At 41.7% G+C, this 48683-nt stretch carries 55 protein-coding genes, 7 tRNA genes, 1 riboswitch and 1 other annotated feature (1 of these 64 only partly in view); of the genes, 41 read left to right on the top strand and 21 right to left on the bottom strand.

Features of this window, described 5'->3' with window-relative positions:
• The first annotated feature begins 21 nt into the window (after nt 1-21).
• The 7 genes from EV579_RS09935 (at nt 22) to EV579_RS09905 (ending at nt 628) form a co-directional block, all read left to right on the top strand.
• Nucleotides 22-94: transfer RNA gene (locus EV579_RS09935), tRNA-Phe, on the top strand.
• A 25-nt stretch (nt 95-119) separates the two neighbouring features.
• Nucleotides 120-195 (top strand) — tRNA-His (locus EV579_RS09930).
• An 11-nt stretch (nt 196-206) separates the two neighbouring features.
• Nucleotides 207-280, top strand: a tRNA-Gly gene (locus tag EV579_RS09925).
• A gap of 17 nt (nt 281-297) precedes the next feature.
• Nucleotides 298-374 (top strand) — tRNA-Ile (locus EV579_RS09920).
• A 6-nt stretch (nt 375-380) separates the two neighbouring features.
• A tRNA-Asn gene (locus tag EV579_RS09915) sits at nt 381-455 on the top strand.
• Between the two features lie 3 nt (nt 456-458).
• Nucleotides 459-549, top strand: a tRNA-Ser gene (locus EV579_RS09910).
• 7 nt (nt 550-556) lie between these two features.
• Nucleotides 557-628: transfer RNA gene (locus EV579_RS09905), tRNA-Glu, on the top strand.
• A 77-nt stretch (nt 629-705) separates the two neighbouring features.
• On the opposite strand, the gene EV579_RS09900 is transcribed toward EV579_RS09905, so the two are convergent.
• From EV579_RS09900 to EV579_RS09890, 3 genes are all read right to left on the bottom strand, one after another.
• Entirely contained in the window at nt 706-1188 is a 483-nt protein-coding gene (locus tag EV579_RS09900; protein ID WP_133744343.1) for a TspO/MBR family protein, read from the bottom strand.
• Between the two features lie 86 nt (nt 1189-1274).
• Nucleotides 1275-2009 (bottom strand): TraR/DksA C4-type zinc finger protein, encoded by a 735-nt coding sequence (locus tag EV579_RS09895; RefSeq protein WP_024425775.1) that lies wholly within the window; start codon nt 2007-2009, stop codon nt 1275-1277.
• A gap of 118 nt (nt 2010-2127) precedes the next feature.
• Nucleotides 2128-3066: a 1,4-dihydroxy-2-naphthoate polyprenyltransferase gene (locus tag EV579_RS09890; RefSeq protein WP_025093657.1), complete on the bottom strand. Its 939-nt coding sequence runs from the start codon at nt 3064-3066 to the stop codon at nt 2128-2130.
• Nucleotides 3067-3446: 380 nt separating this feature from the next.
• On the opposite strand from EV579_RS09890, the gene EV579_RS09885 reads away from it, so the two are divergent.
• From EV579_RS09885 to menC, 6 genes are all read left to right on the top strand, one after another.
• Nucleotides 3447-4865, top strand: a complete 1419-nt coding sequence (locus EV579_RS09885) for an isochorismate synthase (RefSeq protein ID WP_133744342.1) — start codon at nt 3447-3449, stop codon at nt 4863-4865.
• Complete coding sequence (menD, locus tag EV579_RS09880; protein WP_133744341.1) at nt 4858-6603, top strand: 2-succinyl-5-enolpyruvyl-6-hydroxy-3-cyclohexene-1-carboxylic-acid synthase; 1746 nt, start codon at nt 4858-4860, stop codon at nt 6601-6603. The genes EV579_RS09885 and menD overlap by 8 nt, the downstream gene beginning before the upstream one ends.
• On the top strand, nt 6585-7406 hold the full coding sequence (menH, locus tag EV579_RS09875) for a 2-succinyl-6-hydroxy-2,4-cyclohexadiene-1-carboxylate synthase (RefSeq protein WP_133744340.1): 822 nt from the start codon (nt 6585-6587) through the stop codon (nt 7404-7406). The genes menD and menH overlap by 19 nt, the downstream gene beginning before the upstream one ends.
• Before the next feature lie 20 nt (nt 7407-7426).
• Entirely contained in the window at nt 7427-8245 is an 819-nt protein-coding gene (gene menB, locus EV579_RS09870) for a 1,4-dihydroxy-2-naphthoyl-CoA synthase (RefSeq protein ID WP_024424937.1), read from the top strand.
• 71 nt (nt 8246-8316) lie between these two features.
• Nucleotides 8317-9777, top strand: coding sequence for an o-succinylbenzoate--CoA ligase (locus EV579_RS09865; protein ID WP_103132318.1), 1461 nt, complete (start codon nt 8317-8319; stop codon nt 9775-9777).
• A complete protein-coding gene (gene menC / locus EV579_RS09860) occupies nt 9764-10888 on the top strand; it encodes an o-succinylbenzoate synthase (protein ID WP_133744339.1) in 1125 nt (374 codons plus the stop codon). Before EV579_RS09865 ends, menC begins: the two co-directional genes overlap by 14 nt.
• 106 nt (nt 10889-10994) lie before the next feature.
• On the opposite strand, the gene EV579_RS09855 is transcribed toward menC, so the two are convergent.
• The 4 genes from EV579_RS09855 to EV579_RS09840 form a co-directional block, all read right to left on the bottom strand.
• Nucleotides 10995-11186 carry a hypothetical protein gene (locus tag EV579_RS09855; protein ID WP_024424934.1) on the bottom strand — a complete coding sequence of 64 codons (192 nt, stop codon included), beginning with the start codon at nt 11184-11186 and terminating at the stop codon, nt 10995-10997.
• Between the two features lie 25 nt (nt 11187-11211).
• Nucleotides 11212-11370: a DUF1540 domain-containing protein gene (locus EV579_RS09850; protein WP_008360682.1), complete on the bottom strand. Its 159-nt coding sequence runs from the start codon at nt 11368-11370 to the stop codon at nt 11212-11214.
• 68 nt (nt 11371-11438) lie between these two features.
• On the bottom strand, nt 11439-12485 hold the full coding sequence (locus EV579_RS09845; RefSeq protein ID WP_192929571.1) for a cytochrome d ubiquinol oxidase subunit II: 1047 nt from the start codon (nt 12483-12485) through the stop codon (nt 11439-11441).
• Between the two features lie 22 nt (nt 12486-12507).
• Nucleotides 12508-13839 (bottom strand): cytochrome ubiquinol oxidase subunit I, encoded by a 1332-nt coding sequence (locus EV579_RS09840; protein WP_133744338.1) that lies wholly within the window; start codon nt 13837-13839, stop codon nt 12508-12510.
• Nucleotides 13840-14015: 176 nt separating this feature from the next.
• Here EV579_RS09840 and EV579_RS09830 point away from each other — a divergent pair, with 176 nt between their 5' ends.
• The gene (locus tag EV579_RS09830; protein ID WP_024424931.1) at nt 14016-14258 is read left to right on the top strand and encodes a type B 50S ribosomal protein L31; all 243 of its coding nucleotides are present in this window, start codon (nt 14016-14018) and stop codon (nt 14256-14258) included.
• A 76-nt stretch (nt 14259-14334) separates the two neighbouring features.
• On the opposite strand, the gene EV579_RS09825 is transcribed toward EV579_RS09830, so the two are convergent.
• Nucleotides 14335-15318, bottom strand: coding sequence for a metal ABC transporter solute-binding protein, Zn/Mn family (locus EV579_RS09825; protein ID WP_103132322.1), 984 nt, complete (start codon nt 15316-15318; stop codon nt 14335-14337).
• 213 nt (nt 15319-15531) lie between these two features.
• Between EV579_RS09825 and EV579_RS09820 the strand changes: the two genes are divergently transcribed.
• Complete coding sequence (locus tag EV579_RS09820; protein WP_024424929.1) at nt 15532-16098, top strand: beta-class carbonic anhydrase; 567 nt, start codon at nt 15532-15534, stop codon at nt 16096-16098.
• A gap of 1 nt (nt 16099) precedes the next feature.
• Here the strand turns inward: EV579_RS09820 and yidD are convergent, their stop codons facing one another.
• Complete coding sequence (gene yidD, locus EV579_RS09815; protein ID WP_024424928.1) at nt 16100-16324, bottom strand: membrane protein insertion efficiency factor YidD; 225 nt, start codon at nt 16322-16324, stop codon at nt 16100-16102.
• Nucleotides 16325-16450: 126 nt separating this feature from the next.
• Between yidD and EV579_RS09810 the strand changes: the two genes are divergently transcribed.
• Together EV579_RS09810 and EV579_RS09805 are read left to right on the top strand one after the other, a co-directional pair.
• A complete protein-coding gene (locus tag EV579_RS09810) occupies nt 16451-16924 on the top strand; it encodes an S-ribosylhomocysteine lyase (RefSeq protein WP_003217624.1) in 474 nt (157 codons plus the stop codon).
• A gap of 118 nt (nt 16925-17042) precedes the next feature.
• Nucleotides 17043-17480 (top strand): FixH family protein, encoded by a 438-nt coding sequence (locus tag EV579_RS09805; RefSeq protein ID WP_024425786.1) that lies wholly within the window; start codon nt 17043-17045, stop codon nt 17478-17480.
• Between the two features lie 8 nt (nt 17481-17488).
• On the opposite strand, the gene ytzI is transcribed toward EV579_RS09805, so the two are convergent.
• Nucleotides 17489-17635, bottom strand: a complete 147-nt coding sequence (ytzI, locus tag EV579_RS09800; protein ID WP_003217544.1) for a YtzI protein — start codon at nt 17633-17635, stop codon at nt 17489-17491.
• A gap of 131 nt (nt 17636-17766) precedes the next feature.
• On the opposite strand from ytzI, the gene EV579_RS09795 reads away from it, so the two are divergent.
• The 4 genes from EV579_RS09795 (at nt 17767) to EV579_RS09780 (ending at nt 19434) form a co-directional block, all read left to right on the top strand.
• Nucleotides 17767-18204 carry a Dps family protein gene (locus EV579_RS09795; RefSeq protein WP_133744337.1) on the top strand — a complete coding sequence of 146 codons (438 nt, stop codon included), beginning with the start codon at nt 17767-17769 and terminating at the stop codon, nt 18202-18204.
• A 127-nt stretch (nt 18205-18331) separates the two neighbouring features.
• Nucleotides 18332-18523: a hypothetical protein gene (locus EV579_RS09790; protein ID WP_024424925.1), complete on the top strand. Its 192-nt coding sequence runs from the start codon at nt 18332-18334 to the stop codon at nt 18521-18523.
• A gap of 153 nt (nt 18524-18676) precedes the next feature.
• A complete protein-coding gene (locus EV579_RS09785; protein ID WP_024424924.1) occupies nt 18677-19081 on the top strand; it encodes a phage holin family protein in 405 nt (134 codons plus the stop codon).
• A 44-nt stretch (nt 19082-19125) separates the two neighbouring features.
• On the top strand, nt 19126-19434 hold the full coding sequence (locus tag EV579_RS09780; RefSeq protein WP_024425787.1) for a hypothetical protein: 309 nt from the start codon (nt 19126-19128) through the stop codon (nt 19432-19434).
• A 28-nt stretch (nt 19435-19462) separates the two neighbouring features.
• Here the strand turns inward: EV579_RS09780 and EV579_RS09775 are convergent, their stop codons facing one another.
• Nucleotides 19463-20248, bottom strand: coding sequence for an AIM24 family protein (locus EV579_RS09775; RefSeq protein WP_133744336.1), 786 nt, complete (start codon nt 20246-20248; stop codon nt 19463-19465).
• A 22-nt stretch (nt 20249-20270) separates the two neighbouring features.
• Nucleotides 20271-20882 carry a TerD family protein gene (locus tag EV579_RS09770; RefSeq protein WP_044332301.1) on the bottom strand — a complete coding sequence of 204 codons (612 nt, stop codon included), beginning with the start codon at nt 20880-20882 and terminating at the stop codon, nt 20271-20273.
• Nucleotides 20883-21130: 248 nt separating this feature from the next.
• Here EV579_RS09770 and ytkD point away from each other — a divergent pair, with 248 nt between their 5' ends.
• Nucleotides 21131-21607 carry an RNA deprotection pyrophosphohydrolase gene (ytkD, locus tag EV579_RS09765; RefSeq protein ID WP_133744334.1) on the top strand — a complete coding sequence of 159 codons (477 nt, stop codon included), beginning with the start codon at nt 21131-21133 and terminating at the stop codon, nt 21605-21607.
• A gap of 33 nt (nt 21608-21640) precedes the next feature.
• Here the strand turns inward: ytkD and EV579_RS09760 are convergent, their stop codons facing one another.
• The 3 genes from EV579_RS09760 to EV579_RS09750 are packed head-to-tail and all read right to left on the bottom strand — an operon-like array spanning nt 21641 to nt 24209.
• A complete protein-coding gene (locus tag EV579_RS09760) occupies nt 21641-22387 on the bottom strand; it encodes an ABC transporter permease (RefSeq protein WP_370880888.1) in 747 nt (248 codons plus the stop codon).
• A gap of 34 nt (nt 22388-22421) precedes the next feature.
• Nucleotides 22422-23192: an ABC transporter ATP-binding protein gene (locus EV579_RS09755; protein WP_024424918.1), complete on the bottom strand. Its 771-nt coding sequence runs from the start codon at nt 23190-23192 to the stop codon at nt 22422-22424.
• A gap of 15 nt (nt 23193-23207) precedes the next feature.
• Nucleotides 23208-24209, bottom strand: a complete 1002-nt coding sequence (locus EV579_RS09750; protein ID WP_044332304.1) for an ABC transporter substrate-binding protein — start codon at nt 24207-24209, stop codon at nt 23208-23210.
• 174 nt (nt 24210-24383) lie between these two features.
• Between EV579_RS09750 and EV579_RS09745 the strand changes: the two genes are divergently transcribed.
• From EV579_RS09745 to EV579_RS09720, 6 genes are read left to right on the top strand one after another with little or no spacing between them, the layout of a single operon-like run.
• Entirely contained in the window at nt 24384-25112 is a 729-nt protein-coding gene (locus EV579_RS09745) for a carotenoid biosynthesis protein (protein ID WP_024424916.1), read from the top strand.
• The gene (locus EV579_RS09740) at nt 25081-25827 is read left to right on the top strand and encodes a lysophospholipid acyltransferase family protein (protein ID WP_044332307.1); all 747 of its coding nucleotides are present in this window, start codon (nt 25081-25083) and stop codon (nt 25825-25827) included. The genes EV579_RS09745 and EV579_RS09740 overlap by 32 nt, the downstream gene beginning before the upstream one ends.
• The gene (locus tag EV579_RS09735) at nt 25812-26939 is read left to right on the top strand and encodes a glycosyltransferase family 2 protein (protein ID WP_044332309.1); all 1128 of its coding nucleotides are present in this window, start codon (nt 25812-25814) and stop codon (nt 26937-26939) included. The genes EV579_RS09740 and EV579_RS09735 overlap by 16 nt, the downstream gene beginning before the upstream one ends.
• Nucleotides 26936-28417, top strand: a complete 1482-nt coding sequence (locus EV579_RS09730; RefSeq protein ID WP_044332310.1) for a phytoene desaturase family protein — start codon at nt 26936-26938, stop codon at nt 28415-28417. The genes EV579_RS09735 and EV579_RS09730 overlap by 4 nt, the downstream gene beginning before the upstream one ends.
• Nucleotides 28418-28443: 26 nt before the next feature.
• Complete coding sequence (locus tag EV579_RS09725; protein WP_044332311.1) at nt 28444-29238, top strand: alpha/beta hydrolase family protein; 795 nt, start codon at nt 28444-28446, stop codon at nt 29236-29238.
• Nucleotides 29239-29277: 39 nt separating this feature from the next.
• Nucleotides 29278-29520 (top strand): DUF2584 domain-containing protein, encoded by a 243-nt coding sequence (locus EV579_RS09720; protein ID WP_044332312.1) that lies wholly within the window; start codon nt 29278-29280, stop codon nt 29518-29520.
• A 42-nt stretch (nt 29521-29562) separates the two neighbouring features.
• Here EV579_RS09720 and pckA read toward each other — a convergent pair whose 3' ends face one another.
• Entirely contained in the window at nt 29563-31149 is a 1587-nt protein-coding gene (gene pckA / locus EV579_RS09715) for a phosphoenolpyruvate carboxykinase (ATP) (protein WP_024424910.1), read from the bottom strand.
• Nucleotides 31150-31375: 226 nt separating this feature from the next.
• A riboswitch (SAM riboswitch) is annotated at nt 31376-31510 on the top strand.
• Nucleotides 31511-31705: 195 nt separating this feature from the next.
• On the opposite strand from pckA, the gene metK reads away from it, so the two are divergent.
• Nucleotides 31706-32908: a methionine adenosyltransferase gene (gene metK / locus EV579_RS09710; RefSeq protein WP_024424909.1), complete on the top strand. Its 1203-nt coding sequence runs from the start codon at nt 31706-31708 to the stop codon at nt 32906-32908.
• Nucleotides 32909-33056: 148 nt separating this feature from the next.
• Complete coding sequence (gene asnB / locus EV579_RS09705; protein WP_133744333.1) at nt 33057-34955, top strand: asparagine synthase (glutamine-hydrolyzing); 1899 nt, start codon at nt 33057-33059, stop codon at nt 34953-34955.
• Nucleotides 34956-35097: 142 nt separating this feature from the next.
• On the opposite strand, the gene EV579_RS09700 is transcribed toward asnB, so the two are convergent.
• Nucleotides 35098-35613: a gamma carbonic anhydrase gene (locus EV579_RS09700; protein ID WP_024426216.1), complete on the bottom strand. Its 516-nt coding sequence runs from the start codon at nt 35611-35613 to the stop codon at nt 35098-35100.
• A gap of 45 nt (nt 35614-35658) precedes the next feature.
• On the opposite strand from EV579_RS09700, the gene EV579_RS09695 reads away from it, so the two are divergent.
• Both EV579_RS09695 and EV579_RS09690 read left to right on the top strand, forming a co-directional pair.
• On the top strand, nt 35659-36438 hold the full coding sequence (locus tag EV579_RS09695; protein WP_024424906.1) for an alpha/beta hydrolase: 780 nt from the start codon (nt 35659-35661) through the stop codon (nt 36436-36438).
• Between the two features lie 30 nt (nt 36439-36468).
• Nucleotides 36469-37548 (top strand): tetraprenyl-beta-curcumene synthase family protein, encoded by a 1080-nt coding sequence (locus tag EV579_RS09690; protein WP_025092387.1) that lies wholly within the window; start codon nt 36469-36471, stop codon nt 37546-37548.
• Between the two features lie 15 nt (nt 37549-37563).
• Here EV579_RS09690 and mnmM read toward each other — a convergent pair whose 3' ends face one another.
• The gene (gene mnmM, locus EV579_RS09685; protein ID WP_133744332.1) at nt 37564-38139 is read right to left on the bottom strand and encodes a tRNA 5-(aminomethyl)-2-thiouridylate-methyltransferase MnmM; all 576 of its coding nucleotides are present in this window, start codon (nt 38137-38139) and stop codon (nt 37564-37566) included.
• On the bottom strand, nt 38136-39101 hold the full coding sequence (gene mnmL, locus EV579_RS09680) for a tRNA modification radical SAM protein MnmL/YtqA (protein ID WP_017358356.1): 966 nt from the start codon (nt 39099-39101) through the stop codon (nt 38136-38138). The genes mnmM and mnmL overlap by 4 nt, the downstream gene beginning before the upstream one ends.
• Nucleotides 39102-39253: 152 nt before the next feature.
• On the opposite strand from mnmL, the gene EV579_RS09675 reads away from it, so the two are divergent.
• From EV579_RS09675 to EV579_RS09645, 7 genes are all read left to right on the top strand, one after another.
• Complete coding sequence (locus EV579_RS09675) at nt 39254-39529, top strand: YtzC family protein (RefSeq protein ID WP_024424902.1); 276 nt, start codon at nt 39254-39256, stop codon at nt 39527-39529.
• Nucleotides 39530-39671: 142 nt separating this feature from the next.
• A complete protein-coding gene (locus tag EV579_RS09670) occupies nt 39672-39851 on the top strand; it encodes a hypothetical protein (RefSeq protein WP_024424901.1) in 180 nt (59 codons plus the stop codon).
• Between the two features lie 17 nt (nt 39852-39868).
• A complete protein-coding gene (locus EV579_RS09665; protein WP_024424900.1) occupies nt 39869-40261 on the top strand; it encodes a GntR family transcriptional regulator in 393 nt (130 codons plus the stop codon).
• On the top strand, nt 40254-41132 hold the full coding sequence (locus tag EV579_RS09660; protein WP_024424899.1) for an ATP-binding cassette domain-containing protein: 879 nt from the start codon (nt 40254-40256) through the stop codon (nt 41130-41132). Before EV579_RS09665 ends, EV579_RS09660 begins: the two co-directional genes overlap by 8 nt.
• Nucleotides 41126-42112 carry an ABC transporter permease subunit gene (locus EV579_RS09655; protein ID WP_024424898.1) on the top strand — a complete coding sequence of 329 codons (987 nt, stop codon included), beginning with the start codon at nt 41126-41128 and terminating at the stop codon, nt 42110-42112. The genes EV579_RS09660 and EV579_RS09655 overlap by 7 nt, the downstream gene beginning before the upstream one ends.
• Nucleotides 42113-42133: 21 nt before the next feature.
• Nucleotides 42134-42832 carry an ABC transporter ATP-binding protein gene (locus tag EV579_RS09650; RefSeq protein WP_024424897.1) on the top strand — a complete coding sequence of 233 codons (699 nt, stop codon included), beginning with the start codon at nt 42134-42136 and terminating at the stop codon, nt 42830-42832.
• The gene (locus EV579_RS09645) at nt 42822-44132 is read left to right on the top strand and encodes an ABC transporter permease (RefSeq protein ID WP_024424896.1); all 1311 of its coding nucleotides are present in this window, start codon (nt 42822-42824) and stop codon (nt 44130-44132) included. The genes EV579_RS09650 and EV579_RS09645 overlap by 11 nt, the downstream gene beginning before the upstream one ends.
• Nucleotides 44133-44197: 65 nt before the next feature.
• On the opposite strand, the gene EV579_RS09640 is transcribed toward EV579_RS09645, so the two are convergent.
• A complete protein-coding gene (locus tag EV579_RS09640) occupies nt 44198-44896 on the bottom strand; it encodes a sunset domain-containing protein (RefSeq protein WP_133744331.1) in 699 nt (232 codons plus the stop codon).
• A gap of 86 nt (nt 44897-44982) precedes the next feature.
• Entirely contained in the window at nt 44983-45786 is an 804-nt protein-coding gene (ytvA, locus tag EV579_RS09635) for a YtvA family blue-light photoreceptor (protein ID WP_133744330.1), read from the bottom strand.
• A 422-nt stretch (nt 45787-46208) separates the two neighbouring features.
• Between ytvA and EV579_RS09630 the strand changes: the two genes are divergently transcribed.
• Both EV579_RS09630 and leuS read left to right on the top strand, forming a co-directional pair.
• Nucleotides 46209-46538: a DUF4257 domain-containing protein gene (locus EV579_RS09630; RefSeq protein ID WP_008343006.1), complete on the top strand. Its 330-nt coding sequence runs from the start codon at nt 46209-46211 to the stop codon at nt 46536-46538.
• 103 nt (nt 46539-46641) lie between these two features.
• Nucleotides 46642-46863 (top strand) — a binding site (T-box leader).
• A 97-nt stretch (nt 46864-46960) separates the two neighbouring features.
• Nucleotides 46961-48683, top strand: partial view of a leucine--tRNA ligase gene (leuS, locus tag EV579_RS09625; RefSeq protein WP_133744329.1) — the 5' portion only. The gene runs 692 nt beyond the window's last position; the window shows 1723 of its 2415 coding nt (coding positions 1-1723); it begins with the start codon at nt 46961-46963; its stop codon lies beyond the right edge, outside the window.

Genomic DNA, 48683 nt, shown 5'->3' with positions numbered 1-48683 from the left:
CCATTTTTCAAAAGAATACTTGGCTCGGTAGCTCAGTTGGTAGAGCAACGGACTGAAAATCCGTGTGTCGGCGGTTCGATTCCGTCCCGAGCCACTTTTATAAAAATATTCATAGTATGGCGGTTGTGGCGAAGTGGTTAACGCACCAGATTGTGGCTCTGGCACTCGTGGGTTCGATTCCCATCAATCGCCCCATACATATTTTTGCGGGTGTAGTTTAGTGGTAAAACCTCAGCCTTCCAAGCTGATGTCGTGGGTTCGATTCCCATCACCCGCTCCATTTGTATATCTGTTCATGGGCCTGTAGCTCAGCTGGTTAGAGCGCACGCCTGATAAGCGTGAGGTCGGTGGTTCGAGTCCACTCAGGCCCACCATGATCTTCCGCAGTAGCTCAGTGGTAGAGCTATCGGCTGTTAACCGATCGGTCGTAGGTTCGAATCCTACCTGCGGAGCCAAATGGAGAAGTACTCAAGTGGCTGAAGAGGCGCCCCTGCTAAGGGTGTAGGTCGCGTAAGCGGCGCGAGGGTTCAAATCCCTCCTTCTCCGCCATTGATCTGGCCCGTTGGTCAAGCGGTTAAGACACCGCCCTTTCACGGCGGTAACACGGGTTCGAATCCCGTACGGGTCATTTTTAAAAGAGATCTTGTCAAAGATCTCTTTTTTATTTTCTCCAAAACGAAAGACCGCATCATGGCGGTCTTTTTTTTACATATTCATGGAATAGATCGTATAAGACAAGTATGTGGCAAAGAAGCCCCATAAGACATAAGGAATCAGTAAAATTGGAACGACTTTGCTTAGTTTACGTGAGACGATGACAAGTGCAAGTGCAAGTGCTGTCAGTGCGACGAGAAGGCAGTCGATTGTAGCTACAAACAAATCCTTTTGTGTAAATTGAAAAAAGCTAAAGGCTTGATTGAAAACATAATTTAAAAGGAAAAGAATCCAAAATGGTAAAGTGATTTTTTGGAATCCATATTTTCCATAAATGATCGCTGCGGACAATGAGATGAGTGCAAATAAGACAGCCCACACAGCACCAATCACACCGCCACCAGGCGTCCATTCTGGTTTATTCAATGCGTCATACCATTCTCTGTCGATGGGGAACAAGAATCCGGCAATAGAGAATAGTGCGTATGTAATAAAGAAGACGACAATCGCCCAAATGATACTTTTTCTAGCCATCAAGAATCTCCTCCAATTAAATTCACTCTTAAAATGATTTCCCAATAATTACATGATATAAACATAAAGCCCCCAATATGAGGGGACTAATGATTTTCTTCTGTATAAGGTTCTTCCTCGTACGGTTTCAAGTCACCAAATACCGTCATGACACCTTCTTCGTCTAGTGCTTCTTCATAGGCCTCGTGTGCTTTGGTCGGATACACCTTGCTTGCTTTTCCTTCAATATCAGCAGCTGCGAATCCTTCGTAGTCCTCCACATAATCTTCATCTTCTGATTGTGTATATACATCATCGTATGTTAGAGGAGGGAATTCCATATCAGACGGGGTCTCAGAGTTTCCGTAGCGTTCTACGTCTTGGTAGGCATCCTCTCCATCGTACGCAGCACTTTCTTCATTTTCAAATTGTCCCGCGGGGGGACTTAATAAATCCTCTTCAATCGGACGGTTTTGTGAAACGGTCTGTTCTTTTGAATGCTCTGTGCATGTGACGGCAGTAGGCAAGGCTTCTAAGCGTTCCTTTGGAATAGGGGCTTTACAGACCTTGCACAGACCATAAGAGCCGTCTGCAATGGCTTGGAGTGCTTCATTGATGTCTAACATATGTTCATGTTCCAAGCTGTTTAAAGCAATATCTTTCCCCCGCTCGAACAGCTCTGTCCCTTGATCACCCGGGTGGTTATCATAGGCAGACAATTCACCGATCGAATCGTAAGGAAAGGATACTTTCTGTTCATCGTCATGGCTTTTGGCTTCAAGTTCTTTCTTTTCATCAAGAAGGCGCTGCTTCAAATGATGTAATTCGTCTTTAGACAACAAAGCGATCATCCTTTCATATCAAACATATTGTTAGTATGAGCAATTTTGTATGTAAGACTAGTTCCAATTTGAAGCAATTCCTTATTAAAAAAACGCCTGCGGCTGCAGGCGTTCTTTGTTACGCGATATAGTATTGTATGATTAAAGCGATCGTCAGCAGAAAACCAAAAAATGTATTGGTTTGAGCTGTAGATTTCATGGCATTCATTAATTCAATCGGTTTTTCTTTTTGCTTAAACTCTTTAATGGCTGTATAGGCTTTTGGCACACTCAGTAAAACAAGAAGACTCCAAAGACCGACGATATCTGTGAAGATATAAACAAAAATGAGTACATATGATACCAAAAACATGGAAAGTAAAATGTTCACTGCAGCTTTGCGTCCAGCAAGAATGGCAAGTGTTCTTCGTCCATTTTCCTTATCCCCGTCTAAATCACGGATATTGTTCGATAGTAAGATGGCACCAACTAAAATAGAAATTGGTAGTGAGATGAGAACCGCTTTAGACGTCAGTGTGCCTGTTTGGATATAGAAACTAATCAGGATGATTCCTAATCCCATAAAAGCACCTGAAACAAGTTCTCCAAACGGTGTATATGCAATTGGTACAGGGCCGCCAGTATAGAAATAGCCTGCTGCCATACAAATAAGTCCTATTAGTGCAATCCACCAGCTAGACATCATGCAAATATATACCCCAAGTAATAAAGAAAGCGCAAATAGTGCATAAGCGAGGCTGAGGACTGTCTTTGGCTTCACACCGTTTCTTACAATGGCTCCGCCGATGCCGACAGATTTCTCGTTGTCAAGCCCGCGAACATAATCAAAGTACTCATTAAACATGTTTGTTGCGATTTGGATAAACATAGATGCAAACAGCATGGCTAAAAATAGCCCAACATGTATTTGACCACTTGGAAGTGCTAAAACAGTTCCTAAAGTAACGGGAATAAATGCCGCTGTTAGTGTATGCGGTCGTAGTAAATTCCACCAAATTCGCCAGTTTTTATCAGGCTTTATTGGTGAAAGCTGATCTGATATCGATTGATGCTGCATAAAATATACTCCTTTAAATAAAAAAATACGTACACGTCCAAATTCCAGTTTAGCAAAGTTCAAAAAGGTGTCAATATATTGATGCGATGAATCGGGAAAAAGATGTTTGCTAATCGTTGCCATATCGAAGAAAAGCTTGATTTTAGAACAGGTCCTGCCATTTTATCTTTGATGCTCTCGTTTCAATAAGCAGGAGCGAAAAAATCTTGAAAGCGTGATATAATAAGGATTCGAGGTTTTGAAAGCTGTTTTCTTTACTAAGTTCATCTGTTAAGGTTTATAATAGAAAAGCAGGTCATTCGACATATTCGAATGTTCATGTATTTTTTTGTTATGGTTTTATTTTTTATGTTATTTCACGGATTTTGGAGGAATGTATCATGGTGACAACAGTGCAAAGTACTTTCCGGCAGGAAGCGCTCGCGACATTAGAAGAAGCGAATAACGTCAACCATGCTGTTTTGATAAGCTACTCCAGAAGAGTTGACGATCTGGATCCTCTTGCCTTTTTCCAAAGCGGAGAAGCGGATTTTTTAGGCGAGCGGTTTTTTTGGTCTGATCCAGAAAGCCAAATGATATTTTCTGGACTTGGCAGAGCGGCCGTCATTAAATCATCTGAGCAAGGCAAGGAACGATTCGATATAGTCCATCAAGAATGGGAACAGCTAAAGCAGCACATGTTCCATTTTCATGATGAGAAGGAGTTAAAGCAAGCGGCTGTTGGTCCGCTTTTATTTGGAGGATTCTCGTTTGATCCGCACGAAGAGAAGGCGCGTCATTGGGAAGCATTTGGCGAGGCTCATTTTTTTGTGCCATCGATCATGCTGACTGTCTCAAAAGAAGGCAGTTTTCTTACGATCAATGAGTGGAAGCAGGTGGACGGGAATGTTCATCAGCTTATTCAAGAATTAGAACAAAAAGCCTCTCGTTTCGAGACATTGCCAGTACGGACTGGTGGACTAGCTGAACTTGTTCATATGGAAGAGCTGGATGTGAACGAATGGATGAAGGCGATCCAAGAAGCGACAGACCACATTCGTGCAAACGAATATGAAAAGGTTGTTTTAGCAAGAGAAGTCTTGCTTCACTATAAAAATCAAATTGAACTTGCTCCACTATTAGCAGAATTATTAAAGCACCAAACAACGAGTTATGTATTTGCGGTTGAACAGGGAAGACAAGCATTTGTCGGAGCCACGCCGGAACGCTTAGTGAAAAAAAGCGGCGGAGAGGTCTTTTCATCCTGTTTAGCAGGTTCCATTGTTCGCGGAAAAGATGAAGCGGAGGATTACGCATTAGGCGAGGAACTGCTGCATGATGAGAAGAATTTGATTGAACATCAAATTGTCGTCAATATGATTGAGCAAGCATTTAAAGCGAATTGCCTTCATGTGCATAAACCAAATCAACCAAGTCTTTATAAAACAAAAAACATTCAGCATTTGTTTACACCGATTGTGGGAGAAATCAAAAGCAGCTGTTCCCTCTTTTCATTAATTGAGCAGCTTCATCCGACGCCGGCATTAGGCGGATATCCTAAGGAAAAGGCGGTTGAAGTGATTCGTGAAATCGAACCGCTTAAGCGCGGCTGGTATGCAGCGCCGGTAGGCTGGATTGATTCTCAGGATAATGGAGAATTTGCTGTAGCCATTCGGTCAGGTCTTATTGAGGAAGATCGTGTTCGTTTGTTCGCCGGCTGCGGAATTGTAGAGGATTCCCTTGCAAAGCAGGAGTATGAGGAAACACAAGTGAAGTTAAGACCAATGCTGTCTGCTCTTGGAGGTCATCCTATTGAATAATCACATCATGACAACATATATAGGCAGATTGATGGATGAATTCGTTCAAGGTGGTGTGAAAGAGGCAGTTGTCTGTCCTGGTTCTCGTTCAACTCCGCTTGCGATGCTGGCCCTTGCTCATCAAGACATCCATGTCCATGTTTTAGTGGACGAACGGTCTGCTGCTTTTTATGCGCTTGGTCTTGCAAAAGCAAGTCAATCACCAGTGCTGCTTATTTGTACATCAGGTACAGCAGCTGCTAACTTTTATCCAGCCATTGTAGAGGCGCATTATTCTCGTGTACCTCTTATTGTGTTAACTGCTGATCGGCCGCACGAATTGAGGGAAGTTGGGGCACCTCAAGCGATTGATCAGCAATTCTTATTCGGTAAGTTTGTTAAATGGTTCACAGACTTAGCATTGCCAGAGGAAAGTCAAACGATGCTGCGTTATGTTCAGACAGCAGCTGCGAGAGCAAATCACATGTCGATGCAGGAGCCAAAGGGGCCTGTTCAGATCAATGTACCTCTGAGAGAACCATTGCTTCCTGATCTGTCTATTGACCCTTTCGCGCGAGAAGAATCAGACACGAAAAAGGTATTAGCATCAGGTCAGGTTTTCCCAAATGATCGAGTGATGTCTGAAATCGTAACCGTCATAAACCAATCAAAAAAGGGACTGATTGTGGCTGGTGAACTTCATACACAGGAAGAAAAAGAGGCAGTTTTACGCCTTTCGAAAGCTCTGCATTTACCTATTTTAGCTGACCCGCTTTCTCTTTTGCGCAACGGGCATGAGAATAAAGAGCTAATTATCGACGCTTATGATTCTTTATTGAAAGATGAAGCATTACAGCAGCACCTATTGCCGGATATGGTCATTCGCTTTGGACCGATGCCTGTATCTAAGCCCTTATTCAAGTGGCTGGAAAAACATGCGGAAGTGCAGCAGATTGTTGTAGATGCAGCCGGAGGTTTTCGTGATCCTGGGTTAAGTGCTTCATACGTCATTGAAAGTACTGTCTCTGCTTTTGTAGAAGCAGCATTAAATCAAGCAGTACAACGTAAAGAGACAAGTTTCTTAAACTGCTGGCAGAATGCTAATTCTTCATTCAGAACGCATGCAGCCCGCTATTCAGATGAGGATTTGTCCTTTGAAGGGAATGTGTACCGTCAGCTTCAGCACCTCTTGCCAAAGGAGAGTGTCCTTTTTATCGGAAATAGTATGCCGATTCGTGATGTAGATACATTTTTTGAAACTCAGTCCAAGCCTTTTCGAATGATGGCGAATCGCGGAGCAAATGGCATTGACGGCGTTGTGTCCACAGCACTTGGCACGTATGCAGCATTGAAGCAGCCAGTCACTTTAGTCATTGGAGATTTATCATTTTACCATGATATGAACGGTCTGCTTGCAGCTAAGCTGATGGACATTCCGCTGACAGTTGTTTTGATAAACAATGATGGGGGAGGTATCTTTTCTTTCCTTCCGCAGGCGTCTGATAAACCTTATTATGAAAAGCTCTTCGGTACGCCGACAGGACTGAATTTTGAGTATGCATCGAAGTTATATGGGGGAACCTATTCGAAACCGTCAACGAAACAAGAGTTACATGATGTGTACATGGCGCATATCGATGAACCAGGGCTTCATTTAATTGAAATTGAAACAGATCGTCATTCCCGTGTAGACAAGCATCGTCAAATGATGGATGACATATTGGAAGAAGTGAAAAAAGAATGCTTTCTCTCATCATAAGAATGCGTGATGGGGTAGCGTACGAAGTGGTGGACCAGAACCCTTCGGCAGCAAATGCCACATTATGCTTACACGGCTTCACTGGAAGTGCAGCGTCTTGGACGTTCTTGAATGCTTATTTGGAGAATACAAGACTGATTCAGATCAGCTTGCTTGGACATGGGCGTACGGACTCGCCAGAAAGTGTGAGAAGATATGCCATGTCTCAGCAGCTGGCAGATCTTGTAGAGATTTTAAACCAATTAAAGCTTCACAAAGTGAATATTCTCGGATATTCTATGGGAGGACGTATTGCTTTATCATTTGCCGCTCGTTATCCAGATCGTGTCAATAAATTGATTCTTGAGAGTACATCTCCTGGGCTTCGCACTTTTAAAGAGCGGATGTCAAGACTAAAGCATGATCATCAGCTTGCTCAAAAGATTAGACATGAAGGCTTAGTGAAGTTTGTGGATTTTTGGGAAAGCATTCCTTTGTTTGCTTCGCAGAAAACTTTATCAGCCGAAAGGCAGACTGAGCTGAGAGAGGGAAGACTGAAGGCCAATCCTCTTGGGCTGGCTCGCAGCTTAGAAGGAATTGGAACAGGTTCACAGCCATCTGTTTGGAAGGCATTAAAGCATATTCATTTGCCTGTATTGTTCATTTGCGGAACGCTTGATGAAAAGTTCTGCCATATCGGCAAACGTATGCAGCAGGAGCTGAAAGGAAGTCAATTCATTTTGGCTGAGCATGCTGGGCATACAGTTCATGTGGAACAACCACATTTTTTTGGTAAAATAGTAAGTGAGTTTATTTTAGCGTAAGATTAGAGGAGGAAATATTGATGGCTATTGAATGGCAAACTGAGCGTCAGTATGACGAAATTTTATATGAGACGTACAATGGGATCGCAAAGATTACGATTAATCGTCCGCACGTACATAACGCGTTTACCCCAAAGACTGTTAGTGAATTAATTGATGCATTTTCACGGGCTCGTGATAATTCAGAAGTTGGTGTGATCGTACTTGCAGGTGCTGGCGGAAAAGCATTCTGTTCTGGTGGAGACCAAAAAGTTCGCGGCCATGGCGGTTATGTAGGAGACGATCAAATTCCACGTCTAAATGTATTAGACTTACAGCGTTTGATTCGTGTCATACCAAAACCAGTTATCGCAATGGTGGCAGGTTATGCGATTGGCGGAGGTCACGTTCTTCACGTTGTGTGTGATCTGACGATTGCAGCAGATAATGCGATTTTTGGACAAACAGGTCCAAAAGTAGGCAGCTTTGATGCTGGTTATGGTTCAGGCTATCTTGCACGTATTGTTGGTCATAAGAAAGCAAGAGAAATCTGGTACTTATGCCGTCAATACAATGCACAAGAAGCGCTTGATATGGGACTTGTTAACACAGTTGTCCCATTAGATCAGCTTGAAGAAGAAACGGTGAAGTGGTGTGAGGAGATGCTAGAAAAGAGCCCGACTGCTTTACGATTCTTGAAGGCTGCATTTAACGCAGATACGGATGGATTAGCTGGAATTCAGCAATTTGCAGGAGATGCGACACTTCTTTATTACACAACAGATGAAGCAAAAGAAGGACGCGATTCCTTTAAGGAAAAACGCAAGCCGGACTTCGGCCAGTTCCCGCGTTTCCCTTGATTCAATGATATCAATGAACAACAGCTTAGTGCATCAGACTAAGCTGTTTTCTTTTACGAAAAGGAGGTGTCATGATGAAGCAACCTAATTGGCTGCTGCACCGTGCCTATTTAACGCCAGATCGAGTCGCACTCATTTATCAAGAGAAAGAGTGGACATTTCACGAATTAGCTCAAGAAGCGGAAGAGCTTTCAAATAGACTTGCTCAGACATCATTGAAAAAAGGGGAAACGGTTGCGCTTTTGATGAACAATCATCCTCATATGGTGATGCTTGTACATGCCTGTTTTTTATTAGGGTTAAAAATTGTGCTATTGAATAATAAGCTGACAAAAGCTGAAAGGCGCTATCAGCTAGAAGATGCAAAAGCCGCGGCGTTATTAACAGAATCTAGTTATGCAAGCGACCATGAGGGTGATTTACCCGTTTATACAATGGAAACTTTACCTAAACCAGGGCAAGGCCATGTCAACAAGATCGAGAGTGAATTTGATTTGAATGAAACAGCGACCATCATGTATACATCTGGGACAACAGGACGTCCAAAAGGGGTAGAGCAAACGTTTGGCAATCATTTTCATAGTGCTGTTTCCTCTGCACTGAATCTGGGTCTCAGAGAGGATGACCGCTGGCTCATTGCCCTGCCTCTTTTTCATATTAGCGGCTTATCTGCTTTATTTAAGTCTGTGATATATGGAATGACAGTCGTGCTTCATCAGAAGTTTGACGTCGATGAAGTAAAGCATTCTATTGAACGGCATCGTGTAACGATGATTTCTGTTGTGCAGACGATGTTATCTCGTTTGTTAAGCAGATTGGCAGAATGTCCGTCTTCTTTGCGCTGTCTTTTATTAGGCGGAGGACCTGCGCCTTATGCGATGCTTCAAGAAAGCAAAGAGAAGGGCTTTCCTGTCTTTCAATCGTACGGGATGACGGAAACCTGTTCACAAATTGTGACCCTTGCGCCCGAATTTAGTGTAGAGAAGCTTGGGTCAGCGGGAAAACCTCTTTTTGGGTGTGAGCTGAAAATTCAAGACGGTGATCGCATTTGCCGTCCTTTTGAGCATGGCGAAATTATGGTGAAAGGTGCAAATGTGATGAAAGGATACCTTTACCGTGAAGAAGCGACCGCGGCTGCCTTTGATGAGGGCTGGCTGAAAACGGGCGATATTGGCTATGTGGATGAGGAAGGGTTCTTATTTGTGCTTGACCGCCGTTCAGATTTAATTATTTCTGGCGGAGAAAATATTTATCCTGCGGAAATTGAAGCGGTTCTGCTAACACATCCGCATGTCAAGGAAGCCGGAGTAACGGGTATGTATGATGATAGATGGGGAGAGGTACCTGCTGCTTTCCTTGTAACAGATGATAAGATACCGGAGAATGAGCTCTATGCTTTATGTGGGTCGCATTTAGCCAAATATAAATGGCCCGCCGCTTTTCACTTTGTGGACGAGCTGCCAAGAAATGCGTCGAATAAATTGCAAAGGCACAGACTCAGATCAAAGGGGTTTTCAAATGATTCAAATTGAACGAGTAATTTTATATCATGTCACGATGAAGCTTAAACAGCCATTTACAACAAGTCTTGGAACCATTTCAGAGCGTGAGTTTATTATTGTTGAAGTCAAAGATCAGACAGGATTGACTGGATGGGGAGAAGTCTCTGCTTTTTCTTCTCCGTGGTATACAGAAGAAACAATTGAGACTTGCTATCATATGCTGAGAGCTTTCTTTATCCCGAACGTGCTGACGCGCACCTTTACACATCCTTCAGAAATCCCTGACAGTCTGTATCATTTTAAAGGCAATAGGATGGCGAAAGCAGGCATTGAAGCGGCTGTTTGGGATATTTATGCGAAGCGTGAGAATAAGTCTTTACGCGATGTATTAGGCGGTACAAAAGATAAAATACCATCTGGTGTTGTGGCGGGGTTAGGCCCTATTGACGATATGCTTGAGCAAATTCAGCAATTTGTTGACCAAGGATATCAGCGGGTGAAGGTGAAAATTAAACCAGGACAAGATATTGGACTTCTTCAAAAGATCAGAGAGTCTTTTCCTGATCTGCCATTAATGGCAGATGCAAACTCTGCATATGAATTAAAAGATATTAGCAAGCTTAAGCAGCTCGACGATATTCGTTTATTAATGATTGAACAGCCTTTAGCTGCAGATGATATTGTGGACCACCGCCATTTGCAAAAGCATTTAAAAACGCCGATTTGTTTAGATGAAAGTATTTGTTCTTTAGATGATGCTAGAAAAGCTGTAGAGCTTGGCAGCTGTCAAATTATTAATGTGAAGCCTTCACGAGTTGGCGGATTGACAGAGGCTCTTAAAATTCATACGTTCAGTAAGGAGCATCAAATTCCGTTATGGTGCGGAGGGATGATTGAAACAGGTATTTCCCGAGCGCAGAACGTAGCACTTGCTTCGCTTCCTCAATTCACGATTCCCGGTGATATTTCAGCTTCGTCAAAATTTTGGGAGCAGGATATCATTTTTCCTGAAATTAAGGTTGAAAATGGGTTTATTGAGGTGCCTCGCTCCCCAGGAATGGGCGTGGAAGTTGATTACCAAGCGCTCCGTTCGTTTTCAGATAAAATCGACGTGTTTACAAAACATGATTTTGTGAAATAAAAACGAAGGAATCACCTTTTGCATCCCAAATAGAATACAGGTATAGTGAGAGAAAGTTTTTCCTTCCTGTCTGAACAAAAAAGAAAGAGCGGTGATCCGCTCTTTCTTACTCTTCAACCAGCTCGCTGTCATAAGCAAGCTGTCCGATATACTGATGAATTTCACTTGGCATGTTTGATGCATGTCCATATTCATAATCCCAAAGATTTAAAAAGGAGTGAGCGGCTTGGTGGAATGCGGCTTCATCCGCGTCATGAATTTCGTCAAAAAACGTTTGAAGCAGCCGATCGTGTTTCAAATTGAAGCGCCTCCTTTAATGAGACTTAAAGGTCTTGTGGTTTAAACGTTTTACAATCCGTTTCTTCACTTTTCTCAGCCGTATTTCCTGTGTGGCTGACGACATAGATTGCATCTGCACCACAGCGGTTTCCAGCATTCCAATAGGAACAGTTATTGACTTCACAAAGGATTTTTTGACTCATACAGATGACCTCCTTTTGAGTATGTCTTTCATCTATAATGTAACCGAAATGAAGCTCGTCCATTCATGTTAATCTTCCTGACGAATATAGCGCTTATCTTTCATAAATAATTTCCAGAAGAAATAAAATCCGGGAAACAAGATGATAAACCCTACAATATAGGTGATAAATAATGCCCTAAATGTGACAGGGTCTGTAAATCCAGACATGATTGTAATATCTGGATAAGCCATATAAGGCAAATGGGCACGCCCATACACATAGCTTGCTAAGAAATATTGAATGGTAATCGCAATGACGGCAAGGCGCGGTCTCCCTTTCCGATGCTTAAACCGGCTGTTTGGTAAAAATAGAGCCAGTCCTGCGAGCAGAAACATTAAGAGAGATATAAGAAGAATAGGAATGTTCTGCATCATTTTTGTGAACAGCCAATTGGCCTCGCTTCGTAATGTCAGCATGATAAAAAAGGCCATCATGAGTGAAAGTGGACCCGTAATGAGCGCCCCTCTTCTATAAATGCTGTAAGCTTCATCTTCATCAGCAACATTAGAGAAATCAGCTAAAAGCAAGGACGAAAGAAAAAGGGTGCTGAAAATGGCAAAGCCGATAAAAGAATAGACATTTGCACTTGTAAAGACTAGTCCAAGATCTAATGAGTAGACGTTGTTCTCCTGAAAGATAAAGCCACCATGGGTGATTGGGAGAACCATGATCAGGATGGACGGAATGATAAAGCCACTGATTCCTGAAATGTAAGTCACCGCTTTTCGGTATTTCTTAGGCAGTGAATGAGAAAACACGAGAAACCCGCTTCGCAGTGCAAGAAGCAATAATATGATGCTGCCGGGTATTAATAAAACGGTACCAAGTACAAAGGTCGCACCTGGAAACAGGCTGAACAATGCGACAACGATAGCCACAATAAAGACGTTTGTCACTTCCCATGTTGGAGAAAGGTACTTATTTGCGATATTAGCTGCCTTTGTTTGTTCTCTATTCATATAAATCATCGACCAAAATCCTGCGCCGAAATCCATTGATGCCATCACTGCATAGATAAAAACGAATCCCCATAAGATGGTGATTGCAATCAGCGCATCAGTTGTAACATCCATTTGCATCAAGATCGCTCCCTTTTTAAGATTCTGTTAACCGTAGGTCTTCTTCAATCGTATGTTTCCTAAAGTAGTAAGTCAGCACTATGACGGTTGCTATGCCTAAGATGAGATAGACAATGGCAAAAAGGATAAAAAGTGTCCCGATCGAGCCTGATGATGTGACAACCTCTGAGGTTTTGAGCATTCGATAAATAACCCATGGCTGGCGGCCTGTACAAGCAAAGATCCAGCCAAATTCAATAGCCAAAAGACTAAGAGGCCCGCCGAATAAGTAAAGAAAAAGAAGCCACTTCGGAAATTTGTCCCGTTTTAAAATTTTACGGTAAAGTAGCGCTAATACCGCAAATAGAATGAGCACCGATCCAATAATGACCATGCCGTTAAATAATGTGTGTATAAATAAAGGCGGCCACTCGTCACGAGGAAAATCATTTAAGCCTTTGACCACTGTATCGAAGCTATTTCCTGCCAGAAAACTGAGCGCCCAAGGAATTTCGATCGCACCTTTAATTTCCTGCGAATCAGCATCCGTAAAACCACCTATTGCAAGAGGCGCATGTGATTGCGTTTCAAATAAACCTTCAGCTCCAGCCAGCTTTTCAGGCTGATATTCATACAGAAGCTGAGCGGATTCGTGGCCATTTAAGGCTGTTAGAAAAGAGAAAAGTCCTCCTACAATGAGTCCAAGAAAAAGGGCTTTTCGATGAAATGTATAGAGCTTCTCATTTTTTCTCGTTTTGAGCATTTTAAAAGCTGCAACTGAAGCAATCACAAAAGCACCTGTTGTAAAAGCAGACAGCACAACATGTGTAGCAGTTACAGCAAAGCTTGGATTGAAAAAGGCCTTCCAAGGCTCGATATTTGTGATTTCTCCATTCACCATCTGAAAGCCAGCAGGTGTCCCTTCAAAAGCATGTACGTTTGTAATTAGAATCGCTGATGCAGCTGCACCAATGACGATAAAAATAACCGTAATGATGCGCATTGCATTCGATAGGCGATCCGCTGCGTACACATAAATAGACATAAATAATGCTTCTATAAAGAACGCATAGATTTCAATCTGGAATGGCAGTGACATGACCTTTCCGATGACCTCCATAAAACCTGGCCATAAAAGGGCAAGCTGCGTACCAGCAATAGTACCTGTTGGAATGGCGACCCCTAACAGAACAGCCTGTGCTTTTGTCCACCGCTTGGCCATGATGGCATAATGCGGGTCCTTCGTTTTTTGATAGATGAGTTCAGCTAACAAAATCATTAGCGGTATGCCAACGCCGAGCGAGGCATAAATAATATGAAAGCCCATGGTTGTGCCGAACAGGCTTCTAGCTAAAACGAGATCAGTCAATTTTTTCTCCGCCTTTCTTATCGCTTCTCTTTTTCATGATGCTTATTATTCTCCACCATTTTTAGATTATTCTTCCTGACTAAGAAAGCTTGTTTTTTGACAAGTTGTAAAAGAGGGAGTAGAATATAAATATAAAACGTAACAATTACGTTTTATTAACGAAAGGAGTTTTGACATTGAAAAGAGATATTCATCCAACCTCACATGAAGTTGTATTTATGGACGTAAACAGCGGTTACCGCTTCTTGAGTAGATCAACAAAGACATCAAACGAGACAGTAGAGTGGGAAGATGGGAAAACGTATCCTGTCATTAAAGTAGAAACAAGCTCTGATACGCATCCTTTTTATACAGGACGTCAAAAATTCGGAGAAAAAGGCGGAAGAGCTGAGCAGTTTAAGAAAAAATATCAAATGTAATCAAAAAAGCACGCCTGATAACGGTGTGCTTTTTTTACAGCAAAAAACCCCGGTTGATTAGCCGGGGTTCAAAGCATTAATCATTTAATGCAGTTTTTAAGGTCTTTAAGTTTTGTTTCATTAAGCTGACGTAGCTTTCGCCATTTTTGACATCATCCTCAGTAATGGATTCTAGATTTTTAAGGGTCAAGCTTTTTGCCCCAATTTCACTGCGGATTGTATCTGATACTTTGCTGCTGACGTTGTTTTCAAAAATAACGTATTGAATGTGATGCTTTTCTGCTTTTTGTACAATGTTTTCGAGCTGTTTTTGTGATGGCTCCTCAGAAGCGGATAACCCTAAAACACTGATTTGCTCAATGCCATAGCGCTTTTCCCAATAACCATAAGCTGCGTGAGAAACAAGAATTTCTTTATGTTTCGCTTTAGATAACGTTGTTTTAAATTCTTGATCTAACGATTGCAAATCTTTTTTTAGATGTTCATAGTTTTTTGTGTATTCGTCTTTATGATCTGGATCTAAAGAGACGAGTGTGTTTTTAATGTTTTTCGCCATTTGCTGTGCATAAACAGGGTCTAACCATGCATGAGGGTCTTTATCTCCGTGATCGTGCCCGTCATGATCATGGTCTTCACCTTCATGGTCATGATCTTCGCCTTCTTCATGTGCATGTTCTTCATTTGTCGATAACAATTTGATGCCTTCGGCTGCTTTGACTGTTTTCACACCTTGGTCTTTTAAAGTGGCAGCAGTTTTGTCTGCGAATGCTTCAGCCCCTGTGCCGCTGTAGATAAAGGCATCACCTTCAGCCATTTCAACCATTGTTTTTGAACTTGGTTCAAAGCTGTGTGCATCTGCATTTGCAGGATACACGCTTTGAGCATGAACGTGAGAGCCGCCAATTTTTTCAGTGAAATCTTGAATTGGGAAGATCGTGGTGTAAATGATTAGTTTCCCGTCTGCTTTTCCTTTTGAAGCATTAGTGCCCGCGCTGCTTGAGCAAGCGGCAAGACCGATCGCGAATAAAGCAGCTGTTAAAATAAAAAAGATTTTTTTCATGTAGAAAATGTCTCCTCTCAATCTAATAGATAGAAATGATTACGATTTAATGTCCTGAGTTATTGTATCGTAATAATTACGATTTGAAAAGAGGAAAATAAAAAATTTTCATCAGCAGATGTTTCCTCTAAAAAAATAAGCTGCAAAACGTGACGAAATTTCTTACATTGTGCTATATTTATTTTTAAAAAAGATAAAGGAATGGACAAACGTATGAAACTTTTAGATGAAATCATCGAATATAATCAACAATTTATTGAAGAAAAGAAATACGAAGAATTTACAACAACAAAGTTTCCACAGAAAAAAGCTGTCATTCTATCGTGTATGGATACAAGACTTGTTGAACTGCTTCCGCGTGCCATGAACATGAAAAATGGTGATATTAAGATTGTCAAAAGTGCTGGGGCGCTTGTTTCTCATCCATTTGGAAGTATTATGCGAAGCATTTTAGTTGCTGTTTACGAATTAAATGCTGACGAGGTATATGTCATTGGGCACCATGATTGCGGGATGAGCAAAATAGACAGCCAAACACTTTTAAATAAAGCCGTTGAGCGCGGTATTCCAGAAAAACGTATTGAAGTACTGGAATACTCAGGAATTGATTTTAAACAGTGGCTCAAAAGCTTTAGTTCAGTCGAAGAGAGCGTGAAGGACAGTGTGTCTGTAGTAAAAAATCACCCGCTTCTTCCATCAGATGTACCTGTACACGGGCTTGTCATTGACCCTGGAACAGGGAAGCTTGACTTAGTTGTCAACGGATATGAAGAAAAGTAAGTTACTTTTCCTTTTTAGGCGGGACAGGATCAATGCCGCCAGGGTGAAGCGGATGACATTTCAAAATCCGTTTTATGGTGAGCCAGCCGCCCTTGACCGCGCCATGCGTTTTGATTGCCTCTAGTCCATAGTTTGAGCATGTTGGATAAAACCGGCAGCTTGGCGGTGTCAGAGGGGAAATACATTTTTGATAAAAGCGTATCATGCCGATAAAAATTTGTTTCATAGAGGTTCCTCCTTGTCTGTCTTTCACAGTATAAGAAAAAAGAACAAGGAAGGAAAGTTTTATAAACTAAACTGGTCGGAGAAATATGTTATAATATAGGAAATTGCAATTATAGGAGTGGTGATTATGCCTTCAGTCGAAAGCTTTGAACTTGATCATAATGCTGTAAAAGCGCCATATGTTCGTCATTGCGGCGTTCATAAAGTGGGATCAGATGGGGAAGTAAATAAATTCGATATTCGTTTTTGTCAGCCCAACAAGCAGGCGATGAAACCTGATACGATTCATACATTAGAGCATTTGCTTGCGTTTAATATTAGAACACACTCAGAGAAATATGATCATTTTGATATCATCGATATTTCTCCAATGGGCTGCCAGACAGGCTACTATTTAGTTGTCAGTGGTGCACCAACTCCAAAAGAGATCGTTGAACTTCTTGATGCAACATTCAAGGATGCGGTTGAAGTAACAGAAATTCCTGCTGCAAACGAAGAGCAATGCGGCCAAGCGAAGCTTCATGATCTTGAAGGGGCAAAACGTTTAATGCGTTTCTGGCTTTCTCAGGATCAAGAAGAGCTTTTAAAAGTATTTGGTTAATAGAATGATGAACCGGACATTGAGATGTCCGGTTTTTTATTTGAATTCAAACAGAGATGTCAAAATAGGGGATATTTGTTAAAATGGACATGTCAGTAAAAGAAGGGGGAAACGCAGGATGCGAAAAATGTTGGGAATGATTCTGATACTCACGTTATTGAGTGCATGTGGAAACTCTGCAGCAAATAGCGGCAAAGGGGAAGTGCCTGAGCTATTAGAAGTAAAGCTCACAGGACCTGAGCAAGTGGAGAAAAATGAAAGCGTTATAGTAAAAGCAGCTGTCACATACGGTGATACGCCTGTTGATGATGCAGATGATGTTCAATTTGAAGTGTGGAAAGATGGCGACAAGGATAACAGCAAGATGATTCAGCCAAAGAAAGAAAACAAAGGTGTATACGAATTGCACACAGCCTTCAAAAAAGATGGCCTTTATATCATACAAGTCCATGTGACAGCTAAACAGCAGCATAATATGCCGAAAACGAACATCCACGTAGGTGAGGTGAAAAAAGAGAGTTCAACTACTGCAGAAGAAGAAACCTCACATCATTAAAAGCGGATTTATTTTGGATTAGGACGTTGATTTGGTTCTGCATCCTGTGGTGAATCGACTTTATGCTTATATTCATAAGCCTTCGATGTCGTCCACAATGATAAAAAGACAACGATTGAGATAATGATAAAGCTGATAATCCCAAGTAACAGCATCTAACTCCCTCCTTATTTCCATATTAACATATATTTCATGCAGTCAAAATAGAAGAAATACACGGCAGGTTTCAGTATAATAAGAAAAGGGTATTCTCATACTAAACGCAATTACATAAGGAGGAATAAATATGTCTGAACAATTATTAAACGTCGTTAATAAACAAGTAGCTGATTGGACTGTGCTTTACGTGAAATTACATAACTATCATTGGTATGTAAAGGGAAAAGATTTCTTTACACTCCATGAGAAATTTGAGGAACTATATACAGAAACAGCTACATATATTGATGATTTGGCTGAGCGTATGCTTGCTTTAAATGGACAGCCTGTTGCGACAATGAAAGAGTGCTTAGAAATTTCCAGCATTCAAGAAGCAGAAGGCAAAGAATCAGCGGAGCAAATGGTGAAAAATCTATATAATGATTTCTCCAATATCGCTGAGGAATTAAAGAAAGGAATGGAGCTGGCTGCAGAGGTTGGCGATGAAACTACAGGTGATATGCTGCTTGCGATTCATCAATCCATTGAAAAACACAACTGGATGCTTAAAGCATATTTAGGATAATACACGTATGTGAAAAGAATGTCGGTCATCAATAGACCGACATTCTTTTTTTATTGGAATAGGGACAGACAGCCCATTGAAATCATAGGGCTTTCAGCCGAAGAGAAAAGAGAAGGGAGGGAAGAAGATGTCTTCTATTGCAGGAATGATGAGTCAGCAAGTAGCGAGCATTCAAAAGACACTCAATATTAGTTTGTTGAATTCACAGCTTGCTACGAATACAGCACAAGCTATGGTGATGCTGGATCAAGTGCAGCAGCAGCCTCAAGCTGTTCAGCCAAAGGATTCAGATGCTTCATTTATTGATGTCAGAGTCTAAAAAGAGAAGTCGCCTCATGGGCGGCTTTTTTGGTCTCATTCGTCTCCCTGAATACATAACAGCGCCTTTATTTTTTGTCGTCCAAGCTATTGCGAGAATTCGGCATATACTATTGAGGTAAGGAGTTCCACTTTGAAAGGATGTTGATGCCAAGTGAGCAAGGATTTAGGCATCTTTTCGTTGGTTACAGTGAGTTTGTCGGCGATGGGCTTTCTGTTTGGTGGAGCAGGATATTTACTGATGATTTTAGTGACGTTGATGGCTATTGAATTAATTTGTTCAAGCCTAAGAGAATCTTTGACTGGGCAGCTCACAATGAAGCGGTTTTTAACGCGGCTTGTTCGAAAGGTCGTGACCGTCTCCTTAATATCTATGGCACATTTCTTCGATGTCATGCTGAAGACAAATGGGACGATTAAGGATTTAGCGATCATCTTTTATATTATTTATGAATCTTACCAAATCGTCTCGACAGCCAGAGCCCTTGGAGTTCCCATTCCACAGTTGTTTATTGATGTATTGGACATGTTGAAAAATAAATTGCGCAAAAAGCCGTAATTTCCTCATATCTGGTCATACTAAAGGCAAAAAGGATGATTCGGATGGCGAGACACACATACTATGTATCCGTACAAGATGGATCGATATCGCAGCATAGAGATGCAGCGGCTTGGCAATTTCAAATAGAAGCAGATGATGATCAAATTTTGCAGCTGAGAGACTACTTCGATGAACAGTATATGACAGATTGGAAAGGCTTCTTTCGGGCGCATGTTCCGTTTCTTGAATATCATTATGATAGTCCAAATGATGAAATGGATAGAAAAAGAAAAGAGATTTACACAATGATTTATGAGCTCGGCAATGAAGAAACAAGGAGCTTTATTGAGACAAATGGTTTGATGAATTGAAAAAGCATGTAGAGAATCTCTACATGCTTTATTTTCGCGGTTGTAAAATGCCTCCGATCAAATCACTGATCCCGCCGCCTCTATTTTCTTGCTGTGAATTGGTGAATTCATGAGTGGAGCTCTGGCTCTGAGGTTTGTAGCGATTATCATCTAAGCCCACCCGTAAGCCAGATGTGCGCTCAGATGGCTGGATAATGACGATTTGATCTTGTTCCTGAAACTCAAATAAGTAGGATTCGCCAGATGTTTGTCCAATGAAAGTTTTCCAGTTCACATCTAGTTTGACCTTCGGTGCTTTGCCTGTCCAAGCAACAATTGCGTCAGGGTCTACACGGCAGGGGGCTTTTAAAATGAGCGGATTTCCATTCGTTTTAATGGCGACTTGCGCTCCGTGCCCTTGATAAGAGAGTTTTGATGTAAACAGTCCTTTCTGTGATAAAATACCAACGCCTACTGGTGTGACGCCGTAATGGCATTCCTCAGTAAAGGCAAGTAAATCTTCACTTTCTACACTTACATGCTGCCAAGGACCGCTTGGCTCAAGATTAATCACTGTTACATGCTCGCTTGCATCCGCCAAGTAGCAAGTACCTTGTCCACTCACTTCCATCATCTCAAGGTTTTCACCTGTGAATTTTCTGCTGATATGGTTAAATACTTGGCTGACCATATTTCCTTTATTCGTTCCAAGTAATCGCTTGCGGTATTGGAAACTTCCTTGATCAGCAATCATGGCGCCTTTTTTGGCAAAAAAGATTCCGCTGCCTTCTGCTTGTAAGGTAAGTTCTTCTATCGTGTTGAAATGAAATCCCATAGGTGCCGGCTCCTTTCCTGCGTCAAGATGTAAATCCGTAGATGCGGCATAAATCATTTAAATCTAGAGTAGTCCCTTGCCCGGTCGCCGTGATTTTCCATTCCTCCTGATCTCTCGTGAGTTCAGCGCATATAATGGATGTACAATACGAATAATCCTCTGTTAACTGAAAGGTACAAATCTCTTGCTGTGAGATTTGATCCGTAAGTCGCACGTAGGCATTGGTGACTTGTCCAAAATGATGCTGGCGTTCGTGTGCATCATGTATCGTGGCTGTGACGACAATTTTATGAATATTAGGTGAGACTCTGCTTAATTGCATAATAATCATTTCATTGTCTCGATACCCTCCGCCAAATTGATGATCACCAAGATGACGAACAGCTCCATCTAAGCTTTGCTGCTGGTGATAATAGATCAGATGCTTAGGAGACAACAGCTTGTCCTCTTCATTTAAAAGAAACACTTGCGTATCTAAATCAATTGGCTGACCAGCCAGGTCCCAGCCAAGCCCGATATGAATTTGGTCGACCGCTGGATTGTCTTTTGTTAAATCTAACTTTTGCCCTTTCACGAGGTGTTTCTTGATCACCTCATGGGGTGCGTTTTGTTTTGACCCATTTTTTATACTCATGCTGATTTCCTCCTCGTTGTCATAGGACAAACACTGATTCATTTACGTTATATAGGGATAAAAGGTTTCATGATTAAAATTGGGTGAAGTTGGAGATGATAAAAAGGTTTTAGCAACAATACCTCATTTTAGATACAGACGAGTTGGAACCACTCGTTTGTTTCACTTTTGATAAAAATTCTTCAGATAAATGGGATCTGTGGTATGATGTTTTACAAGAAGCAAGGACAGGATATGAGGGATTTCACATGCATGTATTTAAAGACTATTATCATAATACGGTCAAGCTCTCTTTTGAGGAGAAGCCTTTTTCAAGTCATCCTAAGCATGTTTGGGCCATCTGCCGCTACCAAGGGAAATGGCTGCTTACTGAACATGAGGATCGGGGCTATGAGTTTCCAGGAGGGAAAGTTGAGCCGGATGAAGAAGCAGACCAAGCCGCTATACGGGAGATTCAAGAAGAGACGGGTGCTGTTGTTCGTGAATTAACGTATATTGGTCAATATCAGGTGCTGGGCAGAGAAAAGGTCATTGTCAAGAATATTTATTTCGCTGATATTGAAAAGCTAGTGAAGCAAGACACGTATTTTGAAACGAAAGGACCCGTTCTTTTCGCAGACTTGCCAAAATCCATCGCCAAAAATAAGAATTTCAGTTTTATTATGAAAGATGATGTGTTAAGACAAAGTCTTGCTTATTTAGAAAAGAACGGTTTGATTCGTTAAAAAAAGCGCAGGGGTGACAATCCCTGTGCCTTTTTATTTTTGAAGAAAACGGCGTTCGAGCCATTCCACAAGCTGGTACATGATGGTCGCAAACACGGCAATAATGAAAAGACTTAAGAACACGAGTGTAAAGTTGAAGACTTGAAAGCCGTAAATGATCATGTAGCCGAGCCCTTTTGAGGAAACAAGAAATTCCCCTACAATAACCCCTACCCAAGAAAGGCCGACATTGACCTTGATGGCAGAAATCATCGTTGGAATACTAGCTGGCAAAATGACCTCGCGAAAGACGACGCTTTTTTTCGCACCAAAGGTTTTCATCACCTTTAAATAATTCTCATCGACCTCTTGAAAGGCTGTATATATGACGATCGTCGTAATGATTACACTAATGATTGCGCCCATGGCAACGATGCTGATCATGCCAGGCCCAAGGGCAACAATTAAAATCGGGGCGAGGGCAACTTTTGGCATGGCATTTAAAATGACTAAATAAGGATCAAGAACGTTTGCCAGGCGGGTGGACCACCATAAGGCGGCAGCGAGCAAAATGCCGCAAAAGGTACCAAGTAGAAATCCGAGCACTGTTTCAAATAATGTAATACTCATATGATTCATTAAAGACCCATCGGATATTTTTTGTACAAACAATTGACAGACTGCTGATGGTGAACTAAATATCAGTGGATCGATAAGACGAAAATGACTGGCAAGCTCCCAAAGCGAAAAGAAGCTGGCGAAAATAATGAATTGATAGATTCGGGTCATGCGTTTTTCCATTCGGTATTTTTTGCGATAGGCTTCATGTAAAAGATCACTGTGTTTCAACTGTTTTCAGCTCCTTCCAAATCGTTTGAAAGAGCTCTTGGAAACTCTGGGTCTGTCTTGCATCGAAAGGAGAAAGAGACCTCAGTTCATCTGGAACGGTAAAAATCCTCTTGATTGAGCCAGGATGCTTAGAGAATAAGAAAATGCGGTCACTCATCGCAATGGCTTCGCCAATGTCATGTGTCACAAGGACCGCTGTTTTTTGATAGTTTTTGAGTGTATGAAAGACGAGATCCTCTAAAGTGAGTTTGGTTTGATAGTCTAGAGCTGAAAAGGGTTCATCTAGTAAAAGCAGACCGGGATTCACTGCAAGCGTTCGGGCGAGAGCCGCACGCTGCCTCATACCGCCTGACAGCTCCTTCGGGTATTTTTCCTCTACATCATGAAGGCCAAGCTTAGGCAGTAAGCCAAGAGCGGCGGAGGTGGCTTCATGTGAATCTTGCTTGGTGATTTTTAACCCGAGAATGATATTTTCCTTGATGGTTTTCCAAGGAAACAAATAATCTTGCTGGAGCATGTAGCCGATTTGATGCTCTTTTTGATTCGGTTCTTTTCCTTCGATTAAAATTCGGCCTTCAGAGGGCGGCGTGATTCCTGCAATGATAGACAGCAGGGTGGTTTTTCCGCAGCCGCTGGGACCAATAAATGAGATAAATTCTCCTTGGTCTATCTCCATATTGATGTGCTGTATGGCCGTTGTTTTTTCTTTTAAAGAGAAGTACGTGTGGGTCACATGGTCAATTTGAAGGAAAGACATGTGCTACCTCCTATTCTATTTATGTTCTGTGACCTTCTTTGCAATGGATGAATTGACAAGTTGTTTGTACGGGATAAATTTCGGCAATTCATCGCTCTCCTTCATGATTTCCTGCAATTTGTTCCATTCCTCTTCATTCAGAAGGGGATCTGTTGCATAGGAGTCCTGCTGTTTGTAGCGTTTAATGGCAGTTGATAAAACATCAAGTTCTGTGTCAGGAAAATGAGATTGAATGGTTTTGGCAATCTCCTCCGGCTGCTTGGCTTCTACCCATTTCTGCGCTTTGTAAATGGCGCGAGTGAAGGCTTCAGCTGTTTCTTTGTTTTCCTCTAAGTAACTCTTCTTTGCCATGAAGGTGGTATACGGCACCTTTCCGGAAGCTTCTCCAAAGGAGGCGGTAATGTACCCTTTGCCTTCTTTTTCAATTAAGGATGCTGTCGGTTCGAATAACTGCACAAAATCGCCAGTTCCAGAGGAGAAAGCACCTGAAATGTTGGCAAAATCAATATTTTGAATCATGCGGAGATCCTTTTTTACATCAATGCCTTCCTTTTTCAGGACATATTCACCGACCATTTGCGGCATGCCGCCTTTCCGCTGTCCAAGAAAGTCTTTTCCTTTTAATTGATCCCAAGAGAATTCGCTCACTTTCTCCCTTGAAACAAGAAATGTACCGTCTGTTTGTGTCAGCTGTGCAAAGTTGATGACAGAGTCTTTTGTGTCTTGAGCCTCTACATAGATAGAGGATTCAGATCCGGTCAGAGCGATATCTGCACCGCCGGATAAGAGAGCTGTCATCGTTTTATCACCGCCCCAAGTCGTTTTTAATTCAACCTTTAGCCCTTCTTCTTTGAAGAAATCCTCAGATAAGGCAACATATAGCGGAGCATAAAAAACCGAATGGGTCACCTCGGCTACTTGTACGGTCTGCTCTTGTTCTTTTTTACAGGCGACAAATGGAATAAAGAGCAGGACAACGACGATGAATGCCAGTCTGACTTTGATGGAACGATTCAAGAGTAATTCGCCTCCTTTGTTCTAGATCACTAATTAAAGTATGTCAAAAGGGATTTTTGGTGAGTGCCTAGATGAAAATAAGAAGCGCATTGTTTATTTATAGAACGTGTCTTTTTTTCTATACTAGAAGCATGAATACTTTCTTGAATTTGGAAGAAATAAAGGGGCGGTTTCGTGTATAGAGTGAGTTGGGTATTTCTTGGATGGTATTTAGTAGGACTCATATTAATGGTCTCTTTTGAAGTGCCAGCATGGCTTCAGTTTGCAAATGGCATTTTCCTTGTGCTGTATGCCTGCTGTGTGATAGAAATTGGGCGAAATATTTATGGATCATGGGGGTTTGTGATCAAAAGGGCTGCTATTGTCGGGGTGCTGACATTTACGGTTGAATGGATAGGGATCACAACCGGTTTTCCTTTCGGGGCCTATGACTATTATCCGACGTTAGGTTTTCTAGTGGCAGGTGTGCCTTTAACCATTGCTTTTGCATGGGTTGGTGTGTTTTTAAACAGCCTTTTTTTAGCCAATCAGCAGTCGAAATGGAAACGAGCTGTCGAAACGGGGATATGGATTGTCTTGCTTGACCTCATATTAGACCCAGTAGCGGCTGAACGGAAATTTTGGGTGTGGTATGACGGCGGTGGTTTTTATGGTATTCCTTTTGAGAATTTTGTGAGCTGGGGTATGATTGGAGCAGGACTTTCCTTTCTCTTCCCGCTTGTTCAGATTGATCAAAAGGCTCTGAGCTGGACGAGCCGTATTTATCAGGCAATGGTGTTCTTTTTTGGTGTGCTGGCATTAAAGGGCGGGCTTGATGTCATTTTTTATTTAGCACTGATCATTGTTATTTTGTGTGAAGGAAGGGTTCAATTTGAAAGAAAGCGACAAAAGCCGATCGTTTAGACGTATATTTTCTCTTTATCTTGAGCGGTATTTACTTCATAAACATTTCCGCTGTGTGATGATGAAAGGCACTGTGGATCCAAACGAGAAGCTGCCTGTTCTTTATATCGCCAATCATAGCTCATGGTGGGATGGACTGATCATCTTTCTTTTAACAGAAAAAGCGTCCGAACTCGATCATTATATGATGATGGAGGAGAAACAGCTGAAGCAATATGCCTTTTTCCGAAAGCTTGGTGCCTTTCCGGTTCAGAAAAAGAATCTGAAAAGTGTGAAGCAAGCATTAATGACGGCAAAAGAGAATATGCAGGCTGGCGGGGCTGTATGGCTTTTCCCGCAGGGGAAAATCATGCATCAGGATATGCGGCCGCTTGAATTGGAGGGCGGGGCTTCATTTTTAGTGAGACAATTTGAGCAAGTTGTGGTGAAGCCTGTGACCTTGCATTATACATTTAATCAATTTCAAAAGCCGACAGTATCTGCTGTGTTTGGTGAAGATACCTTATTATCTGGCGGAGAACTTCGAAGCAAGGACGTGACGCATCAGCTTAGAGAGTTGCTTGAAACGCAGCTAAATGCACATCAAGCACAGGTCATCGCAGATCCTGATTTTACAACTAATCAAGAATTTAGACAGATGACGAGGACAAGTCAGTCAACAAGTGATGCGTTTGATTCCTTTAAAAAGTGGGTGAAAACATGGCGGTCTTCTTAATCGTAATCAGTGTACTCTTGCTCTGTCAGTTTATTTTCACCATATGGAATATGAAGCAGCTTCCTGTTTTAAAGCCAGTACCCTTTTCGCCGGGTGAACCTATTTCATTATCAATTCTGATTCCAGCGAGAAATGAGGAAAACCGAATAGAAGCTTGTCTTCAGTCGATCGTTGATCAACGTCTTTACCCGAAAGAGCTTATCGTCCTTGATGACCATTCGACAGATCAGACAAGAGCGCTGGTAGAGCGCTTCGCAGAAACATATCCGTGGATTCGAGTCCAGTCAGGTCAGCCATTAAAGCGGGGCTGGCTTGGTAAATCATATGCCTGTTCTCAGCTCGCAGAGGCAGCAGATTCTGACTGGCTGCTATTTTTAGATGCGGATGTCCGGTTAAAAAAAGGGGCAGTTGAATCAGTATACAAGCAGTTATGTATGCAAAAAACGGGCATGCTGTCAGGTTTTCCAGAACAAAAAACAGGTACATTTTTTGAGCATCTTGTCGTTCCTATGATGATGTTTACCATTGGCTGTCATCTGCCAGTGAAATGGGTAAGAAAATCTAAGAACCCCGCTTTTGCCGCAGCACATGGTGGTTTTATTGCCATTGAAAAGAATTGTTATCACGACATCGGCGGGCATGAAGCGATCAAGGATTCACTCGTTGATGATATGGCCTTGGCTAGAAGGGTGAAGGAAAAAGGCTTTCCGTTCACACTTGCAAGCATTCATCCATTTGTGTATATGAGAATGTATGAAAGTGGACAAGAGGTTTGGGAAGGTTACCGCAAAAATTTGTTCCCGGGCGTGAATCGAAGCATTGCTTTATTAAGCAGTGTCTTTTGTTTATACACCCTCCTTTATTTGGTTCCTGTCATTTGTTTCATGATCGCATTGTTTCAGCTGGATGTTTTGAGCATATGCTTAGCCATTCTTTGCTATGGGCTGGGTGTATCGATTAAAGCAGCAATTGATACTGAAAATGGGCGGACATCTGCGATGGCTTTTTTATTGCCGGTCAGTATTTTAAGCCTGATCGCCATTGGCTTTGCTTCTATGAAAATCGGTCTCAAAAAAGAAGGGTATGAATGGAAAGGGAGAAGGTACGAATGAAAAAAGTGATCATCATCGGCGGCGGACTTGGCGGATTATCAGCCGCGATCCGTCTACAGTCACGCGGGGTTCAGGTCACCATTTTAGAAAAAGAAGCGGCTTTAGGGGGGAAATTGCAACGCCATCACGAGGCAGGCTACTCTTTTGATTTAGGACCGAGCACCATTACAATGAAGGCCTATTTTGAAGAAGTGTTTACATCCTGTCATAGACGGATGGAGGATTATGTGACCTTTTATCCGATTTCTCCGCTGACCAAAAATATTTTTCCAGATGGACATACGGTCGAGTTTACGCCAAATATTGAGCAAATGGAATCACAAATTGCTGCATTCAGTCCTGAAGATGCGAAGCAATATCGCGCATTTTTACAGGAATCAAAGACGCTTTTTCAAAAGGCAGAGGAGCAGTTTTTAAATCGTTTGTTATTGAGCTGGAAGGATAAGGCGGATGTAAAGCTGATGAAAGCACTTCTTGCTGTCAAACCATTCACATCGGTTCAGCGCCTGCTGCGTCAATATTTCCGTCATCCCCATACATTGGCGATGTTTGGACGGTATGCCACTTATATTGGCTCTTCTCCCTACGAGGCGCCGGCTATTTTTAATATGATGGCATATTTAGAAGGAGAGAAAGGGATTTATGGAATACAGGGCGGTACATATCGTTTAGTTGAGGCATTTGAGACGCTGGCAAAAGAATTAGGCGTTCAGATTTATCTCAATGAACAAGTGAACAAGATTCATGTGAAGGATCGGCGGATCAAAGGAGTGGAGACGGATCAGCAGATGTATGAGGCAGATCAAGTCATTGCAGGAGCAGATGCGCTGACTGTATACCGTCATCTCATAGATGAAAAAGACCGTCCTCGTTTTTTAAATCAAAAATTGTCTGGCATTGAACCGTCGTTGTCGGGCTTTGTTCTCTTATTAGGAGTACCTAAAGTCTATGAACAGCTGGCTCATCACAATGTGTTTTTCCCTGAGGATTATGAGCAAGAATTCAAGGATATTTTTCAGAAAAAACAACTGCCTCAAGATCCGACGCTTTACATATGCTATTCAGGTCATTCAGAACCAGCTTTAAGCGGAGGACCGGGAAGAAGCAATCTGTTTGTACTGGCCAATGCACCTTATGTGACAAAAGAGCAAGATTGGGACATGCTAAAGGAGACATATCGTCAGCATGTAAAAAACAAATTAATGGAAAAAGGTCTTTTTGATTTGGATGAGCTTATTGAATATGAAGCGGTTCAAACCCCGCTCGATCTGCAGCAGAAAACGGGGGCATATCGTGGAGCCATTTATGGCATGTCTTCAAACTCGTTCAAACAGGCGTTCTTTCGCATCAATAATCAGTCAAAGGACATTGAAGGACTATGGTTTGTTGGAGGAACAAGTCATCCAGGCGGCGGCACGCCGATGGTGACAAAATCAGGCCAGCTTGTCGCAGAAGCGATGCTGAAGCAATGGACATAATCAAAGATGAAAAGGAGAGAAATCGAGTGATTGTGGAAAAAAGAAGGTTTCCGTCGCCCCATCCGCATATTCACTTATATACAGTGACCTATGAGGCAGATGGACTTCGGATGAAAGGGCTGCTCGCTGAGCCGGCCGGAGAAGGTCTCTACGACGGCTTTTTGTATTTACGAGGCGGCATTAAAAATGTGGGGATGGTCAGACCAGGCCGGATTGTGCAATTTGCCGCGCAGGGTTTTGTCGTCTTTGCTCCCTTTTACCGAGGAAACCAAGGAGGCGAAGGGAACGAAGATTTTGCCGGAGAAGATCGAAAAGATGCGTTCGCTGCCTTTCAGCTGTTAAAACAGCACAAAAAAGTGAAGAAGGACCGCATTCATATCTTTGGTTTTTCGCGAGGCGGTATTATGGGCATTTGGACCGCTGTTGAAATGAAACAGGAGGCGGCTTCCTTTGTCACATGGGGAGGCGTCAGTGACATGAAACTTACTTATGAAGAGCGTGTGGATATGAGACGGATGATGAAGCGTGTGATTGGCGGCCCGCCGCATAAGGTGCCAGAGGCATATGAGAACAGAACCCCTTTAAATGATGTGGACAAAATTGAAGCACCTGTCCTTATCATCCACGGAGAAGAAGATCAAAATGTATCGATTGAGCATGCGTATTTGTTAGAAGATGCGCTGCGCCAGCACGGAAAGTCCGTGGAGACATGGTATTTCCACGGATACAACCACTATTTCCCGCCGCAGCATAATCGAGAAATTGTGAGAAGGTTGACCACATGGATGCACAGCCGAAAAAGCGGAAATGTGGTAAAATAAGCAGTATAACGAAATATAGAAAGTAGGGGGATTTTCATTATGGGAATGCCTGTTGAATTTAATACAATGATTGTCACAAAGGGAAAAGAGTCAAGAATTGAAGAAAATGTATTTGAACTCATGAAGGATGGATACCGCATTTATCCGTTAAATATTCCACTTGAGGTGCGCAAAACGAAAGACGGAGAAAAAACTGGGACAGCACATGTTGAAAAGCTGGAGCTGACAGACAATGTCACGAAGGTGACGTACCGTCTTGTGTCATTGCATTCAACAAACTAAAAAAAGCTGAGGGATTGAATCTCCTCAGCTTTTTTCATTTGGTTATACGAGTGGTCCGCCTTTGGCTTCAATGTCACTTGCCGCGTGGCTGAATTTTTGGAAGTTCTTTTTAAATTCATTGGCAAGGAAGTGTGCTTTTTCTTGATAAGCCTCTTGGTCATCCCATGTTTTAGCAGGTTGAAGCACTTCATCTGGTACACCAGGAATATGAAGCGGGATGTGTAAGCCAAAGATGTCATCAGTAATCATCTCGGCATTGTCAAGGTCACCTTCGATTGCTGCCTGCACCATTGCTCTTGTATGAGCGAGATTCATTCGTTTGCCTGTACCGTAGCCTCCGCCAGTCCAGCCTGTATTCACAAGGAATACTTTTGCACCGTGCTCATCAATCTTTTTGCCAAGCATTTCAGCATAGACGTGAGCTGGAAGTGGAAGGAATGGTGAACCGAAGCAAGTAGAGAATGTCGTTTCTGGTGATGTGACACCTCGCTCAGTTCCAGCTAATTTACTTGTGTACCCGCTCAAGAAATGGTACATTGCCTGTTCTTTTGTTAAACGGCTGATTGGAGGTAAGACGCCAAACGCATCAGCTGTTAAAAAGACAATAGCAGATGGATGTCCTGCAATACTTGGTTTCACGATGTTATCAATCATTTCGATTGGGTAAGCAGCGCGTGTATTTTCAGTAAAGAAGGTATCATCGTAATCCGCTTCACGTGTTTCTTCATCAAGCACAACGTTCTCAAGAACAGATCCGAAGCTGATCGCTTTGTAGATCTGCGGTTCTTTTTCTTCACTTAAGTTCACACATTTCGCATAGCATCCGCCCTCGATATTGAAGACCCCTGTGCCAGACCAGCCGTGTTCATCGTCTCCGATCAGCTTGCGGCTTGCGCTTGCAGAAAGCGTCGTTTTCCCAGTACCTGAAAGTCCGAAGAATAGAGCCACATCGCCTTCTTGACCTACGTTTGCTGAGCAGTGCATGGATAAAATGTCTTGCTCAGGAAGTAGGTAGTTCATCACAGAGAAAATGGACTTTTTCATTTCTCCTGCATATTCTGTTCCACCGATAAGAATGGTGCGCTTTTCAAAAGAAACGATGATAAACGTTTCAGAGTTTGTGCCATCTGTTGCAGGATCTGCTTTAAAGTGCGGTGCAGATAAGATGGTGAAAGGTTTTTCGTTTGAAGAAGGTGTTGACCCGTCAGGTCTGATAAATAGCTGCTTGGCAAAAAGATTGTGCCATGCGAATTCGTTTACAACTGTAATCGGCATACGATATCTTTCATCAGCGCCTGCAAACCCTTCAAAGACGAATAGTTCATCACGTTCTTTTAAGTATGACACAACCTTTGTATATAAACGGTCAAATGCTTCTTTGGAGATCGGCTGGTTTACTTGACCCCAATCGATTTTATGTTCAGAGCTTTCTTCTTTGACGATAAATTTATCTTTAGGCGAACGTCCTGTGTAGGCTCCAGTTGTGGCGCGGACAGCTCCTGTTGATGTTAAAACGCCTTCATTACGTGCCAAAATCTTTTCAACAAGTTTCGGAACAGATAAGTTTTGGTGCGTATTTTCTAATGAGAGCAATGACTGCAAATCTTCTTTTAAATCCACTGAGTTCATAAAAAAACCCTTCCTTTACCGTTGAATTTGTTTGTTTCGATTAGTATAACACATTAATAATAATAGTCTATACTATTTAAAAATTTTTGTGTGTGTTTTTTCATTTCTGCTATGAAAATATGCTTTTTGGTGATGCTAATGGTGAGGAGAAAAAAGAGGGAGATAATTCTTATGAAGCATTGACATGACGCAAGGGTTTAAGATAAGATATCTTATTGAACGGATACTCTTATCCCGAGTTGGTGGAGGGACAGGCCCGATGAAGCCCAGCAACCGGTTTCTTATGAAAAAGGCATGAAAATGCTGAGAAACCAAGGTGCTAACCTGATGCAAGGTACAAGAACACCTTGAGCGATAAGAGTGAAAGGCATGCGATCTCAGACCCTTTCCTCGCAATGAAGGAAATGGTTTTTTTATTTTTGGGATATCATATGAACAAATTGCCAATAACATCTCTAATATAAACGTTTTCAAATATAAGAGGGAACGAGTTCCGTATCATATTGGAGGCCTCATCTTGGGATGATGTGGTCTTGTACAGGAGGAAATAGCCATTATGAGTCAAAATCGTCGTTTATTTACTTCAGAATCAGTGACAGAAGGACATCCGGATAAAATCTGTGACCAAATTTCAGACAGCATTTTGGATGAAATTTTAAAGAAAGATCCAAATGCACGTGTTGCCTGTGAAACTTCTGTTACAACCGGTCTCGTATTAGTAAGCGGTGAAATTACAACGTCTACTTATGTCGATATTCCAAAGACGGTGCGTGACACAATTAAGGAAATTGGCTACACACGTGCGAAATATGGTTTTGATGCGGAAACATGTGCGGTACTTACATCAATTGATGAACAGTCTGCTGATATTGCGCAAGGTGTAGACAAAGCGCTTGAAGCACGTGAAGGAACAATGACTGAAGAAGAAATTGATGCGATTGGTGCAGGTGACCAAGGATTGATGTTTGGTTTTGCCAATAACGAAACCGAAGAGCTCATGCCGCTGCCAATTTCACTAGCGCATAAATTATCTCGCCGTTTAACAGAAGTACGCAAGAATGAAACACTTGCATACCTTCGTCCAGACGGAAAAACACAAGTCACAGTTGAATATGATGAGCAAAACAAACCAGTTCGTATTGACACAGTGGTTATTTCTACGCAGCATGCACCAGAAGTGACGCTTGAACAAATTCAAAGTGACTTAAAAGAGCATGTCATCAGTCCTGTCGTTCCAAGTGAACTGATTGATGAACAGACAAAATACTTTATTAACCCAACTGGCCGTTTCGTGATCGGTGGGCCTCAAGGGGATGCTGGTTTAACTGGACGTAAAATTATCGTTGATACGTATGGCGGATACGCTCGTCATGGCGGCGGTGCTTTCTCAGGTAAGGATGCAACGAAGGTTGACCGTTCTGCGGCATACGCTGCACGTTACGTAGCGAAAAACATCGTAGCTGCCGGCCTTGCAGATTCTTGTGAAGTACAGCTTGCTTATGCAATTGGTGTTGCACAGCCTGTATCGATTTCAATTGATACATTCGGAACAGGAAAAGCTTCAGAAGAAAAATTAATTGAAGTGGTTCGTGCAAACTTTGATCTTCGTCCAGCTGGCATTATTAAAATGCTTGACCTGCGCCGTCCGATCTACAAACAAACAGCTGCATACGGGCATTTCGGCCGTCACGACTTAGATCTTCCGTGGGAAAAAACGGATAAAGCCGATACACTTCGCAAAGAAGCATTGGGACAATAACAACATAAAAAACCGCTTATTTTAAGCGGTTTTCCTTTTGATTAAAAAAAAATCTGCAAAAAGCGAAAAAATGTGAAACAAAATCGGACAAAATACTGTCTAATTATAGGTCTACTTTTAAGAAATAACATAACGTGGAGGCAATAATATGTGTGGGTTTGTTGGTGTATTTAATCACCGTCCATTGTCCGAAACTACTGAACAGGAAGAGCTAATTAAACAAATGAATCGTCTCATCGTTCATCGTGGTCCGGATGATGAGGGTTACTTTCATGATGAGCATGTAGGATTTGGATTTAGACGTTTAAGTATTATAGATGTTGAGCACGGAAAGCAGCCGCTTTCTTATGAAGATGAAAAGTTTTGGATTATTTTCAACGGAGAAATTTATAACTATGTGGAGCTGAAGGAAGAGCTTGTGAAAAAAGGCTATACGTTCAGCACAGATTCTGATACGGAAGTACTTCTTGCCACATACCGTCATTATAAAGAAGAAGCGGCTTCAAAGCTTCGCGGCATGTTTGCATTTTTAATTTGGGATAAAGAAGCGCAATTATTATATGGCGCAAGAGATCCTTTTGGCATCAAACCGCTTTATTTTACACAAATGGATGAGCAAGTGTACTTTGCGTCTGAACGCAAAAGCTTGATGGCAGTGAACGAGAACATTTTATTTGATGAGACATCCTTACAGCAGTATATGTCATTCCAGTTCGTACCTGAGCCAAATACACTTGATCAAAAGGTGCACAAAGTAGAGCCAGGTCATCAGTTTACTTTACGCCCAGGACAGAAGATTGAATTTAAGACTTACTGGAAAGTTCAATTCAAGCCTGAACAAACACAAGAACAAAAGCTGATTGAAGAAGTCCGCGATGCAATCTATGATTCTGTGAAAATTCATATGAGAAGTGATGTACCTGTTGGTTCATTCCTATCAGGTGGTATCGATTCTTCTTTCATCGTATCTGTTGCAAAGGAATTTCATCCTGAGCTGAAGACGTTTTCTGTTGGCTTCCAGCAGGATGGCTTTAGTGAAGTTGATGTAGCGAAGGAAACGGCTGATAAGCTTGGCTTACAAAACTTCAGCGCGGTGATTTCTCCTGAGGAATATATGAATGAGCTTCCGAAAATTGTTTGGCATTTAGATGATCCTTTAGCTGATCCGGCGGCGATTCCATTGTACTTTGTGGCAAAGGAAGCGAAGAAACAAGTGACGGTCGTTCTTTCTGGTGAGGGAGCAGACGAGCTGTTCGGTGGATATAATATTTACCGTGAGCCGCTTTCTCTTAAACCATTTGAATCTGTTCCATCTATGCTGAAAAAGCTTCTTCTTCGTCTGGCGCGCTTAATGCCAGAGGGAATGAAAGGAAAAAGCTTTATCGTCCGCGGCTGTACACCATTAGAGGAGCGTTATATCGGTAATGCGAAAATCTTTGAAGAGCCAGTAAAGAAAACCCTCTTAAAGCAGTATGATCCGAACATTACGTATCGTGATGTGACGAAGACATACTTCGAGGAAAGTGCAGGCTACAGTGATATTAACAAAATGCAATATGTTGATATTCATACGTGGATGCGTGGGGACATCTTACTGAAAGCAGATAAGATGACAATGGCGAATTCTCTTGAGCTTCGTGTTCCTTTCCTTGATAAGGTCGTATTTGAAGCGGCTTCTAAAATTCCAGAAGAGCTGAAAACAAAAGATGGCACAACGAAATATTTATTGCGTAAAGCAGCAGAAGGCATTGTGCCTGACCATGTGTTAAACCGCAAGAAGCTGGGCTTCCCTGTTCCAATTCGTCATTGGCTGAAAAATGAGATGAACGCTTGGGCGAAAGACATCATTAAAAACAGTCAAACTGACGAATATATTAATAAAGAGTATGTGCTTGATTTATTAAATGAACATTGTGCTGGTAAAGCAGATCATAGCCGTAAGATTTGGACTGTCCTAATCTTTATGATTTGGCACAGCATTTATGTCGAGCGCAGTATTGATCCAGAGCAATTGAATCATCAACCGAAAGAAGTCATCTTCAGTTAATGAAAAAAGGTTTTCAGCTTTGTGCTGAAAACCTTTTTTGTCATGATAGAAAGTGGCGGATAAGGGTAAAATAACTAGCGGTTCATAGTTATTGCTTAATATCCTGAAAAAAACATGATAAAGTGAAGATACACGTATGATGTTAACGAGATAAAAGGGAACGATAGTATTGTCCTTTTTCTACATATTCTCTGCGGATTCGGTCCATGTCTTGGATATCTTCATCTGTTAACAGCCGAACGACTTTGGCTGGACGGCCAAAAGCGAGTGATCCTTTTGGGATGACCTTTCCTTGAGGGACAAGACTTCCTGCACCGATAAAGGCGCCTTCGCCAATCTCCGCACCATCGAGAATGATAGACCCCATGCCAATGAGGGCATTTTTTCGAATGATTGAGCTATGTAATGTGACTTGGTGTCCAATGGTAGCACCATCTTCAATAAGAAGTGTTTTTCCAGGACTTTGATGCAGGCACGATAAATCTTGAATGTTGACGTTCTTTCCAATTCTCACAGGTGCAACATCGCCTCTGATGACGGTTTGAAACCACACGCTCGAATATTCTCCAATTGTGACATCACCGGTAATGGTGGCGTTATCTGCGACAAAGACCGATTCATGAATCTCAGGTGTAAACTGATGATATGGATAAATCACTTTTTCGACTTCCTTTCTTAATACAACATTTGTGAGGTGTTTACTTTGTGGACTTGGCATGCTGAAAGACCAGTTGGTACAATTGTCATTGTACATGGTGCGAGTGAATATCACGGCCGATATAAATGGCTGATTGAAATGTGGCGGAATGCAGGCTATCACGTCGTCATGGGTGACTTGCCTGGACAAGGCACATCGACACGTGCGCGAGGCCACATTCGTTCGTTTCAAGAATACATTGATACAGTCGATGAATGGATCGAACATGCGAAATCATTCAGACTTCCTACTTTTTTACTTGGACACAGTATGGGTGGACTCATTTCAATTGAGTGGATGAAGCAGTATACCCATACGAAGTTGAATGGCCTTATTTTATCATCACCTTGTTTAGGTCTGCAATTTAAACCGAAGAAGCTGATGGATTTTGCGTCAAAAGGTCTAAATGTGCTGGCACCGTCTTTTAAAGTGGAGTCAGGTCTGTCGATTGAACTAGCGACACGAAATCAGGCGGTCATTGAGGCAGACTCAAATGACTCTCTTTACGTGACAAAGGTTTCAGTTCGCTGGTATCGAGAGCTGATCAAAAATATCGATGCGGCGATGCAGCCGACGAATGTCTTTAAATCGATCCCGCTCCTTTTAATGCAGGCGGGAGATGATAAGATCGTCGATAAAACGAGGGTGATTAAATGGTTCAATGGCATAGAATCAACCAATAAATCATACCGTGAATGGGAAGAGCTGTATCACGAAATTTTTAATGAACCAGAAAGAGAAGATGTGTTTAAGGCGGCAAGAGCCTTTACAGATCAATATATTTGATTGTGAGCTTTAAGTTGGGGGTGGAGTGATTTGTCAGTACCAGAGCGTCCTTTTGCACTGATGACAAAGGTGTATAAAGATATTTTTCCGCTTGTTCATCAGGAGCTGAAAAAGTGGCGGGCTCATGCAGAAATGATTGAAAATGAAGAACTGAGAACGCAGGCACTAGCGAGCATATCGAGTAAAACGTTTCACTGTGAAGGCGGAGGCATTTTATCTCTTCTAGCAGGCGATGAGAAAGAAACGTGTATTGAATTCATTGTGGCGTATCAAACCATCAGTGACTACTTAGATAACCTATGTGACCGCAGCACGTCGCTTGATCCTAAAGATTTTCATATGCTGCATCAAGCGATGAGAGATGCGCTTGATATTCATGCTGAGCTCAAGCCATACTATCAATTCCGTGATGATCAAGAGGATCATGGATATTTACATGCGCTTGTCCGCACATGTCAAGACGTGCTTACGCGCGTTCGGCATTATCCGATCATTCAGCCATATTTACACACGCTGTGTGATTACTATAGTGACCTGCAAGTACATAAGCACGTCGTTCCCCATGAGCGTGTACCACGGCTAGAGTCATGGTTCCGCCAATATGAAAAAGATTTGCCGAAGATGGAATGGTATGAGTTTTCAGCTTGTGCGGGATCAACGTTAGGAATATTCTGTCTTGTGGCGTATGCGCTGCAGCCTGATTTTACAGAAAAGCAGGCGAAGCAAATTTACGAAAGCTATTTCCCTTATATTCAAGGTCTGCACATTTTACTCGATTATTTAATAGACCAAGAAGAGGACCGGCTTGGGGGAGATCTGAACTTTTGCTCATACTATGATTCTCATCATGAGATGATGGATAGACTTCAGCATTTTATCGAAAAAGCGGATGAGCAGCTGAAAGGTATTCCCCATGAAAACTTTCACAAATTGATTAACAGAGGATTACTGGCGGTCTATTTGTCCGATGAAAAAGTGACAGCCCAAAAAGAGATGAACAAGCTGGCAAAGCGGCTGATCAAATCAAGCGGGAAAACATCGTTCTTTTTCTATATTAACGGAAGAGCCTATCGGACCTATCAGAAAATGCCTTGGATGAAATCATCATAAAAAAGCTCAAATCCATTAGGATTTGAGCTTTTTTTCAATGGCGACCACAAATGGCGGGTCGTTTTGAATATTCATGTATTGATATGATAAAACTTGTACCTCTTCATGAGGCAGTGATCTGCAATAGTCGAGAAGCACTTCTTTTTCTCTTTTTCCTTCTGGATGTCCGTGGTAGATCACAAGGACGATCAGACCTCCGGGTTTGAGCCATTCGAGGAGCTGCTTGATGGCTTCAATGGTTGTATGAGCCTGAGTGGTGACGGCTTTATCGCCTCCGGGCAGATACCCAAGGTTAAACACTGCACCGGATATTTGTCCATAAACATCCTTCGGAAGATGATCCGCCAGTTTTTCATGTCCATCATGGATGAGGTGAACGTAAGGATATTGACCGCCAAGCCTTTTGCTTGTCTGCTGCAAGGCTTCCTCTTGGACGTCGAATGCAAACACTTGTCCATCAGTTCCTACAAGGTCAGCTAAATAGAGTGTATCGTGGCCGTTGCCCATTGTTGCATCTATAACGATGTCGCCTTTTTGACAAGCGCGTTCTAACAGCTCTTTACTAAAAGGAAGCATGCGTTTCAAAATCATTTGGCTGCTTCTTCCAATCTGACGAAACGTTTCCCTTGGTAGCTATTACGTCTTTCGAGCTCGGCATTAATGGCATTGAGTACTTCCCACTTATTAACACTCCACATTGGACCAACCATTAATTCAATTGGGCCGTCGCCTGTAATACGGTGAATTATCATTTCTGGCGGCAGAATCTCCAGCTGATCACAAACAAGCTGAACATATTCCTCCTGGCTTAAAAACTCAAGCTTTCCTTTTTCATATTGCTTGACCATTGGAGTCCCTTTTAAAAGGTGAAGCAAATGAATTTTAATTCCCTGCACATCTAAATCCGCAACAGCTTTTGCTGTTTCCATCATCATGTCCCGATTTTCAAGAGGCAATCCATTGATGATATGTGAGCAGACACGAATTCCGTGTTTTCTCAGTTTTTCTACACCTTCAACGTAGCATTCATAATCATGAGCACGGTTGATGAGCATAGCTGTCCGTTCGTGTACCGTTTGAAGACCAAGCTCTACCCACAGGTAAGTGCGTTCGTTTAATTCGGCTAAATACTCCACTACGTCATCCGGCAGACAGTCAGGTCTTGTTGCAATGGATAGACCTACGACACCATCCAGATTCATGACGGTTTCATATTTTTCTTTTAGGACAGGTAGCGGAGCGTGTGTGTTTGTATACGCCTGGAAATACGCCATGTATTTTCCGTCTTTCCATTTTGTATGCATCCGGTCTTTGATTTCGTTAAATTGTGTGATGAGATCATCAGCCCGGTTTCCTGCAAAATCACCAGATCCAGCGGCACTGCAAAATGTACAGCCGCCGTGGGCTACAGTACCATCCCGGTTTGGGCAGTCAAAGCCGCCGTCTAAGGCTACTTTAAATACTTTATGACCAAAGTGTTCACGCAAATGGTAGTTCCACGTGTGATAACGTTTTTCGCTGTTTGAATATAAAAAAGGGTTATGCTGATCCAAGTCAGTAACCTCCTTGCATAATAATAGGCATCCTTAAAGTTTAACAAAAATCACGAAGGAGGACAATTGAATCTGTCCAACATTTTCTTTAGTGAAAAAGCGTTACATGGGCAAAATAGGCGGGAGCGATGATGAAATGGAGGGAATGTAAGATGGCAACAAGGCAGTCGATCGATGAATTTATCCAAAAAAGTACGGAAACCCTTGAGTTTGCAAATGAACAATTTGATTTGAGCTCACGTCAGGAACATTATAATGAGGAAGAGTTTTCAAAAGCACAGCTCATGCTTGAGAATACGGTCAACGAATTAGAAAAATTAAAAGATGTCGCCAATGACCAGCAAAGAGAACGGTTAGACAGGGCGCGTGTTCAAATTCAGAGCTTGCAAAATCAAATGATTTTAGGGATTTCCTACGATAATGAATGATGAACAGATCCTTCTTTTAAGGGTCTGTTTTTTATTTTTTAATAAGCTATTGACTTTTATACCGGGTGTCTTTATTGTATTAAGTGTACTATATCAACTAATACACTACAGACACTTAAAAAGTGAAGAAAGGTGTTCAACCATGAAAAAAGAAAAAAAGCCAATCAATTTGAAGTGGATGGTGCTGGCTGTTGCGTTAGCATGTACATTTTTTTTCGTTCTTGTTTTCATTGGTTTTGAAGTTCAAAAAGATTTGATACCCAATTCAGTTCCTTTAATGCAAGGACATGATCAAGCGATAGGACTGCAAAAGCATGAATGAGGAAAGAGGGAGTCATCATGATTCAAATAGATCCAAGAAGCGCTGCGCCAATATATGAACAAATCATTGAGCAGCTCAAAATTTTATGTTTAAAAGGCGTGATGAAGCCAGGTGACAAACTGCCCTCTGTCAGAGAGCTCGCCACCATTATTATTGCCAATCCAAACACCGTCAGCAAAGCGTATAAAGAGCTAGAGCGGGAAGGGATTATTGAAACTCTGCGGGGCCGCGGTACGTATGTAACAGAAGGTGCTCAGTTAAAGCTGAATGAAGGGAAGGTGCTCGAGATGAAAGAACAGTTAAGACAACTCATCATAGAAGCTCATCATGCTGGTATTGATATTCATCAGCTTAAGGAATGGCTGGAAGAGATCGGCTCAAGTCTAAAAGGAGGAAAACAAGTTGATTGAGGTCAGAAATGTATCGAAGAAATTAAATGGACGCGAAGTACTCAGCGACGTTTCCTTCAAAATAGGCGAAGGTGAGATCTTCGGTCTGCTTGGTCGGAATGGCTCTGGGAAAACAACACTTCTCAGATTGATTCAGCAAATTCTTCTTCCGGATGAAGGAGAGATTTATTTTAAAGACGTACTGGTGAAAGACCACCCTTTAGTAAAGCAAAATATTGTATTCATGCCAGTCGTGAATCCTTACTTTGACAGATACAATTACGGACAGCTTGTCCAGCTGTTAAAGCATATATATCCAAAGTTTGACGTGACCTATGCCAATGAGCTTGTGAACCGCTATGAAATTCCGGAAAAAGTGAAGTATCGTGAATTGTCGACAGGGTTAAAGAAACAGCTGTCATTAATTTTAAGCTTTGCCATCAAACCAGCGGTCATTTTATTAGATGAGCCGACTGATGGTATTGATGCCGTCACAAGAAATGACGTTCTTCAGCTGATGATTGACGAGGTGGCAGAACGACAAACAACGATTTTAATTACATCTCACCGCTTAGAGGACATTGAGCGTATGTGTAATCGAATTGGATTTTTAGAAGGAAATGAACTCACAAGTGTCATGGATTTAGATGAATTAAAGAATGACTATGTCAAAATCCAAATGGCCTTTGAAGAAGATATGAACTTAAGTATTCGAAAAAATGGCGTTGCGATTTTGGATCAAGCGGGCGTTTTCTATACAGCGCTTGTTCTAAAAACCGACGAAGAAGCTAAAGAGTACTTGAAGTCACTGAAGCCAAAAGTATGGCATGAACTGCCTGTGAATTTAGAAGAAGTATTCATTGCGAAGTTTGGAGGGAAACGCAGATGGTAAAGCGGCAATTATTATATAAGGAGTGGAAGCAATCTGAGCTGACATTCATTTTAGTGATGCTTGTTGCTGCGCTTGCGACGCCTTTCGCATTCTTAATGGAATATTCTTCTTTTCAAACGTGCCTAAATGATACAGATTGTATTACGGATGCACCACGTTTTTCTTATATCTTTAAGACGGATCCTTTCCTCTCTCTTTCATGGCTAATGGGAATTTTCTTTGCTGTCATGCAGCTTGGATTTGAGAGAAATAAAGGGCAGATGGATTTTACCTTATCCTTACCATTTAGCAGGAGTACAATCTATCACACAAAGTTTTTCTTAGGTGCTGGAATCATTGCAGTCGCTCATGCCGTTTCTTATGTTCTTACTTATTTACTTATTTTAGGACTTAATCCACTAGAGACACCAGGCTTTCATAACGGTTATATCATTTCGCTTGTGTCCTCTTTGATGTTTTATAGTTTGTTTTTTGCAGCGGGTACTTTAACCGGAAGTTCCATTTCGCAAGCAATCGTTGGGTTCAGCACAGCTATTTTACCCTTTTTAGTGATCGGATTACCGCTTGTTCATGTAGATTTTATTATAAAGACAAGTGGGAGTTGGTTAGATAAGAGCTTCGCTTATTTGATATCGCCTATATCTCCAATCAACTATATTATAGATGAACCTTTCCGATCTGATTATCCTCTTTGGTTCTCAGGCGAAAAAATCATTATACCTATTGTCATGGTGGTTCTGTTTTATCTAATTGGCTTAATTAGCTTTATAAAACATCCAATTGAAAGAAATGGCCGCTTCTTCCTTTACTCAAGTATGGATAGACCTATTCAGATTATGGTCATTGTCTTCGGTGTTCTAGGGTTTGGATGGTTTGGTTTTTCTTCAGATAATTCCATATTTGGTTATATCGTTGGTATGCTCATCGGTGGAGTCGTAGGCGCTTTAACGAGTTATTTTTTAATCTATAGAAAAAGATAAACAGAGAGCAGGGGAGTAGAGATGATTCAGATTCAAGCATTAGATCATGTATTTAAAATTGGTAAAAAGGGCAGGGAAAATGAAATTCCTGTACTAAAAGGGATTGACCTGTCCATCAAAAGAGGCGATATTGCTTGTATTGTTGGACGAAGTGGTTCGGGGAAATCGACTTTATTAAACTTAATATCAGGCTATATTACGCCAACGAGCGGAAAAATTGTCATTGATGGCACCGATGTGACCGGCTTTAATGAAAAAGAATGGGCAGACTTTCGCTTAGATCACTTTGGCTTTATCTTTCAAAGCTTTCAGTTGATCGGGAGCTTAACAACGTATGAGAATGTTGAACTTCCGCTTACTTTAAAAGGTGTGAAGCCGTCTGAACGAAAGGCGAAAGTAAAAGAAATGCTGAAACGAGTAGGACTTGAACATCACGCAGGACATTACCCAAATGAGCTGTCAGGCGGACAGCAGCAGCGTGTGAGTATTGCAAGAGCCTTGATTTTAAATCCATCTATTATTTTAGCGGATGAACCAACTGGGAGTCTGGATTCAGAAACTGAAGGAGAAATTTTAGCCTTTATCCAGCAGCTCAATCGCGAAAAAGGAATTACATTTGTCATCATTACACATGACGATGAAGTCGCTTCAATCGCAGACACAACGTTCCAGCTTCACGACGGTGTATTAAAGAAAGGGGAACAATCCATTGAAATTTAGAGATCAGGTCAAATTCATTAGAAGAAATATGAAGAAAAATAGATTGCGTGTGTTTATGACCATTCTTGCGACGACAATGGCATGCTCTTTCTTAATCGTTCTAGCGTCTGTCGGTTTTGGTTTGCAAAAATCAGCTCAAGATGAAATTATGAAACAGCAAATCATCACTGAAATTAAAGTGTTAGGAAAAGAAAAAGGAGACGTTAAGATTGATGATTTAAAGAAATATGATCATGTGAAATCTGTCGTCTCAAGAACGGCAATCAATCCATCGGTTAACGTCGAGCTCGATAACCGTTCAAGTGAAACGCAGGCTGCTTTGACTGATATGAAAGAGGAAAAAGAAGCAGGGCTTGAGCTAGACCGAGGAAAAGTCCCAACATCAGCGAACGAAATTGTGGTTGGGTATCATATGGCGCAGCAACTGTGGACAAAAAAAGAACGCGAAGCCTATGAAAAAGAATTAAACCAGACGTCAAATGGGGAAGAAACACCGAAGGAGCCAAAAGGCTACACGAAGGATATTTTAAATAAAGTGATTCAAATCAAAGTGCCAAAACTAAATGAAGAAGGTGAAGTCGTTAAAGAAAAAACATTTGATTTCCGTGTAGTAGGTGTTTTGAAAAAGCCGAATTTGGAGTGGCAGGAGGATCATAAAATTCTGATTCCGAATGCTTATGAAAAAGAATTTGGTCAAATACTCGACCTGTCTCCTGAAGCAGGAAATGTCGAGAAAATGACTTCTGTTTATGCAGATAAATTCGACAATGTCGGTACGCTCACGAATAAACTGACAGATGAGGGCTATCAAGTTATCTCTGTGACGAACCAGCTTGAAGGAATGGATATGTTCTTTACGGTCTTCAAAATTGGACTCATTTTTGTCGGATGTATTGCAGTCATTATTTCTGCCATCGGAATTTTCAATACGATGACCATGGCGGTAACAGAGCGAACACAAGAGATTGGGATTATGAAAGCCATTGGCGCGAATCCATCCATTATCAAGCGGATGTTCCTAATGGAAAGTGCTTATATTGGAGTCATCGGATCAATCATCGGTATTATCATCTCATATTTGATTAGTTTCGCCGTTAATTTAATCATCCCAGCCATTTTGTCGTCCATGTCTGAGGGAGGATCAAGCGATCAATTCTCGATTACTTTTTCCTATATTCCACTCAGCCTTGTCATTACAGCGACAGTGATCAGCGCAGGGGTAGCGATCATTTCAGGGCTTAACCCGGCACGTAAGGCAACAAAAACGAATGTATTAGCAGCTTTAAGAAGAGAAATCTAAAAAAGAACCTCCTGTAAACCCGATTGGGCGCTCAGGAGGTTCTTTTTTATCTTAATTAAACATCGCTATTGCTTAGGTGCCCTGTATCCGGCACGCTCTGCTTCTTCTACTGAGCAGAACATTTTGGTTACATTCTTTGTTCTAGAGTAGTATCTGCTGCTTGGTGTGTGGTAAATACCGTTGACACTCCCTTTAATGTTACAGGCAGCCGATTCTTTTTTTGTTTCCTTTTGTGATTCATGACCGCCTGTGCTTTTTCCTTCATCTTTAGGTGCGGAGCGCTGGACGGTGGAAGACTTCGTATCGCTACTGCCATTCTTGATTTCTTGTTTGAGTGTTTCATTACTGGAGGTGAGCTTGTCTATTTTCTCTTCAAGCGATTGAATGGTCTTCTCTTGCTGTTTGACCGTTTCTTTTTCTGAGGTGATGGTTTCTAGCTTTTTTTCCAGCTTTTCTTTTTCCTTCTCCGCATCTTCTAAAGAGGAGGTAAGCGACTCTTTATCAGCTTTTAAGCGCGAAATGTCAGATGAGAGTTCTTTTTGATCCTTTAACAGCTGTTCGGAAGATGGATCGGCTTGTGCCTTCGGCGCATTTCCAGCAGTAAGCGGTAATGACATAATGGAAAAGAAGAGACCGATGATCAAAAAAGGATAAAAAAGTTTCTTTGAAAAAATCAGCTCGTTCTTGCGTTTGAGTAAGAAGAAATTGACAGCATATCCGATGGCAAAACAAACACATAAAAGACCTAATATGAGTAAAAACATATCTAACAGCTCCCCTAAATTGCTATTTACACCTATCATACCTCATTTTTCCATTTTGGGGAGCGGTTCAATTAAAAAAACCCTGTTTACACAGGGTTTTCAGCTAATGGTAATCCTTTTATGGCTTCTTTTACTGTCAAATAAGTGATCGTATTCTGGAAATCTGTATCGAGGTCTTTCATTTTCAGCGCAAGCTGCGGCTTAATCCCAGTGATGATCAGTTCGGTTCCAGTTAGATTGAGAAGATGATGCAGTTTGAAAATACGTGCTGCGACGGAATCATCGACCTCGATTAAACCAGAAAGGTCGACAATTAAATAATCATCCTTTGAATCATCTAATATACAGGTTAACTTAGCGACAATGGCATCAAAGCGTTCTTCAGATAATTTTCCGATAAGCGGAAGAGCAGATACACCATTTTTGATTGGGACGATTGGCGTCGAAAGAGAGGTGACTTCCTGTAAGGAATCTTCTAGGAGCTGTTCATATTCTTTCTGTTTCGTAATATCCTTTTGAAAACCAATGAAAAATGTTTTGTCATCTTGTTCAATGTATAGAGGATCTATATTGAGTTCATTCCAAAAAAAAGTGCCGTCTTTTTTATAATTTTTTAGCTGTGTGGTAATAGGTGTTTTGTTTTGAATTCCATGACGAATTAAAGCAAGCTGCTTTTGATCCGTGTCTTTTCCTTGAAGGAATCGACAATTACGACCAAGAATCTCATCTGGTTTGTATCCAGTCATTTGTGTAAAGCCGTGATTCACATAAACGATAGGGTTATCCTCTAAGGAAGGGTCTGTAATGACAACACCGATCCGCGCATGATCCAGCGCTTTTTTGATGAGTTCAAGCTGTTTTTGAAAGCCGAAAATGTTCGAGCTGACCATATTACCCTCCTTTGCTACTATAAGACATATCAAATGGTTGTCTTTTCAACCAAATGAATCCTTTTAAACGTAACATAACATATGTTCTGTTTCAACGATTGCAAACGCTTTGTTAAATTTGTCATCATAGTTTGTCCTCCATTAGAATAGAGTAAGTAAGGAGACTTTTCATTAGAAAAAGAAGGAATCAATTACTCATCATTCATAAAATGACAAAAATAGTTAATATGGATTAGGTGAAAATGATTCCAATGCATCAAGATTGTTTTTAGGTCATTCACATATAATGGAAGAAACAAGCTTTTTTTCTTCGTTAGAGAGAATAGACCTTTTACATGGATTATGACGGAACAGCAGAATGGCATTACAGGGGGCTGGACAGCCTGAAGTCGCTTTACTATTCTAAGGGCTTTAGGAAGGTGATGAAAATGCTGCAACAAGTCATTATTGCTTGCGCCATTGGAGGGGTCATGGGCATTCTCGGTCACGTAAAGAAAAAAGGCAGGCTAGAGAAGCCCAGAATGACAAAAAAGTTTATTTACTTAGGGTTTATTGAAGATTGGCTCGTTGGGATGATTGCCGCTACACTGCTTGTCTTATCCTCAAATCCCGAATCTAGTCTGCACTTGATCATCTTATCCATTATTTCAGGTTACGGAGGAGAAGCAGTTCTGCGAAGCTTCGATTTTGTGAGAGAAGAACGTTCACAGGATGCAGGCTCCAACCGTCATAACCGATCTCCACACGAATAATATCCTCTACTTTACCCTAGTCTAGGGTACATTCCCATTGTATACAAACCTGCTTGCACTTATGATCATAATTCTATAAAATACTACTTAGATGACGGTTACGATAAGAACAGTGAAGAGGAGTAGTAGGAAAGCAGTATTTGTCTTTAGAGAATTGACGGCTGGTGAAAGTCAATCAAATCTGCTTCTGAACTCGCCTCAGAGTTGCAGTTGCGTTAAAGCTTCTGTCGCATGTCTGCGTTAAAGATATTAAGTGAGCGTATGAACAGCATGTTACGCTAACAAGGGTGGTACCGCGGGAACCAAAAAATCTCTCGTCCCTTTCCAGGGATGAGGGTTTTTTGTTGATTTTAGAAAAATCTGAATTCTTGCAGTGGTCATCTAAGCAGATAAAGCCGTACATATTAAAGGAGGTTTTCACATTGAGTTTTCAGCATCGGGAAATTGAAAAGAAGTGGCAGGATTATTGGCTGACACATAAAACATTCGCCACATCTGACTCGGAAGATAAACCGAAGTTTTATGCACTTGATATGTTTCCATATCCATCAGGAGCAGGGCTTCATGTCGGGCACCCTGAGGGCTATACAGCAACGGATATTCTATCACGCATGAAACGTATGCAGGGATATGATGTTCTTCATCCAATGGGATGGGACGCATTTGGTCTCCCGGCAGAACAGTATGCACTTGATACAGGAAATGACCCGGCAGCCTTTACAGAAGAGAACATCAATAACTTCCGCCGCCAAATTCAATCACTAGGGTTCTCGTATGATTGGGATCGAGAAATCAACACAACAGATCCGAATTACTACAAATGGACACAATGGATTTTCTTAAAATTGTACGAAAAAGGATTGGCCTATATCGATGAAGTACCAGTGAACTGGTGCCCAGCGCTTGGCACAGTGCTTGCAAATGAAGAAGTCATTGATGGAAAAAGTGAACGCGGAGGCCATCCTGTTGAAAGACGTCCTATGAAGCAATGGATGCTAAAGATTACAGCATATGCGGACAGGCTGTTAGAAGATTTAGAGGACATTGATTGGCCTGAAAGCATAAAAGATATGCAGCGTAACTGGATCGGACGCTCTGAAGGTGCGCACGTTCATTTTGAAGTAGAAGGACATGACGAACAGTTTACGGTTTTCACAACGCGTCCTGATACACTATTTGGCGCAACATATGCAGTGCTTGCACCAGAGCATGCACTTGTTGAAAAAATTACATCAGATGCTCAAAAAGAAGCTGTCAAAGCGTATATCAAAGAGATTCAATCAAAGAGTGACTTAGAGCGGACAGATCTTGCTAAAACGAAGACAGGTATTTTCACAGGAGCGTATGCCATCAATCCTTTAAATGGTGAAAAGATGCCGATCTGGATTGCCGATTACGTGCTGGCGACTTATGGAACTGGAGCCATTATGGCGGTTCCTGCCCATGATGAACGTGACTATGAATTCGCCAAAACCTTTGATCTTCCAATTAAAGAAGTTGTAGAAGGCGGAGACATTGAAAAAGAAGCCTACACAGGTGATGGAAAGCACATTAACTCTGATTTCCTAAATGGCTTAGGAAAAGAAGAAGCGATTGAAAAAGCGATTGCATGGCTTGAAGAACATCAAAAAGGTGAAAAGAAAGTCACATATCGTTTAAGAGACTGGCTGTTCAGCCGTCAGCGCTACTGGGGTGAGCCGATTCCAATCATTCATTGGGAGGACGGAACATCTTCAGCTGTTTCAGAAGAAGAGCTTCCACTGATCTTGCCTAAGACGACAGAGATTAAGCCAAGTGGGACAGGTGAATCACCATTAGCCAATATTAAAAACTGGGTTGAGGTTGTAGATCCTGTTACAGGTAAAAAAGGCCGCCGCGAAACGAATACAATGCCGCAATGGGCAGGCAGCTGCTGGTATTTCTTACGTTATATTGATCCTCATAACACAGAAGAGCTTGCCTCTCCTGAAAAGCTGAAGAAATGGCTTCCAGTTGATGTGTATATCGGCGGAGCAGAACACGCTGTACTGCATCTTCTATATGCACGCTTCTGGCATAAGTTCTTGTATGATATCGGTGTTGTTCCAACAAAAGAACCTTTCATGAAATTGTTCAACCAAGGTATGATTCTTGGGGAAAACAATG

The organism is Bacillus sp. BK450 (assembly GCF_004364885.1).
In the GTDB taxonomy this organism is placed as follows: domain Bacteria; phylum Bacillota; class Bacilli; order Bacillales; family Bacillaceae; genus Bacillus; species Bacillus safensis.
Note: the sequence above shows the minus strand (reverse complement) of the source record. Positions and strands in the feature narration are given on the sequence as shown.

Excerpts from the sequence above, each read along its gene's own strand:
- ytvA (WP_133744330.1), bottom strand. The coding sequence starts at position 45,786 with ATGGTCAGCTCGAACATTTTCGGCTTTCAAAAACAGCTTGAACTCATC.
- metK (WP_024424909.1), top strand. The coding sequence starts at position 31,706 with ATGAGTCAAAATCGTCGTTTATTTACTTCAGAATCAGTGACAGAAGGA.
- mnmM (WP_133744332.1), bottom strand. The coding sequence starts at position 38,139 with ATGATTTTGAAACGCATGCTTCCTTTTAGTAAAGAGCTGTTAGAACGC.
- EV579_RS09665 (WP_024424900.1), top strand. The coding sequence starts at position 39,869 with ATGATTCAAATAGATCCAAGAAGCGCTGCGCCAATATATGAACAAATC.
- EV579_RS09805 (WP_024425786.1), top strand. The coding sequence starts at position 17,043 with ATGCGAAAAATGTTGGGAATGATTCTGATACTCACGTTATTGAGTGCA.
- menB (WP_024424937.1), top strand. The coding sequence starts at position 7,427 with ATGGCTATTGAATGGCAAACTGAGCGTCAGTATGACGAAATTTTATAT.
- EV579_RS09810 (WP_003217624.1), top strand. The coding sequence starts at position 16,451 with ATGCCTTCAGTCGAAAGCTTTGAACTTGATCATAATGCTGTAAAAGCG.
- EV579_RS09630 (WP_008343006.1), top strand. The coding sequence starts at position 46,209 with ATGAAAATGCTGCAACAAGTCATTATTGCTTGCGCCATTGGAGGGGTC.
- ytkD (WP_133744334.1), top strand. The coding sequence starts at position 21,131 with ATGCATGTATTTAAAGACTATTATCATAATACGGTCAAGCTCTCTTTT.
- pckA (WP_024424910.1), bottom strand. The coding sequence starts at position 31,149 with ATGAACTCAGTGGATTTAAAAGAAGATTTGCAGTCATTGCTCTCATTA.
- EV579_RS09850 (WP_008360682.1), bottom strand. The coding sequence starts at position 11,370 with ATGAGTCAAAAAATCCTTTGTGAAGTCAATAACTGTTCCTATTGGAAT.
- EV579_RS09730 (WP_044332310.1), top strand. The coding sequence starts at position 26,936 with ATGAAAAAAGTGATCATCATCGGCGGCGGACTTGGCGGATTATCAGCC.
- asnB (WP_133744333.1), top strand. The coding sequence starts at position 33,057 with ATGTGTGGGTTTGTTGGTGTATTTAATCACCGTCCATTGTCCGAAACT.
- EV579_RS09900 (WP_133744343.1), bottom strand. The coding sequence starts at position 1,188 with ATGGCTAGAAAAAGTATCATTTGGGCGATTGTCGTCTTCTTTATTACA.
- EV579_RS09670 (WP_024424901.1), top strand. The coding sequence starts at position 39,672 with ATGAAAAAAGAAAAAAAGCCAATCAATTTGAAGTGGATGGTGCTGGCT.
- EV579_RS09675 (WP_024424902.1), top strand. The coding sequence starts at position 39,254 with ATGGCAACAAGGCAGTCGATCGATGAATTTATCCAAAAAAGTACGGAA.
- EV579_RS09770 (WP_044332301.1), bottom strand. The coding sequence starts at position 20,882 with ATGAGTATAAAAAATGGGTCAAAACAAAACGCACCCCATGAGGTGATC.
- EV579_RS09640 (WP_133744331.1), bottom strand. The coding sequence starts at position 44,896 with ATGTTTTTACTCATATTAGGTCTTTTATGTGTTTGTTTTGCCATCGGA.
- EV579_RS09885 (WP_133744342.1), top strand. The coding sequence starts at position 3,447 with ATGGTGACAACAGTGCAAAGTACTTTCCGGCAGGAAGCGCTCGCGACA.
- EV579_RS09650 (WP_024424897.1), top strand. The coding sequence starts at position 42,134 with ATGATTCAGATTCAAGCATTAGATCATGTATTTAAAATTGGTAAAAAG.
- EV579_RS09735 (WP_044332309.1), top strand. The coding sequence starts at position 25,812 with ATGGCGGTCTTCTTAATCGTAATCAGTGTACTCTTGCTCTGTCAGTTT.
- EV579_RS09795 (WP_133744337.1), top strand. The coding sequence starts at position 17,767 with ATGTCTGAACAATTATTAAACGTCGTTAATAAACAAGTAGCTGATTGG.
- EV579_RS09820 (WP_024424929.1), top strand. The coding sequence starts at position 15,532 with ATGAAACTTTTAGATGAAATCATCGAATATAATCAACAATTTATTGAA.
- ytzI (WP_003217544.1), bottom strand. The coding sequence starts at position 17,635 with ATGCTGTTACTTGGGATTATCAGCTTTATCATTATCTCAATCGTTGTC.
- EV579_RS09865 (WP_103132318.1), top strand. The coding sequence starts at position 8,317 with ATGATGAAGCAACCTAATTGGCTGCTGCACCGTGCCTATTTAACGCCA.
- yidD (WP_024424928.1), bottom strand. The coding sequence starts at position 16,324 with ATGAAACAAATTTTTATCGGCATGATACGCTTTTATCAAAAATGTATT.
- menC (WP_133744339.1), top strand. The coding sequence starts at position 9,764 with ATGATTCAAATTGAACGAGTAATTTTATATCATGTCACGATGAAGCTT.
- EV579_RS09755 (WP_024424918.1), bottom strand. The coding sequence starts at position 23,192 with ATGTCTTTCCTTCAAATTGACCATGTGACCCACACGTACTTCTCTTTA.
- EV579_RS09655 (WP_024424898.1), top strand. The coding sequence starts at position 41,126 with ATGGTAAAGCGGCAATTATTATATAAGGAGTGGAAGCAATCTGAGCTG.
- EV579_RS09790 (WP_024424925.1), top strand. The coding sequence starts at position 18,332 with ATGTCTTCTATTGCAGGAATGATGAGTCAGCAAGTAGCGAGCATTCAA.
- EV579_RS09780 (WP_024425787.1), top strand. The coding sequence starts at position 19,126 with ATGGCGAGACACACATACTATGTATCCGTACAAGATGGATCGATATCG.
- EV579_RS09760 (WP_370880888.1), bottom strand. The coding sequence starts at position 22,387 with ATGGAAAAACGCATGACCCGAATCTATCAATTCATTATTTTCGCCAGC.
- EV579_RS09890 (WP_025093657.1), bottom strand. The coding sequence starts at position 3,066 with ATGCAGCATCAATCGATATCAGATCAGCTTTCACCAATAAAGCCTGAT.
- EV579_RS09720 (WP_044332312.1), top strand. The coding sequence starts at position 29,278 with ATGGGAATGCCTGTTGAATTTAATACAATGATTGTCACAAAGGGAAAA.
- EV579_RS09825 (WP_103132322.1), bottom strand. The coding sequence starts at position 15,318 with ATGAAAAAAATCTTTTTTATTTTAACAGCTGCTTTATTCGCGATCGGT.
- menH (WP_133744340.1), top strand. The coding sequence starts at position 6,585 with ATGCTTTCTCTCATCATAAGAATGCGTGATGGGGTAGCGTACGAAGTG.
- EV579_RS09775 (WP_133744336.1), bottom strand. The coding sequence starts at position 20,248 with ATGGGATTTCATTTCAACACGATAGAAGAACTTACCTTACAAGCAGAA.
- EV579_RS09845 (WP_192929571.1), bottom strand. The coding sequence starts at position 12,485 with ATGGATGTTACAACTGATGCGCTGATTGCAATCACCATCTTATGGGGA.